At 62.1% G+C, this 57671-nt stretch carries 45 protein-coding genes and 1 tRNA gene (1 of these 46 running past the window's edge); 22 read left to right on the top strand and 24 right to left on the bottom strand.

Features of this window, described 5'->3' with window-relative positions; genetic code table 11:
* Nucleotides 1-914: the 5' portion of an integron integrase gene (locus tag KGZ40_03810; GenBank protein MBS3956644.1), read on the bottom strand. The gene continues 31 nt to the left of window position 1, outside the view; 914 of the gene's 945 nt are visible here — the first part of the coding sequence; its start codon is at nt 912-914; its stop codon lies off the left edge, out of view.
* A gap of 385 nt (nt 915-1299) precedes the next feature.
* Here KGZ40_03810 and KGZ40_03805 point away from each other — a divergent pair, with 385 nt between their 5' ends.
* Both KGZ40_03805 and KGZ40_03800 read left to right on the top strand, forming a co-directional pair.
* Nucleotides 1300-2274 (top strand): WYL domain-containing protein, encoded by a 975-nt coding sequence (locus KGZ40_03805; GenBank protein ID MBS3956643.1) that lies wholly within the window; start codon nt 1300-1302, stop codon nt 2272-2274.
* Nucleotides 2267-3223 (top strand): WYL domain-containing protein, encoded by a 957-nt coding sequence (locus KGZ40_03800; protein ID MBS3956642.1) that lies wholly within the window; start codon nt 2267-2269, stop codon nt 3221-3223. Before KGZ40_03805 ends, KGZ40_03800 begins: the two co-directional genes overlap by 8 nt.
* Here the strand turns inward: KGZ40_03800 and KGZ40_03795 are convergent.
* The gene (locus tag KGZ40_03795; protein ID MBS3956641.1) at nt 3201-6098 is read right to left on the bottom strand and encodes a hypothetical protein; all 2898 of its coding nucleotides are present in this window, start codon (nt 6096-6098) and stop codon (nt 3201-3203) included. The two genes, KGZ40_03800 and KGZ40_03795, sit on opposite strands and share 23 nt — an antisense overlap.
* A gap of 66 nt (nt 6099-6164) precedes the next feature.
* Nucleotides 6165-6749 carry a hypothetical protein gene (locus KGZ40_03790; protein ID MBS3956640.1) on the bottom strand — a complete coding sequence of 195 codons (585 nt, stop codon included), beginning with the start codon at nt 6747-6749 and terminating at the stop codon, nt 6165-6167.
* 96 nt (nt 6750-6845) lie between these two features.
* Here KGZ40_03790 and sdaAB point away from each other — a divergent pair, with 96 nt between their 5' ends.
* Nucleotides 6846-7514: an L-serine ammonia-lyase, iron-sulfur-dependent subunit beta gene (gene sdaAB / locus KGZ40_03785; protein ID MBS3956639.1), complete on the top strand. Its 669-nt coding sequence runs from the start codon at nt 6846-6848 to the stop codon at nt 7512-7514.
* Nucleotides 7515-7652: 138 nt separating this feature from the next.
* Here sdaAB and feoB read toward each other — a convergent pair whose 3' ends face one another.
* Both feoB and KGZ40_03775 read right to left on the bottom strand, forming a co-directional pair.
* A complete protein-coding gene (gene feoB, locus KGZ40_03780) occupies nt 7653-9518 on the bottom strand; it encodes a ferrous iron transport protein B (GenBank protein ID MBS3956638.1) in 1866 nt (621 codons plus the stop codon).
* 1 nt (nt 9519) lies between these two features.
* The gene (locus KGZ40_03775) at nt 9520-9795 is read right to left on the bottom strand and encodes a ferrous iron transport protein A (protein MBS3956637.1); all 276 of its coding nucleotides are present in this window, start codon (nt 9793-9795) and stop codon (nt 9520-9522) included.
* Between the two features lie 207 nt (nt 9796-10002).
* Between KGZ40_03775 and sdaAA the strand changes: the two genes are divergently transcribed.
* Nucleotides 10003-10869 (top strand): L-serine ammonia-lyase, iron-sulfur-dependent, subunit alpha, encoded by an 867-nt coding sequence (sdaAA, locus tag KGZ40_03770; protein MBS3956636.1) that lies wholly within the window; start codon nt 10003-10005, stop codon nt 10867-10869.
* On the top strand, nt 10866-12923 hold the full coding sequence (locus tag KGZ40_03765) for a hypothetical protein (protein ID MBS3956635.1): 2058 nt from the start codon (nt 10866-10868) through the stop codon (nt 12921-12923). Before sdaAA ends, KGZ40_03765 begins: the two co-directional genes overlap by 4 nt.
* A gap of 22 nt (nt 12924-12945) precedes the next feature.
* Here KGZ40_03765 and KGZ40_03760 read toward each other — a convergent pair whose 3' ends face one another.
* The 3 genes from KGZ40_03760 to KGZ40_03750 form a co-directional block, all read right to left on the bottom strand.
* Entirely contained in the window at nt 12946-13848 is a 903-nt protein-coding gene (locus tag KGZ40_03760) for a D-alanine--D-alanine ligase (protein MBS3956634.1), read from the bottom strand.
* Between the two features lie 64 nt (nt 13849-13912).
* Nucleotides 13913-14305, bottom strand: coding sequence for a hypothetical protein (locus tag KGZ40_03755; protein MBS3956633.1), 393 nt, complete (start codon nt 14303-14305; stop codon nt 13913-13915).
* Entirely contained in the window at nt 14298-15794 is a 1497-nt protein-coding gene (locus KGZ40_03750; GenBank protein ID MBS3956632.1) for an MFS transporter, read from the bottom strand. The genes KGZ40_03755 and KGZ40_03750 overlap by 8 nt, the downstream gene beginning before the upstream one ends.
* Nucleotides 15795-15967: 173 nt before the next feature.
* Between KGZ40_03750 and KGZ40_03745 the strand changes: the two genes are divergently transcribed.
* Entirely contained in the window at nt 15968-17275 is a 1308-nt protein-coding gene (locus tag KGZ40_03745; protein MBS3956631.1) for a trypsin-like peptidase domain-containing protein, read from the top strand.
* A gap of 42 nt (nt 17276-17317) precedes the next feature.
* Here the strand turns inward: KGZ40_03745 and KGZ40_03740 are convergent, their stop codons facing one another.
* A complete protein-coding gene (locus KGZ40_03740) occupies nt 17318-18664 on the bottom strand; it encodes a hypothetical protein (protein MBS3956630.1) in 1347 nt (448 codons plus the stop codon).
* A gap of 261 nt (nt 18665-18925) precedes the next feature.
* Between KGZ40_03740 and KGZ40_03735 the strand changes: the two genes are divergently transcribed.
* Entirely contained in the window at nt 18926-19432 is a 507-nt protein-coding gene (locus KGZ40_03735; GenBank protein ID MBS3956629.1) for a hypothetical protein, read from the top strand.
* 10 nt (nt 19433-19442) lie between these two features.
* Complete coding sequence (gene rlmN, locus KGZ40_03730; GenBank protein MBS3956628.1) at nt 19443-20513, top strand: 23S rRNA (adenine(2503)-C(2))-methyltransferase RlmN; 1071 nt, start codon at nt 19443-19445, stop codon at nt 20511-20513.
* Here rlmN and KGZ40_03725 read toward each other — a convergent pair.
* Nucleotides 20485-23955, bottom strand: a complete 3471-nt coding sequence (locus KGZ40_03725) for a UvrD-helicase domain-containing protein (protein MBS3956627.1) — start codon at nt 23953-23955, stop codon at nt 20485-20487. The genes rlmN and KGZ40_03725 overlap by 29 nt on opposite strands.
* The gene (locus tag KGZ40_03720; protein ID MBS3956626.1) at nt 23949-26264 is read right to left on the bottom strand and encodes a PD-(D/E)XK nuclease family protein; all 2316 of its coding nucleotides are present in this window, start codon (nt 26262-26264) and stop codon (nt 23949-23951) included. Before KGZ40_03720 ends, KGZ40_03725 begins: the two co-directional genes overlap by 7 nt.
* 54 nt (nt 26265-26318) lie before the next feature.
* Here KGZ40_03720 and KGZ40_03715 point away from each other — a divergent pair, with 54 nt between their 5' ends.
* On the top strand, nt 26319-26642 hold the full coding sequence (locus KGZ40_03715; protein MBS3956625.1) for a hypothetical protein: 324 nt from the start codon (nt 26319-26321) through the stop codon (nt 26640-26642).
* Between the two features lie 148 nt (nt 26643-26790).
* On the opposite strand, the gene KGZ40_03710 is transcribed toward KGZ40_03715, so the two are convergent.
* From KGZ40_03710 to rpmH, 9 genes are all read right to left on the bottom strand, one after another.
* The gene (locus KGZ40_03710) at nt 26791-27093 is read right to left on the bottom strand and encodes a YtxH domain-containing protein (GenBank protein ID MBS3956624.1); all 303 of its coding nucleotides are present in this window, start codon (nt 27091-27093) and stop codon (nt 26791-26793) included.
* The gene (locus tag KGZ40_03705) at nt 27090-27971 is read right to left on the bottom strand and encodes a ParB/RepB/Spo0J family partition protein (protein ID MBS3956623.1); all 882 of its coding nucleotides are present in this window, start codon (nt 27969-27971) and stop codon (nt 27090-27092) included. Before KGZ40_03705 ends, KGZ40_03710 begins: the two co-directional genes overlap by 4 nt.
* Nucleotides 27961-28827, bottom strand: coding sequence for a ParA family protein (locus KGZ40_03700; protein MBS3956622.1), 867 nt, complete (start codon nt 28825-28827; stop codon nt 27961-27963). Before KGZ40_03700 ends, KGZ40_03705 begins: the two co-directional genes overlap by 11 nt.
* Before the next feature lie 40 nt (nt 28828-28867).
* Entirely contained in the window at nt 28868-29581 is a 714-nt protein-coding gene (rsmG, locus tag KGZ40_03695) for a 16S rRNA (guanine(527)-N(7))-methyltransferase RsmG (protein MBS3956621.1), read from the bottom strand.
* A 670-nt stretch (nt 29582-30251) separates the two neighbouring features.
* Nucleotides 30252-30974: a KH domain-containing protein gene (locus KGZ40_03690; protein MBS3956620.1), complete on the bottom strand. Its 723-nt coding sequence runs from the start codon at nt 30972-30974 to the stop codon at nt 30252-30254.
* A 68-nt stretch (nt 30975-31042) separates the two neighbouring features.
* Nucleotides 31043-31756 carry a YidC/Oxa1 family membrane protein insertase gene (locus tag KGZ40_03685; protein ID MBS3956619.1) on the bottom strand — a complete coding sequence of 238 codons (714 nt, stop codon included), beginning with the start codon at nt 31754-31756 and terminating at the stop codon, nt 31043-31045.
* Nucleotides 31757-31819: 63 nt separating this feature from the next.
* On the bottom strand, nt 31820-32041 hold the full coding sequence (yidD, locus tag KGZ40_03680; protein ID MBS3956618.1) for a membrane protein insertion efficiency factor YidD: 222 nt from the start codon (nt 32039-32041) through the stop codon (nt 31820-31822).
* Entirely contained in the window at nt 32042-32344 is a 303-nt protein-coding gene (gene rnpA / locus KGZ40_03675; GenBank protein MBS3956617.1) for a ribonuclease P protein component, read from the bottom strand.
* A 57-nt stretch (nt 32345-32401) separates the two neighbouring features.
* Nucleotides 32402-32536, bottom strand: coding sequence for a 50S ribosomal protein L34 (rpmH, locus tag KGZ40_03670; GenBank protein MBS3956616.1), 135 nt, complete (start codon nt 32534-32536; stop codon nt 32402-32404).
* A gap of 708 nt (nt 32537-33244) precedes the next feature.
* On the opposite strand from rpmH, the gene KGZ40_03665 reads away from it, so the two are divergent.
* The 12 genes from KGZ40_03665 to KGZ40_03610 all read left to right on the top strand — a co-directional run bounded on the left by KGZ40_03665 (nt 33245) and on the right by KGZ40_03610 (nt 47961).
* Nucleotides 33245-34093: a hypothetical protein gene (locus KGZ40_03665; GenBank protein ID MBS3956615.1), complete on the top strand. Its 849-nt coding sequence runs from the start codon at nt 33245-33247 to the stop codon at nt 34091-34093.
* A gap of 19 nt (nt 34094-34112) precedes the next feature.
* Nucleotides 34113-35510 (top strand): chromosomal replication initiator protein DnaA, encoded by a 1398-nt coding sequence (dnaA, locus tag KGZ40_03660; protein ID MBS3956614.1) that lies wholly within the window; start codon nt 34113-34115, stop codon nt 35508-35510.
* Nucleotides 35511-35742: 232 nt separating this feature from the next.
* Nucleotides 35743-36849: a DNA polymerase III subunit beta gene (gene dnaN, locus KGZ40_03655; GenBank protein MBS3956613.1), complete on the top strand. Its 1107-nt coding sequence runs from the start codon at nt 35743-35745 to the stop codon at nt 36847-36849.
* A gap of 4 nt (nt 36850-36853) precedes the next feature.
* Nucleotides 36854-37975, top strand: coding sequence for a DNA replication/repair protein RecF (locus KGZ40_03650; protein ID MBS3956612.1), 1122 nt, complete (start codon nt 36854-36856; stop codon nt 37973-37975).
* A complete protein-coding gene (locus tag KGZ40_03645) occupies nt 37968-38537 on the top strand; it encodes a DUF721 domain-containing protein (protein ID MBS3956611.1) in 570 nt (189 codons plus the stop codon). Before KGZ40_03650 ends, KGZ40_03645 begins: the two co-directional genes overlap by 8 nt.
* Before the next feature lie 89 nt (nt 38538-38626).
* Nucleotides 38627-40534, top strand: a complete 1908-nt coding sequence (gyrB, locus tag KGZ40_03640) for a DNA topoisomerase (ATP-hydrolyzing) subunit B (protein MBS3956610.1) — start codon at nt 38627-38629, stop codon at nt 40532-40534.
* 5 nt (nt 40535-40539) lie between these two features.
* Nucleotides 40540-41049, top strand: a complete 510-nt coding sequence (locus tag KGZ40_03635; protein MBS3956609.1) for a hypothetical protein — start codon at nt 40540-40542, stop codon at nt 41047-41049.
* Nucleotides 41050-41061: 12 nt separating this feature from the next.
* Complete coding sequence (gyrA, locus tag KGZ40_03630; GenBank protein ID MBS3956608.1) at nt 41062-43656, top strand: DNA gyrase subunit A; 2595 nt, start codon at nt 41062-41064, stop codon at nt 43654-43656.
* Nucleotides 43656-44333, top strand: coding sequence for an HAD-IA family hydrolase (locus KGZ40_03625; protein ID MBS3956607.1), 678 nt, complete (start codon nt 43656-43658; stop codon nt 44331-44333). Before gyrA ends, KGZ40_03625 begins: the two co-directional genes overlap by 1 nt.
* A gap of 149 nt (nt 44334-44482) precedes the next feature.
* Nucleotides 44483-45964 (top strand): efflux RND transporter periplasmic adaptor subunit, encoded by a 1482-nt coding sequence (locus tag KGZ40_03620; protein ID MBS3956606.1) that lies wholly within the window; start codon nt 44483-44485, stop codon nt 45962-45964.
* A gap of 63 nt (nt 45965-46027) precedes the next feature.
* Nucleotides 46028-46774: an ABC transporter ATP-binding protein gene (locus tag KGZ40_03615; GenBank protein ID MBS3956605.1), complete on the top strand. Its 747-nt coding sequence runs from the start codon at nt 46028-46030 to the stop codon at nt 46772-46774.
* The gene (locus tag KGZ40_03610) at nt 46771-47961 is read left to right on the top strand and encodes an ABC transporter permease (protein ID MBS3956604.1); all 1191 of its coding nucleotides are present in this window, start codon (nt 46771-46773) and stop codon (nt 47959-47961) included. The genes KGZ40_03615 and KGZ40_03610 overlap by 4 nt, the downstream gene beginning before the upstream one ends.
* Nucleotides 47962-47994: 33 nt before the next feature.
* Here KGZ40_03610 and KGZ40_03605 read toward each other — a convergent pair whose 3' ends face one another.
* The gene (locus KGZ40_03605) at nt 47995-48498 is read right to left on the bottom strand and encodes a bifunctional nuclease family protein (protein MBS3956603.1); all 504 of its coding nucleotides are present in this window, start codon (nt 48496-48498) and stop codon (nt 47995-47997) included.
* 261 nt (nt 48499-48759) lie between these two features.
* Here KGZ40_03605 and KGZ40_03600 point away from each other — a divergent pair.
* Nucleotides 48760-48836, top strand: a tRNA-Ile gene (locus tag KGZ40_03600).
* A 104-nt stretch (nt 48837-48940) separates the two neighbouring features.
* Here KGZ40_03600 and KGZ40_03595 read toward each other — a convergent pair.
* The 3 genes from KGZ40_03595 to KGZ40_03585 form a co-directional block, all read right to left on the bottom strand.
* A complete protein-coding gene (locus KGZ40_03595) occupies nt 48941-49396 on the bottom strand; it encodes a hypothetical protein (GenBank protein ID MBS3956602.1) in 456 nt (151 codons plus the stop codon).
* Complete coding sequence (locus tag KGZ40_03590; GenBank protein MBS3956601.1) at nt 49374-49955, bottom strand: hypothetical protein; 582 nt, start codon at nt 49953-49955, stop codon at nt 49374-49376. Before KGZ40_03590 ends, KGZ40_03595 begins: the two co-directional genes overlap by 23 nt.
* A 251-nt stretch (nt 49956-50206) precedes the next feature.
* On the bottom strand, nt 50207-57538 hold the full coding sequence (locus tag KGZ40_03585) for a glycosyl transferase family 36 (GenBank protein ID MBS3956600.1): 7332 nt from the start codon (nt 57536-57538) through the stop codon (nt 50207-50209).
* Nucleotides 57539-57671: the final 133 nt, after the last annotated feature.

Raw genomic sequence — 57671 nt, 5'->3', positions numbered from 1 at the left:
CGCCCGCCGCGGTTGAGCACGTGTGTGTAGATCATCGTCGTGCGCACGCTCTTGTGCCCGAGCAACTCCTGGATCGTCCGGATGTCGTAACCCGCCTCGAGCAGGTGCGTGGCGAACGAGTGCCGCAGTGTGTGACATCCCGCGTGCTTCTCGATGCGAGCGCTGCGTACCGCAGAGCTGACGGCACGCTGTACCACCGTCGTGTGCACGTGGTGGCGCCCCTCCTCGCCGGTCCGTTCATTGCGCCACCGCCGTTGCTGGGGAAACACCCACTGCCACTTCCATTCGCACGCCGCGTACGGATACTTGCTCGCGAGGGCTGCCGGCAACGCAACGCGACCCCACCCCTCAGCGAGATCCTTCGCGTGCAGCGCTCGCACTGCAACAAGGTGCTGCCTGAGCGGTTTCACGAGTGCCTCAGGCAGCATCGTGACCCTGTCGGTGGCGCCTTTGCCGCTTCTAACCGTGATCTCTTTGCGACTGAGGTCGATGTCGAGAACACGGAGTCGCAGGCACTCGGACAACCGAACGCCCGTGCCATACATCAGAGATGCGATAAGACGCATCTCGCCGTCGAGGCAGGCGAAGAGCGCCCGGACCTCTTCGCGGCTCAGGACCACCGGCAGATGCGTGGATTTCCGAGCCCGCACCACGTCGCCGAGGTCGCCGATCTCCCGCCCAAGCACGTGCCGATACAAAAAGAGTAGCGCGCACAGCGCCTGGTTCTGCGTCGACGCGGCAACATGCCTATCGAGTGCCAGATGGGTGAGGAACTCGTTGATCTCGGCCTCTCCCATTTCGTCGGGGTGCGTCAACTTGTGGTAACGCACGTACCTGCGCACCCACAGGCAATACGCTTGCTCCGTAGCTGGACTGTAGTGACGCGTGCGAAGCGCCGCGCTCACGCGGTCCATGAGGCGCGGCGAGCCGTGCGAGCCATCCGGCCCCCCGCCAGCCCGGCCCTCAGGCGACCTGATACCCATGCGCTCCCCTCCCCTTTCATAATGCACGCCACCCCTTACTCGATTCTGATCCAGCTTTAATCAGTCCTTTCTCGATTCCACCGGAAAACTGGCACACACGTTGCTTATCGAGTGTTAGGGGCATGGCGACCCGCCCTCTCCTCCCCCCTCAGGGGCGGATCCCGCCAGCTCTTATAGACGAGGCGCGCCCCCCACGCGCCTCGTTTCCTTTTGCCGAACAAACGTCGGCACGATATCCCCCACTCTCACCCCACCCCCGGGACCGCTCCAGTCCGGCTGCGATACAATCGCCAGGACCCTGCCGAGGAGGCCTTGTGTGTCTGCCGCGATAGAGCGACTCGTCAATCTTGCCCTGTTCCTGGCGTCGGCGCGTGAACCTGTGTCGACCGAACGTGTTCGATCCGAGGTGCTTGGCTATCCTGAGACCCAGGACTACGACACCTTTGAACGGATGTTCGAGCGCGACAAGGAAAGTCTTCGCGAAGCAGGTCTCGTCATCACATCGACCCCCGATGGACGCAACCTCCTCGACACCGCGTCCACGTTCGCGACCAGCCTCACCCTCTCACGTGAAGAGACGGTCGCCATGCGCACCGTCGCGACCGCGCTCCTCGGCGATCCGGGGTTTCCCTTCGCCGAGGATCTTCGCTTCGCGCTCACCAAAATCGCGGCGCTCGACATCTCTCCCTCCCCCGCGTCTTCCCGCCTAGCTGATGAGGATCCGGCCTCCCAGGGTGAACGGGTGGCTACCTTGTCGGCAGCGGCATCTTCAAGAAAGCGTGTCGCGTTTGAGTACGTGAACTCGGCGGGCGAGCGGCGCGCCCGCGAGATCGAGCCGTACGGATTGTTCTTGCGCGAGGGCCGCTGGTACGTCGTGGGCCGAGACGCCGCAACCGATGAGATGCGCGTTTTTGCTGTCGCTCGTATCGATAAGCTGACCCCGAACACCGCACGGCCCAAGTCGCCCGATTTCGAGCGTCTGGACGGATTCGACGTCCGTTCGTTCATCGGACTGCCCTTCCAGTACGGCCACGGCGAACCGTTCGAGGCCACGCTCGCGTTCTCTTCGGCAGCGGCGTGGCGCGCTCGCGCGTTGACCTTCGGCGTCGGCACGCTTGAGGTCGCGGACGGCGCCGATACGCGGCTGCACTGGAAGATCACCGCGCGTGACCGGAGGCGCCTCTTGCGCTGGACCATCGCGAACGGCCCCGGCATCGAGATCCTCTCTCCTCCCGCTCTGGCCGAGGAGCTCTCGGCGGGACTCGAGGAGGTGGCCGAGGCACATGGGTGACGGCTCGCACGCAAACCGGGCCCGGCGCCTCCTCGCTCTCATCCGCCACCTGGAGCCGGGTCTTGAGACACGCGTCGCCGACCTCGCCGAGCAGCTCGGCGTGAGCGAGCTCGGGCTGACGGCCGATCTCGAGACGCTCTCACTGTGCGCGGCCGACCCGTACGACCCGCTCACCGCCGTACCGCTTTACGTGGAAGACGGGGTGGTGCACGTCTTCGGCCAGATGCCCGCCCTCGACCGTGCGATCCGGCTCACCGCCGCAGAGGCGCGCGCTCTCGTCGCCGCGCTACAAACGGCGGGGCGCACCCAAGACGACCCGCTCGTCACCCGAGTGCTCGCGGCGGCGTCCACCATCGACGCAGGCGAGGTAGAGCGCGCAGTCCGGGCGGCAACCGCTCCGGACAATGGCGCTCTCACCATCCTGGCCGCCGCGGTGGCGAATCGCGAGCGCGTCCGCATCGAGTACCAAGGCCGCGCTGACGACACGCCTGCCAGGCGCACCATCGAGCCCCTCGCGCTCCAAAGCGAGCGCGGCGCGTGGTACGCGCACGCGTTCTGCCGCCACGCTGGCGCTCCGCGCACGTTTCGCATCGACCGGATTTTCGAGGCGACCCCCCTGGGCGAGCACTTCGAATCACCGCACTTCGAACCTGACGGTCAGATCCTGCCCGCGGGTAAACTGCCGCACGCCACGATCGCACTTGCCCCCGGCATCGATCCGCCGGAACGCGAATGGCCGGGCATGCGCGTGGTTCCTGGTGATGGTCCGGGCACGCTCGTCGAGGTCCCGTACGCAGGCACCGCGTGGATCGCCCGGCAGGTGGCTTCTTATCTCGGCGACGCGACGGTGATCGAGCCGTTCGAGGTCCGAGAGGCGGTCGCTGCGCTCGTCGCTCGCGAGACACGCCGCCGCGAACACGACGCCACTACCTCCCAAAGCGCTCGCTGACTCGAGCCACCATCGTCGCCGTCGGCATCCGCTCGACATCAGCCACTGGCAAAGCACCAAGAAACTCTCGCCCGTAGGACTTCGTAAGCACCCGGCCGTCAGCGATGATAAGGCATCCCGTGTCGCTTGCCGAGCGGATCAGCCGCCCGGCTGCCTGCTTGAGCTCTATGATCGCGGCGGGCAGGTAGAACCTGCTCCACGCCGCGCGTCCGTAGCGCTCCTCACGCTCGCGCGTGAGCGGGTCGCCCACCTGCCCAAACGGCAACTTGGGCACCACCACACACCGAAGCGTTTCTCCAGGAGCGTCGAATCCCTCCCAAAACGACTTGGTCGCGAAAAGGGAGGCGTGAACATCGGCGAGGAACTCGTCTCGCAACCGCTTGGTCGAGACCCCGCGACCCTGCACGAGGAGTGAGAGGCCCTGCTCGGCCAGGCGCGGCGCCAGCACGCGATACAGCCGGTCCATGTCACGCCGATTGGTGAACAGCGTAAGCACCGAGCCGCCCATCGCCACATGCACGCTGTAAAGTAGCCGCTCAAGCGCCTCGTGGTAGGCGGGAGTGCCCGGCTCGCCGAGGTCCGTCGGGACAAACGCCCCCATCTGCCGAGCGAAGTCGTAACTCGAAGCAAGCCGTACCGTACGATACGCCTCTTCCTCACCGAGCCGATCGAGTCCCACCGCGTGCGCGAAGTGCGAGAAATCGTCACCTGCGGCGATCGTGGCCGAGGTAAACACTACCGAGCGGATCCGCGGATAAAAGTCGTCTAGCAGCGCCTCGCCCACATCGAGACGGGATGCCGCGAGTCTGTCGGCGCGCGCGGCGGGACGGCGATCTATCGTCGCGTGATACACGTACTCGCTGGCCTCACCATCGATGACGGTTGTGAGCGCGATGTGCTGGTCGGCAACGCGGGTGAGCAGGCCCGCGAGATCGGCGCGTGCGTCGGCCGTAGCCCCTCCGCCTTCCTCCAGCGCAAGCGCGAGCCGTCTGCCCGCAAGCACGGCCGCATCGAGCCGTTGGGCGAGCGAACGCCCCACGCGCAGCGCCGCGGCCCACGACGGACTCTGCCGAATTTGTGTGTCGATGCGAACGTCGACGACGTCGTAGCCGTCATCGGCGGCAGGGACAGCGTCACGCACGAACTCGAAAAGTGACGCCGTGAGCGTGGCTGCTTCCTCGATTGTCTGGGATAGTTCCGCCGAGGCAGAATCGATCGCACCAGGATCAGCCACGCCCGCCCTGCGCGCACGCTTCGAGATCTCCTCGGCGAATCCTCCGCGCGAGCCCCCAAGCGCGGTGAACAGCAGCGACAGTTCGAGGCGCGAGCACACCATCGAGAGCTGTTTGCGCGCCTCCGATTCCGCGGCGTGCGCCTCGTCAACCACCCAGAAACGAATCGGAGGGAGTATCCCGCCTGAGGCTACCGCATCCCTGAAGAGCAGTGCGTGGTTGGTCACGACGATGTGAGCCGACGCGGCGCGGCGCCGTACTCCGTGCAGGTAGCACCGGTAAGGAAAGTAGCCGCAGTGCTTGCGGGTGCACTCCGCCGCCGACGCCGTCACCTCGCCGAGCACCTCGCGCGGCAGGTGCGCATTGATCGCGCTCACATCCCCCCACGACGACTGGACGCACCACGCGATAAGCGCGGCGACAACGCCGATAGCGTCCGGTGCGGCCCGATCGTCAAGCGAGTTCGCGAATCGCTCGAGCTTCCTGACGCACGGATAGTGCTCGTAGCCCTTGAGCGCGACGAAGCGCAGCTCGGCGGCGGGCAGGTCGCCGAGGGCTGACGCAAGCGCGGGGAGTTCCCCGTAAATCAGCTGGTCCATGAGCGCGTTGGTCTTGGTCGCTATCCCAACGCCCACCTCGTTCATGAGCGCGAACCGGACCGCGGGCACGAGGTACGCGAGCGATTTCCCCACACCGGTGCCCGCCTCTATCGCCGCGTACGCACCGCTCGCAAACGCGCTAGTGACGACACGCGCCATCTCGGCTTGCTCCGCGCGCGCCTCAAAACCCGCGTACATCCGGCCCGCAATGCCCCCTGAGTCGAACTCGGCGGCGATCTGATCGACCGCGGGGGTAGCGCACTCAATGTCGTTCGCGTCGCAAAGCGCGTCGCCTTTCTCCGCCGAGACGCGCTCAGATCGCGCGGTGCGCAGATCGAACCGCGTCGCTGGCGCACCGGCGGCGAGGTGCGCGAGCGTGGATCGTGCTGGCCACTTCGCACCCGGAGCCAAAGCGGCGAGCCGCCCAAGCAACGCCGGACCGAGATCGTTCAGGCCGCATAGGCACGCGCGCCACACCGTAGCGAGCGCCTCGACATCGTCTTGAGCACGGTGCGAAGGCGTGTGTGCGCCAAACGCCTCCGCAAGATCACGCAAGCGATGGCTCGCGAGTCGCGGAAACGCGATCAGCGAGAGTTGCAGTGTGTCGATCCACTCGCCCGGAAAACGTGACGGCCCCGCGAGATGCTCGAGAAAGCCGCGATCGAACGGTGCGTTGTGCGCCACAACATCGCGGCCGCCCACGAACTCGGCAAGATCAAGCGCGGCCTTTTCAGCGGGCGGCGCTCCAATGAGGGCCTCTTGCGTGATGCCGGTGAGTTGCACGATCTCGAGTGGCACATCGCGTCCGGGATCGACCATCGTGTGAAAGCGCGCGACGATCTCAGGACCGCGCATTATGGCGGCCGCGAACTCTATCGGCGCGTCGCGTCCGGGGTCAAAGCCGGTCGTCTCGATGTCGACGAGCGCGACCTCTTCCTCAAGCCCGAACGTCTCCTCGGCAACGCGCGCGGATGTTGCGGCGTACGCGTGAGCGACGTCGTCATCGGTGCCGGGAACCAGGAGGCGGGCCAGAGTCAGGCTCATAACCGCTACAGACTAGCACGCCGCCCCGACACGTTTGGGGCGGCGTGCGGTAACTTACGCTTCTCGTTACTGGGATCCCGCCATGGTGCGCGACTTCAAGAGCCACTCGCCCGAGCCGCCCTTTACAAACACCCACTCGTACCCGAAGGACATGCCCTGGGCAACCTGCCATCCAATGACTGAGTAGGTATCAGCGGTCTCTACCGGCGGATCAACGCTGAAGCCTGAGATGCCGTAACCCTCAAGCGTGTTGGCGAAGGTCGTCGCATCGCCATACGTTGTCTGGGTCGCAACCGGCAGGAGCGTGAAAGCGCGCTCGTACTCCTTGGCTGCGCACGCTTCATAGTACGAGGTGACAAAATCGCTCGGCGTCATGCCTGAGGGCACGACCGGCGCGGTCGCCGGGTCGAACGAAGCTGCCGACGACTGGCCACCCATTCCCGACGGCATTCCCGGCGACACTTCCGGTGAAGACCCGGACGGCATACCGGTGACTGCGGCGGTCGGGTCGGCGGGGACAAGTGCGGAGGTCTCCGCGAGCGATGCGCGCGAGTTCTGCCACACGAGCACACCGATGAGGACCGCGAGCAGGACGATCACCGCCGCGAGTGCGATCATGATCTGCTTCTGACCGAGTGCGGGCTGAGACATCTTCTGTTCCTTCCGTCGCTTGCCTGAACAGCGCTTGGCGCGCGCACCGATGATACTGCCGCGAACCCTTCATGCACAGGGTACAATCAGCGAATGGTGCGCCAACGCTCGCTTTTCGACATCGTCGGTCCGATCATGGTGGGGCCCTCATCGAGTCACACGGCTGGTGCGGTCCGGCTCGGCCTGCTGGCGCGCGCGGTCTTCGGCGCAACACCCCAAAGCGCCCGGATCGGTCTCCACGGATCGTTCGCCTCGACAGGCCACGGCCACGGCACTGACCTGGCACTCGTCGCGGGATTGCTCGGCCTCGCTCCCGACGACCTCGCAATCAAAGACGCGCACTCCCTCGCCAAGAACGCCGGACTCTCAGTTGAGATTGCCGAGGCCGACCTCGGCGCGGTCCACCCAAACTCCGTCGCCTTCGACCTCGCGGGCGCCGGCCGTCCCGATGTCTACATCGAGGGCGCATCCCTTGGAGGCGGCGTCGTCGTTCTCACGCGTATCGGCGCCTACGAAGTCGAGGTCACCGGCGAGCTTCCCATGCTGCTCGTCGCGCACCTCGACCAGCCTGGTGAGATCGCGGCCGTCACGTCCGTCCTCGCCGAGGAGGGTGTCAACATCGCGCGAATGCGCGTGTCGCGAGAGCGCCGGGGCGCCGCCGCCCTCATGCTGATCGAAACCGACATTCAGCCAAGCGATATGGTGCTCGGCTTAATCGCGGCGGCGCCGGGGATCACCGGCGTGCGCGTCGTCCCGACTGTGTAGTTGCGATGGGCCGCGCGCCTGATCGCACGCGGCGCACGATCCAGAACACCCCGTCAAAGTGAGCGCATTGCACCGCGCGCAGCGGATCCCGGCCGCGGGCGCTCCGCAGACTGGGCACCTGACCGGGGTGCCGCTCACCTAGATCACCCCGATGAGCCGGGCAAGCAAGCCGCCGGTAAGAAACGCGAGGCCGACCGACGCCACAGACAGACCGGCGAGGTAGCGAACGCCCCGTTCTTTGGCGATCACCATCACGCTCGCGACGCACGGAACAAACAGCGTGATGGTCACCATCGAAACCAGCAGCTGGGCGGCGGTTAGCTCCATCGTGAAGAACCCGGCCGCACCAAAATCGCGGCGAACAAAGCCCATCACAAACGCGGTTGCCGCTTCTGCGGGAAGTCCAAGCCAGCCGACGGTGAGCGGAACAGCTGCGCGCTGTATAGCGCCGAGTGCGCCGGTCACATCGAGCGTAGAGATGAGTGCCGCACCGGCGACAAAGAAGAGTGTGACCTCTTTCATGAAGTGCCAGACCTTGATGAACGTCTTGCGTGCGACATTGTCGAGGCGCGGGATTCTCAGACTCGGGATGTCAATCAACAAATCGGTCGACACGCCGGGGGTGACGCGTGCAAGCGCGGTGCCCACGCCTACGAAGATGACGAACAGCGCGGCAAAGTAGCCTGCGGCATACATCGGACCCACTCCAGCCATGAGCGCCGCTATGACGGCGATCTGGGCTGTGCAGGGCACCGCGATGGCCATGAGCGCGGTCGTGATGATCCGCTCGCGCTTCGATCCGAGAATGCGGGTCGTGAGCGTTCCCATGGTCACGCATCCCAGGCCTAGGATAAGCGGGATGACCGCTCTTCCGTTCAGCCCTACTGCCGTTAGAGAGCGGTCCGCGAGCGTGGCGATTCTCGGCAGGTAGCCCGTATCCTCGAGGAGCGAGAGCAAAAGGTAGAAACCGGCGACGAGCGGAAGGATCACGCCGATCAGGTACGTTGGCGCCATTGTGAGCACGCCAAACTCGCCGGCCAACAGCGTATTGGCCACGCTTCCCTCGGCAAACACTGAGCCTACGACGCCGCGGACCACCGGCTCGACGCGGCCGATCATGAGCTCCTCTTCGAGCAGCCCAACGACTCCACCGGCCACCCACTCGCCAAGCACCTTGTACATCCCCCACAGCAGCAAAGCGAGCATCGGTATCCCGGTCGCCGGATGCATCATCGCGTGCGAGAGGCGCGTCGAGAAGCTGGCGCCTTCGGTGGTGTGTTTCACCACGTGGCCGACGATATCGTTCACGCGATCCCGGCGGCGCAGGTAGATCTCGTCACGCTTCCCCTCAGGCTCAATGCCGTGGAGGGAGGCGATGTGCTCATCGCCCTCGAGTACAAGAAGGGCCTCGGCGCGCGAACCCACGCGAGCAGCCATGAGCACGAGCGGCTCTTCGAGTACAGGATCCGCATGACCGCAGCGAGCGTCCGCAAGGGCCGCCTTCAGTTCGGGAATTCCCTTGCCGCGAACCGCGACTGTCTCGATCACGGGCACGCCGAGAAGGTCAGCGAGCAGGTCGCGATCGACATCGACTCCACGGGCGCGGGCCTCATCGGCCATGTTGAGCGCCACTACCATCCGCTTGCCCATGTCGATCAACTGCAGGGTCAGAAACAGGTCGCGCTCAAGGTGCACCGCGTCTACAACGTTGACAACGAGGTCACCGTCGAGGATTACGTCACGCGCCACACGCTCTTCGTCGTTGAACGAGGACACACCGTAAACCCCCGGGGTGTCGACGATGTCGTACTCACCCATCTGCCCCCGGGTGATCTCGACGGTGGTGCCCGGGAAGTTGCTCACGTCAACGTAGGTGCCAGTGAACGCGTTGAACACCACCGACTTGCCCACATTCGGGTTACCGGCAAGCACGAGTCCCGCCGCGCCCTTGCGTTGTTCAACGGAAGCAGGAGCGTGGCGGTGCGTAGAGACGTCTGTCGCCATTCTAATTGTCCCCTCTCAAAGGCCGCACGTTGATTCGCTGGGCGAGCTTGCGTCCGATCGCGATTTCCTGCATCCCCGAGCGCACCACTATCGGACCCGCAGGCACGCGGGTGATACACGAGATACACGCGCCTTCTGCCATCCCAAAACGCACCGCGGCGATGCGCGCCATCTCGTCCCCGATGGCCACCACCTCGCACGACTCACCTCTACGAAGCTTGTCGAGCGTGAGCGTTGCGCCCGTGTGTGAGCCGGTTGCGTGAGCGTGTGACGCCATCGTGGCTGCCTCCTAGTTAGAACGTTAGACACTTAGTGTCCACTAATCTATCTGCACGCCCATGCTACATCGGTTGTCAAGTGTCCGTCAATACTTCCACATCCCGTCTGCAAAGGAGGAGGCGTCCGGGCACGTGTACCGATCGCGCGCCGTCGCGCTGTTCTGCTCTGAGGAGTACGATGGTAGTTGTGGAAAGGAGTCCCGAGCATGGCGTTCGAATCATTCGATGCCCTAGCTGATGCGGCGACCGGGCACGGTTCGCTTTCGGCAGCCGCCCTCGCACGAGAGATGCTCGACTCAGGCGAGCCGCCCGAAGCCATCCGCGCACGCATGAACTACATCCTCAAGACGATGCGCGAGGGCATCGACGAAGGGCGAAGCGGACGGGCACTCTCCCGGTCAGGCCGAGTCGGCGGCGACGCCGCACGCCTTGAGCGCTCAAGCCACGAGTTGCTTGGCCCGCAGTTTGGACGGGCGCTCTCCGCGTCGCTCGCCGTCGCCGAGGTCAACGCTGCTATGGGACGCGTGGTCGCCGCGCCGACCGGTGGAGCTTCAGGCGTGCTGCCGGGGGTGCTCGTCACCGTCGCCGAGCAGATCGGCGCCAGTGACGAGGCCATCGTGGACGCGCTGCTCACCGCAGCTGCGGTAGGCGGAGTCATCGCCGCGCGCGCCTCACTCGCCGGTGCGGCAGGGGGATGTCAAGCCGAGATAGGCTCGGCCGCTGCGATGGCGGCAGCCGCAGCCGTCGAAATGGCGGGCGGCTCAGCCGAGGCGGCAGGACACGCGGCGTCCTTCGCGCTCCAGGGGCTTCTCGGCCTCGTCTGCGACCCGATCGGAGGACTCGTCGAAGTGCCGTGTGTGGCCCGTAACGCCACCGGGGCGGCCGTAGCGCTAGCGGCTGTGGAGATGGCGCTAGCCGGCATGACATTTCCGGTCCCCTTCGACGAGGTCGTCGACGCGGCGTCCGCGGTAGGACGCTCACTTCCCGAGGACCTGAGAGAGACGGGCCGAGGCGGCCTTGCAGCGACACCTGCCGCACGCAAGATGGCCGCGGAACGGACGTTAGTCCCGTGACGGCGGCTGTACGACAGCCGTTTCTCGCGCGCATCTTGCCGTCGAGCCTGAGATCCCGCCTCACCCTCACGGTGCTCCTCGCCAACGTCGCACTCGTTGTCGTGGGCACGTCCGTCTTCCTCCTTCTGTTCGCGATTGACCGCCCGAACCAGATCGAACACGAAGCTCGACAGGCTCTCCGCGCTCTGGCCTACGATCTGGAGGCGCAGACTGAGCTCGTAGAGACGATCGGGGTGAGCGGCGCCATCTCCCCGAACCTCATCGACCTTGATGATCCCGCGGCTCTGTCGCTTGGCAACATCCGGCTCGCCGCCCTCGTGGACCGTACGGTGATCGACGCCGCTGCTCTCGTGACAGCCGACGGGCGCGTAGTCGCACACGAAGGTGCCCCTTATGCGGTAGCCGCTATCACTTCTCATGTGGACGCGCTCGGCGCGAAGGCAACCTCCGGGCTCATCGCGGTCGGCGAAGACGGTGTGGCCGTCATCTCGCTGACTCCACTTAGCGCGAGCACGGGATCGCTCGCGGTCCTGCGTATGCTCGATACCGCTGGACTCCCGTCCCGTCATCCGCTCACCTTCACTCGCACCTACATCACACAACCGGGCGACACAGTGCTCGCCGGCACCGATACAGAGCATCTCGGCATCACGCTCTTCACGGACTCACCCGACGGCACATGGCTCAGGGCCGAACTTCGTGGCATCGACGAACGATCCGTCGGCTGGATCTCAGCGTCCGCGGAGGCCGATCGAGGCGCCGCGGATGTGCTCACACTCTCGCTGCTTGTTGCGGCGGGCCTCGCGGTGATCGCCGGTCTGCTCGTGGGAGTGGGTCTCACTATCCTCATTCGCCGCCCGCTGGAGACACTCGTGGGACATGTGCGGCACCACGGCCACGCGGCGCTGGAGGGTCACGCGGTCGCACCCCTCGCCGTCGACCCCTGGCTCCCATCCGAGATGCGCACACTCGCGGAGGTCTATGAGAGCCTCTTGGACCACCTTGCGAGAAAGCAGGCCGAGGCGACCGAGGCGGCGAGCGCCTTGCGTTTCGCGGTAGACGACTCCTTTGAAGCGAAGATACTTGTGCGAGACGGCCAGGTAGCGCTCGTCAACGCCGCCGCTTCGGCGCTGTTTGGCCTTCCAGCCGGACGCTCACAGGTCGCATTTTCCTCGTTCCTCGACTCCCTGACGATCGAATCCGAAACAGGAGAATCCCTCTCGACAGAAGAGCTTCTCCTCCGCGCCCTCGACCGGGTCGTTGTCGCGAAATTTGCCGGTCCCGGAATTCCCACGCGTTGGGCGGAGCTCAGGGCCGTGGAGCACGACGACCCTCGCCGCACGACACTTCTGACCGGCCGCGACGTGACCGAACGGTTGCGTGTCGACGCGATCCGCGACGAAATCGTATCCCTCGTCACGCACGATCTGCGTGCGCCGCTTACCGTCATCGGCGGATACCTTGACCTCCTCGAACGCCCGCTTCCTGATGCGTCGCGGCTCAAAGCCGCAGGTGCCGCAAGACGGAGCGCTGAGCGCATGGGGCTTTTGCTCGAGGACTTGCTTTGCGCTACCCGCGCCGAAGAACTCTTCTCGCCCGTCATGTTGGAGCCGGTCTCGCTTTCGGATCTCGCCGAGGAAACCGTCACCTCGTTCGAGCACACGACGGAGCACACGCTGTCTGTCACCCTCGAAGGGCGAGGTGTGGTCCTCGGCGAGGAGCGGCGGCTCCGGCAAGCGCTCGTCAACCTTGTGAGCAACGCGATCAAGCACACGCCCCCCTCCGGGACGATCCGCATCCTCGTCGAGCCGCGCGGCGATCGGATCACCGTCGCCGTGCACGACGACGGGCCCGGCATTCCCCAAAGCGAACGCGAAATCATCTTCGAACGGTTCGCCCGATTGCGAGAAGCTGGCGAAAACCGCCCGGGTATTGGATTGGGCCTCTACATCGTGCGCGCGATCATCGAAAGCCATGGGGGCACCGTGAAAGCCGAGGCCCGCCCCGATGGCGAGCGCGGGGCGCGGTTCGTTATCGACCTGCCAGCCGCCTGATCTCGACCAGCGTAGAGCGTAGCTACCGGGTTTCTAGCGCAAGCCGGACGAGCCTTTCGCAGAGCTCAGGAAACTCAATGCCCGCCGCGCGCGCCGCGTCCGGAAGGAGAGACGTCTTGGTCATGCCGGGTATCGTGTTCGTCTCGAGCAACCACACTTCTCCGGAGCCGTCCACGATCGTGTCCGCGCGTGACATGCCCCGGCAGCCGAGGGCGCGGTGGGCTGCGAGCGCAAGCCGCTGGCACTCCAGCGCCGCGCTCTCGCTGATCCGGGCTGGGATGATGTGCAGGCTCATGCCCGGCACGTACTTTGACTCGTAGTCGTAGAACTCATGTTCTGGAACGATCTCGAGTGTGGGCAGCGCGATCGGGTCCTCGTTGCCGATCACGCCGACCGTCACCTCCACGCCGGCGATGAACCGTTCGACAAGCACGTCATCGTCGTAACGGAACGCCTCGGCAAGTGCTCCAGCAAGCTCTCCGGGCTCGTGAACAATAGTGACGCCGAGGGCTGACCCCTCGTTGGCCGGCTTCACGACGCTCTTCTCTCCAACGCGCACGGCTATCTGAGCCGCGTCCACATGCTCACCCGCGCGCACGTGGACGTAGTCGGGAGTCGGGATGCCCGCATGACTGAAGAAGTGCTTGGACATCACTTTGTCCATGGCCAGAGCGCTCGCGAGCACACCTGATCCCACGTACGCGATTTCGAGTAGCTCGAGCAGGCCCTGTACGGTCCCATCCTCACCAAAACGTCCGTGGAGGCAGATGAATACCACGTCTGGCTCGGCAGACACTATCTGTGTGATGAAGGAGTGCTCAAGCGTGTCGATGCACACGATGTCATGGCCCTTCTCGGCCAATGCCGAGGCGACCTGTGCCCCTGTGTTGAGCGAGACTTCTCGCTCTGCGGAGCGCCCACCCATGAGAACAGCGACACGCAGCGCTGAGCGGTTCTCGTTCACCTGATCTCCTCCGGTCGCGCGTGTGTCATCCGAGTGCTCCGAGACGAATCGAATCAACGATGATGAGCGCCGCCCACCACACGAGCACCCCAGCCGCAGTGGCGCCCGCACCACGCACGAGTGCCGTCGTGAGCAGGCCGCTCCGGCACTCCGGGGCAGCCGCGCTCCACGCCACGAGCCACACGAAGAGGGCCATGAGCGGCCCAAACGCGGTCAGGGTGACGGCGGCCAAGAGTAAGACGGGGTACGCGGGGTTCTCCAGTGGCACGGTGGTCGCCTGCGGTCCACCGAGCAGGTATACAGTCGCGGCGACAAGCCCCGCCCACCCGGCAAGATTGGCGAAAAACGGCCACCATGCGACGCCGCCAGTCTGGCTTCGTGGCGGGCACTCGGGCGGCGCTACACACTCGTCACTCATGGTCCCCACTTCCCGCCGTCGTTGGTCGTGAGTCTACGCGAGGCGGCGCCAGCTCGTCGATACTCCCTCTCCCTCTCACTGCCCGATTCGCGCCTCTCGACCATGCAAGCGCTCCGGCCGCAAGCGAGAGCAGTGCGGCCAGCGCGAACGCGGAGCGCATCGCGCTCACGAAAAGCTCCCCTTGGGCGGGCGACAGCGTTTCGCGCGACGACATCACGTCCACGTCACCGGTGCCGAGCGAGATCACAAGGGCCGTGATACCGATCCCAAACGCCATCCCGATGTTGCGCGCCTGCCCGATCAGAGCCGACCCGACACCTGCACGAGCCCGGGGGGTCGCGCGGAGAATGTCCGCCGTGTTGGGAGACAGGAAGATCGCCAGGCCCGTTCCCACCAAGAATAGTCCGAGAGCAATGAGCGCTGGATGCGTCTCTCGTCCAAGCAGCGTAAAGCAGCCGAGTGTCGCGGCGAGCAACCCGAGGCCGACGGTCGATAAGCGGTGCCCTTGGCCTCGATCCGAGGCCCGGCCGGCGAGCGGAGCGAAGACCGCCATGGCGAGCGGAGTCGCTGTGAGCAGCAATCCGGCGGATTGGGGCGACAATCCCCGAATGCTCATCAAATAGAACGGCATAGTAAACGTCACCGAGAAGAGGGCCACGTAGCCAAGTACCGCCGCGAGCAGACCCGCCAATAACGGCCATCGCTCGAAAAGCGAAAGATCGAGCAGCGGGTGTGCGACCCTCTTCTCAACCGCAACGAACGCCGCGCCGCACACCACCGCGCCGCCAGCAAGTGCCAAGGTCGACACTGCTATCGGTCCAGAGCGCGATATCTCGGAGAGCGCCAGCAACGATAGCGTGAGCGCGGCTGCCGCCAGCACCGCGCCAGGAATGTCAAACGGTTCTGAGCCGGGGCAGTCCTCCGGAAGAATCCGTCGCGCAACCGCGGCAATCCCAAGCGCGAGCGGCACGTTGATCACAAATATGCCTTGCCACCCAAAAAGCTCGACGAGCGTGCCTCCGAGGGCGGGTCCTACGGTCAACCCCGCCGAGACCGACAAGCTGATCCAACCGATGGCCCACCCCTTGCGCTCACGAGGAAAGACACTGTTCAACAGTGCCGGGCCTGCGGCAAACATCATCGCCGCCCCCGTTGCCTGCAGCACGCGCGTCGCGATGAGCACACCGAGCGAGGGCGCGATAGCGCACGCCGCTGAACCCGCTGCGAATACGAGGAAGCCCAGCACGTAGATGCGCCGTAACCCGTGAATGTCGGCAAGACGGCCCATCGCAAGCACAAGCGACGCGATCGTCAGCACGTACGAGGTCGCCACCCATCCCACTGCGGGAAGACGCGCCCCTAGATCGCCGGCGATCGCGGGAAGCGCGATATTGACGATGCTCGAATCGAGCGGTGCGAGGAACGTGCCCGCTGCGATGAGAGCGAGCACCACTCTCTCATCGATCTGTCGACCATCACACGTGAGCACACGTTCCCTAGCCGTATGCGACACCTCACTCCGCCTCGATGTTCGCCAACCGCCCCCCGCCGTGTGGTGCTTTGGTGCAATTTCTCGCCGAGAGTCGCACCGCACACCAACCCGGCATAGTATATGCGTCAGATCGGGTACTCATCCGGCACTAGATGACACCGAGGTGAACCATGTACGACCAGACTCCCACTCCGCACGATGCTCCGGCTCCTCCAGCCGTTGACGCGTCCTCACCCAACGTCGGCTACACGAGCCCACCGCGGCAGGGCATCTCGGCGGGCGCAGTCGTCGCCATCGCCCTTGCGGTCTCGTTGTTCGCAGGCGCGATTGCCGGAGGCTTTGGCGGTCTTGCCGGAGCATGGATCGTCGGCCATCTGGGGGGCGCTACACAGAAATCGGGCACCATCACCGTCGTACCGGCCGAGACTGACGAGCCGGTAGTTGCCGCGGCCACCGCCGCGCTTCCGAGTGTCGTCAACATCGAGGTCGAAGGAGTCAGCACGGCTCGCGACGGCTCGCTTCCCGAAGGCCATCCCGACACCCCACGCGCCGGAAACGGCTCCGGCGTCGCTTTTCGTGAGGCTTCCGATGGCGGCACGTACATTCTTACCAACGCGCACGTGGTAGATGGCGCGGACGCCATCCATGTCAGCGGCACGGACGGAGAGCGGCGCTCGGCCACCCTCGTCGGCCTTGACGCCGACACGGATATTGCGGTGGTGCACGTGCCGATTTCGCTGCCCGCCGTTGCTCTCGGCGACTCCTCAACGATAGCGGTCGGCCAGCTTGTAACCGCGATCGGCTCTCCTTTTGGTCTCTCCCACACCGTGACATCCGGAGTCATCTCAGCGATTGGGCGGTCCATCACGTCTGCGGGAGGCCAGCCCGGCGTCTACCCGCTTGTGGACGTGATTCAGACGGACGCGGCAATCAACCCTGGCAACTCGGGGGGCGCTCTCGTTGACCGTGAGGGCAAACTTGTGGGCATCAACACTGCGATCTTCTCGGAGACGGGAGCTTCCGGAGGCATCGGATTCGCGGTGCCGGTTAACACCGCGCTGCGCATCGCTGACCAACTGATCGAAACCGGTGTAGCTCAGCACCCGTTCCTCGGCGTCGTAGGTCAGACAGTGAACGAAGAGCTCGCCGCGGCAGAAAACCTGCCCACGGCTTCGGGCGCGTGGGTCGTTGAGGTGATTGAGGGCGGCAAGGCGGCGGAAGCGGGAATCGGGCCGGGTGACGTGATCGTCAAACTCGACGAAGTCGTGATCCGAGGCATGGACGACCTCATCCTCGAGGTTCGCCGTCACGCCATTGGTGACGTCGTCGTGCTGGGCCTCTGGCGCAACGGCGAACTGATAGATGTCGAGATGGAAGTCGGGGTAAAACCCGCGAACCTCGAAATGCCAACGCGTGAGGCAACCCCAACGCCTGGAGCGCCGGGGGTTCCCGTTCCTGAAGATCCGCAAACAGACTAGCGGCTCACAATTGGTGCCTGGGCGCGTCATGCCTGGGCGCGCTCAGGACGTGTTGCGAAACTTCCAGACGAGCCCTGCGCCGATAGCGGCGAGCAGCACCACGGCGGCCAGCACCGCGGTTACTAGCAAGGTGGTGTTGTCATCGCCTCGCGCGATGCCAGGTGCCGATTCACTGACCGCAGCCTCCGTGTCGCTCGTGAAGACCGTCGCCGCCGCCTCGGTCATCGTGGTCGTCGGGATCTCCACCCCAGCCGCTTTCGCCATCTCCTCTGGCGCCGACCGGTAGTACAGAGTTGCCTTCAGCTCGAGTGGACCTTCCGGCATCGTCACGTCCCACGTGTTCTCGACGGACTCTCTCGGTGGGATACGATCATCGCTTTCCACTCCAACGGCAAACCATATCTCGGCCGGCGAGTTTCCCTCGGCGTCGTGGAATACCGTGTGAAACTCCCTGCGTCCTATTTCGATCGCCTGTCCGTCCGGCCCCACCGCGATGAGTTCTAGCCACATCCGGCGCACATCCGTCAGTCCCGTAGGCAGGTAGTGACCGGCGCCCACGTTCGTGATGCGCACGGTTACCGGAACGCGTTGGCCCGGCTCAGTTACCTTTGGCGCGGTGAGTTCGATGGCCGCAGCGGCCCGCAATCGCTCCTCGGCCAGGATCGGATCGCCGAGGCCCGCGTTACCTCCCACGAATGTCATGATGTAGATGTGCTCCCGTTCCGGAGCACCCGCCGCTGACCTGCCAGGATTAGGCTTGGTTACTCCGGGTCCGGGGGTCATATGGCAATCCTGGCAGAGTATGCCTTCGGCAGCGTAGGGACCGTTCTTCCACTCGGTGTACGTACCTTCAAGCAAGAGGTCATTGCCGGGATGCCTCACGTCGTGGCACGAGCCGCAGATTTCGGCACTCGTGTGGATCTCCGAGTATGCGGTCGCGTGGGCTGGAGAGACCGCGTCGTCGTGCGGGCCTCTCTTGACCCCGTCCGGTGTCCATACGAGAGACGTGTTGCCGATGGGCTCGGTGTGCCCGGTGACCTGATGGCAGACGTCACACGTGACACCTTCCATCGCCACCGGTGAGTACTCATCTTGTCCGAGTTCCCCGAACATCGCCGCTGCCGGTGAGTGGCACGTCTCGCAAAACGGTCCTATCGTCCCACCAGTCTGCTCATTGCCCTTTCTTAATTTGTACTGGTAGAGAGGGTCGGTGACCGCTTGCGCGTGCATCGATGTGCTCCACTGCTCGACAAACTCCGCATGACACCCGCACGCTTGCGCCGACTCAAACGCCTCTATTGGTGCGGGCGGAAGCGCGAGAGCAACCCCCGCCGTTAGAGCAATCGCCCCGACGACGAGAGTCGCGGCTACGAACCGGGACGCCCTCACCGCCACACCTCCCGCTCTTTCCGTTCTCCGCGAACAAGAGTAGTGCCTTGCCAAATACGCGCGTGAGCTCAAATGATTCATCTCACGTTCTACCCCAGCAACCTACTTCTGGCAATAGTAAATAGCATGCAGGAATCATTCTGTTTTAGAACGTATCGGAAACGGGGATGACAGCAACGTGAGGCCCGCATGCACGTCCATTCGCTCACGCTTGCCAACACGGCTGCGCCGCCCGCGCGCCACTGCCCGAGAGGAGCACCCATGACCGAAATGAACCGCTGCAAGGGATGTGGCTATCTGCATGTCGGACCGGCCCCCGATATCTGTCCAGTGTGCGGAGCTCCGCGAAGCCTCTTTGCCCCATACACGAATCTCCCCGATCTTGAGGGCACTAAGACTCTGGAGAATCTCCGCTCGGCGTACTCGGGTGAGTCACAAGCCAATCGGATGTACACTCTCTTCCGGAGAATCGCGGAGCTCGAGGGAGCGCCTCAGTCGGTTCTTGACGCGTTCGATAGAGCCGCACGCGAAGAGACCGCCCACGCTCACGGCCACCTCGCCTACATGGGCGGGTTTGGAGACACTCGGGCGAACCTGGAGAAAGCCGCCGCCGGAGAGGACTACGAGTGTCAAGACATGTACCCGCTGTTCGCGGCGGCAGCCGAAGAGGAGGGCTTCGACGACATCGCGTTTTTCTTCCGCTCGGTCGGCAAGTACGAGGCGTCGCATCGTGACGAATACAAGAAGGCGCTTGGGGAACTCACCTGAGCAGTCACTGGTGCGTGACCCCCACCCCGGCTCCACCGCGATGACCGGGCGCGCGCCACTTACGGTGCTCGGAAGAAGCGAGATCGAGCGGGTCCTCGCAGCTTTAGGCGAGCCATCCTACCGCACGGCCCAACTTCTACGATGGGTCTATCAGCGCGGCGCGAACGACTACGCCGGGATGACGGACCTGCCCTCCTCTTTGCGAAATGTCCTCGCCAACGAAATGCCGATCGTGCTCCCGCGCCTTGCAGCGCGAGAGACGTCCTCTGTCGACGGCACGAGACGCTATCTTTGGGAGCTTTACGACGGTGTGACCGTTGAAAGCGTGGGCTTGCCCACGAAAGAACGGCTCACCGTGTGTTTCTCCACGCAAGCCGGTTGCGCAATGGGGTGCTCCTTTTGCGCAACCGGCGCGAGTGGACTGAAGCGAAGCCTCGGCGCCGGCGAAATGGCGATGCAAGTCATGCTTGTGGGAGCGGACCTCGGCCGAAGCGTGACGAACGCGGTCGCGATGGGACAAGGAGAGCCGTTCGCCGCCTACGACGCGACGCTCGCCGGCTTGCGCCTGATGAACGACGCCGACGCTCTCGGTATTGGAGCGCGGCATCTCACCGTCTCCACGTGCGGCATCGTCGCGGGTATCAATCGCCTTTCCGCTGAGCCGGAACAGTTCACGTTAGCTGTCTCGATTCACTCAGCCATACAAACGACCCGTGACCATCTCGTTCCAGCTATGCGGAAACAGCCCCTGTCGGAGTTGCGCTCGGCCCTCCAGCGCTACATAGCCATTACTGGCCGACGTCCTAGTCTCGAATACGCCCTGATCGGCGGAGTCAATGACTCTGCCGCCGAGCTCGACGCGCTGATCTCTTTCTGCCGGGGCCTGCACTGTCACGTCAACATCATTCCTGTAAATCCAACACCCGTCGCCACTCTCGCCCGTCCTTCCGGGACCCGGGCGCGTGAGTTCGCCTCGGCACTTACCCGCAGCGGCACAGAGGCATCAGTAAGGATCGAACGTGGTGCCGACATCGAGGCCGCGTGCGGTCAGCTCACACAGCGCCGAGCCGCGGATCGGTGAGTTCGCACACCGAACCGGACGCGGGACACCCGGAGCACGGTTCCGGGCACCACCTGGAGGTAGCTCGATATGGCTTGTCAGCCATCGCCTCCCACTGCGCAAGTAGCGAGCTCTCGATCCTTTTCGCGTCACGGGACTCGTAGCGATACAGCAACTGGCGCGGTTCACGGTCGCCTCCAAGCACCTCTGGGTACACAAATCTCACCGTCGCTGTCTCCGCTCCGCCCATCAGCGCTGCAAGCGCGTAGCACTTGGCCTGGAGTTCGTATGCCTCACCCGGCGACCTAGATCTGTCCTTCTCAAACGACCCGCGCCCGCTCTTATAATCGACCAGCTCAGCACCCCCGCCACCGAGAAAACACACGTCAATTGCTCCTACCAGCAACGGACCCCCCTCCCCTCCCAGCACGACCCCGAATGGCATCTCCGTTTTGGCTTGCCGCCGCCGGGCTAGAAGCTCACGTCCGTACCGAGTGCGAAGAAACGTCTCCGTCGTTTCCCGGAGAGCCCGTGCTTCGCTGTCGGATAGCCTGAGGCCTCGGGCGACTGCGGTGACGCGAGCAGCATCCGGAAGCTCTCCTGTGACGAACGCTTGTTGCAGTAGCACGTGCATTGCTGATCCTGACGCCCTGGCGCTCGCCGGACTCGATGCGGCGGCTCTCCCCATACCGGCAACACGCTCAGCCCAGTACCTGAGCGAGCACCGCTGGTGAAGGGCAAGATCGGTGTATGAGATCCGTCTCGGTCGGCTCAGCCGCGGCGTTTCGCGTGCCCCTGGAACAACCGTGGCGACGGTCGACGGTATCGCTACCGTCACTACCGAGGGCGGCTGTGATCCGCCGTTATGCGGCTCCTCACCGCACGCCCCGTCTCGCTTCTCGATGCGTACGGGAATGCCCTCCGCGTTCACTGTGACCGAACTTCCCGAATCCATGCTGAGGACAGGATCGATGAGACAGCGGCCATACGCACTGAGTGCCCAGGCCAGCGGCGTGTCAGCTCCCCCCAGTCCCTCTTCGACCGGAGCGGAGCCTGTGAGCACCAACACCTCTTTGGCCCTGGTGCAGGCAACATAGAACACACGAATCGCTTCTTCTCGCTGGGAAACCGCGTCGGTCTTGGCAAGCTCGGCGAAGAGCGGTGGGGTCGTAAGCTTCCTGTCCTGGCTTGAGACGCGTTCCATCGACGGTCGCACGCTGAGTCTGGCCAGCCCGTCTTTCACACGAAGCAACCAGAACCCTCTCGCTGTCCGTACCGTCTTTTTCGAGAGCGTCGGTACCGCGACCACGGGAAACTCCAGGCCTTTGGCGGCATGCACGCTCATGATCGTCACCGTTTCCGCTCCCCCTACGCACGTGACCCCGCCGTGTCGTACCCCGACCGCTTGTTCCGCGTCGAGCGAGGCGGCAAGTCCGGCGGCCCCCATTCCGCCTGCGGCCTCGAATGCGGCCGCCTTTCTGTAGAACTGGGTGATGTTGGCTCTAATGATGCGGCCTTGAGCTCCGAGTGCGTCGAGGTACGCGTCGATTCCCAGTCCTTCACCGGCGCTGGCCAACGCCTGAGCCAACCCCGTCACGGGAGCAGCGTCCCGCGCTCGCTCCACGATTCGGACAATCACTGCCGCTCGCTCACTGTCCTGATCCGTGCTCTTGGCCACCCGGCTAAGGCGATCCCAAAGAGAGCGGCGCTGCTGGCTTTCGTGCGCGATAGCCGCACATCGAGCGAGAAGGCGAGTTCCGCCCTCGAGAAGGTCAGACACGAGCAACTGTGCAAGCGCTTCATCGTCGTGCGGGTTGGCAATCACTCTGCAAAGCGCGCGCATCGCGCCCACTTCGCGAAGCTCGAAGAATCGGTTGCCCCCGACCACGCTGGTGACAAACCCGACCTGCTCGAGTGCGTCGGCAAACGTGGGCGCGTCTGCGTACGCTCGCAGTAATACGACCATCTCAGAAGGAGCGAACCCCGCATCTCGCAGCTCAGAGAAGCGTTGCGCGACTACACGGGCCTCGACTGCACACGTCTCTCGAACAGTGCCTCCATCGCGGGTATCCACGACACAGATCTCGACACGCGGGCTACCGCTAGCGATGCGCACTGGGGCGGGATCCGTGCGTGCCGCACGCAACCCTTCCTCTTCTGGACCGAACAGCTCATCCTGACTGAACACGCGGTTGACGAATCGGATCAAATCCTCATGGGACCGGTAGTTGTCGGACAGCACTACCCGCTCGGCGTTGGCGTTCGCCATAGACTCCCGATGCCTACGATATACCTCGACATCCGCGCCGCGGAATGCATAGATCGACTGTTTGACATCACCGACCGTCGCGAGGTTCGCCCCTGCGATCCGCTCGATTAGGGCGAGCTGAAGCTCATCGGTGTCCTGGAACTCGTCGACCATGACAAGCTTGAACCAAGCTTGGTACCGTTCGAGCACGTCCGGGTGACGCACAAACAATCGCTCCGTCTCGATGATGAGGTCTTCGTAGTCGAGCACGCTCAATTCCTTCTTGGCTGCCTGGAAGCGCTCCATGTATTCATTGCTGAGATTGAGAAGCGCCTTAGCGTCCGCATGAGCGACAATTGCCGAGCATTGCGCCGCGAGAGCGGCACGGCCGTCCTTCAACCGCTCGACCGCCTCGGCAGTTTCCTTTGTTGGCCGAAGCGCCGCGTCGAACTCCACGATCGCTGACCATACGGCACGCGCTCGGCTGATTTCATCACCGTGGCTTGTGCGCATCCGGTCGAGTCTTTCGAGTACTCCGTGGCACGCCGCTTGTTGAGCGGCCGGCGTGGTCGCCCGTCCACAGTACGCCGCGAAACACTCGCCCGCCTCCGCGAACAGCGCTTCTGCTTCGGCCACGAGGTCCTCGATCGAACGGACGGCTTCGAGCGCCACGTGCGGGGCCCCAATTCCCCGCGCACGAAGTGTTCGGCTAAGCGAGGCGGCAGCGGCTCTCACCTCCTCGTATCCGTACTCCTCAAAGAGGCGTTCACTTCCCTCATCGCCGCGATCGAGTCGAGCGCTGACAACCTCGTCAAACGTTTTGACCCCCAGTGCGGCGACTGCGACCTCATCAGCCACTCGGAATGCAGGGTCGATTCCGGCAATCAGCGCTTCGCGGCGCAGCACCTTTGCACAAAACGCGTGTATCGTCGATATCCACGCGCCGTCCACCTTCCGGGCCTCGTTTCCGAGATCCCTGTTTCGTAACGCGGCCCGGACACGTTCAGCCAGCTCACCCGCCGCTTTTTCTGTATATGTGATGGTGAGAAGGCGATTCACGTCGCAACCGGTCTCCGGACCATGCGAGTCGACGGCGCGCGCAAAGCGCTCGGCTAGAGTGCGGGTCTTGCCTGAACCGGCGCCGGCTGTCACGAGTAACCGTCCGCCAACATGCTCTACCGCACGCCGCTGATCGTCGTTCAACCGCGCTACCACAACCGCTCCTCCTGTTCGCAAACGGGAGAGACTGGACAGAATCGGCACGCGCCTTTCACTGGCTGCGGGGCGATCTTGCCCGCGCGAATCCCCGCGCATGCCTCCGCCAGGCGCGCCTCCCCCTGCGCGATCACCTTCTCCATCCCCTCGTCATCGACAGTATCCGTACGAGTGCCGCGCGCACTCAGATCGACTCGCGCCGAGTTCCACGCGCCACGAACCTGAAGCGTGCTAAGCGAGCGATACACGATGGCCGCGATTGGGCGGTCAAAGTATCGAGCCGCGACTGCGGCATACACCGGTAGTTGCAGCAGCCCTGCGGATCCGAACGAGCCATGCCCGAGTATCCCGCTTCCGCTCTTGTAGTCCATGACGACGATGCCTGTCGTGCCTGAGTCGATGCGGTCAACACTTCCCTTGAGGTGACACCCGTCGATTTCAAACGGGCGTCCGACTGACGCGCCAAACCGGTATTCGTGTTCGGTGGGAGCGAATCCCGGTAGAGCCTCAGCGTCATCCCTGATCAGAGCCGCTGCGCGCTGGTGAGTCCTATCCAGCATGTATCGTCCTGCGACGCCAGCGTCCCATTGCTTTTCTACAGCGGCCGCCCAAACCTCGGCTAGTAGCGCCACCGCATCGTGCACGGTTGATGGCGTGACGCGTTGCAGTCCGTGCTTCTCGGTCCACGCTCTGTAGAATCCAGCGAGCGCGGCGTGGGCGAGGGTGCCCGTCTCGGCAGGCCCGAGTAAGACGTCGATCGGACTCAAGCGTGCGGCGTACTGCGCAAACCAACGGAACGGGCACTTCAGGTATGTCTCTAACTCAGACACCGTGTATTCGCGACTGTCCACCTTTCCCACTTCGGGGCACTGGATGTCTAACAGGCCGGGAGCGGCTCGCCTCCGAAGGCTCGAGCGATCCACACCCAGCGACAATTCCGAGCGCCCAGGCAAGCCATCTGGCCCGCCGCGACCCGGTGGCGGTTGCGACGGCGCGTCCCCCTCGGCTCGCTCTTGTGAGCTTCTGTAGAGGTCAAGCACGTCGTCGACGAAGGATGAGCGCCGGGGACCGTCGCCTCCTGGAGAGGCCGTGGGGTCCACGAGCACGAGTTGTCGCGCGGCCTTCGTAACCAGCGAGTAGAAGAGCGCTCGCTCAGACTCGCTGCCAGCCGCTCGATCATCCACTCCGAGCGCTTCCGCGATCTCCCGTGCAAGGCGCTTCGGCCTATCAGGGGAGAACTCATCTGCTGAAAGCCCGGCGACGATCAAGACTTCGTAACGCCGCGACTGTAGCCTATGCGCCTCAGTGACGACTACGGCAGGACCCTCGGGCCCGAGCACTACTGGCACATGAATCGAGCGCAGCGCTTCAATCGCATCATCGAGCCTGGCCTGCCCCCCCGACACCTGAGCAAGCGACGATGCCATTGCGACGACGCCTTCATGACACACCGCGTCCTGCAAGGCCTCAACGGAGCCGACTGGATGCCGGTCTCGGGCGGCTGAGAGCATTAATCCAGCCAGTTGTTTCCAGCCATCGTCGCTTACCGTGTCTTTGCCTGTGACACGCAGCGCGGCAGCAACGATCGATGAAATGTTGCTGCCCAGCGAGCAAGCCGACTCCAGGAGATCGACTCCGGACAATCGTGCCCGTCGCCAACCCAAATCGGCGGCCGCCACACGATCGAGCGGCACACCCGAGTAAGGGCTCGACGCGAAAGCAAGAAAGCGGGTTCTATCCCTTGTCTCTTTCCGGACCACATCAAGCAGCGCCATCAGCGCTGCGCCAAACGGCATTCTCGCCAGGGGCCTAAGCGCCTCGATTCTGACCGGTGCGGCGACCTTCGCTGCAGCGGCGCTCAGCAGGTGAATTCTGCGATCCGGATCTCTGAAAGCAACGGCGATCCGGTCCGGGCGCACGCCCCTCCGCACAAAGCCTTCTATCTCTTCGAACACGGCGGCGACCTCTTCCTCGGGTCCCGTGGCGTGAACCAGCCGCACCGTACCGGTTGGGGTGATCGTCGCAGAAGGCCTAAATAGTCCGGCCTCCAGCAGATCAAGCTCGTCGCGCGCGGGCTTTGGGGGACACACCGTATGGCTTGCTCCGCAGTTGAGCAGGCGCTCCACGAGTTCTGTGATCCACTCGGTCGCCGCATGACCTCGCTCCCAGGTGAGCGAGACGTACACCTCCCCCACTGACGAAATCCCGCGTATGAGGTGTTCTTGCGGCTCAGATAGGGTCACGAACCTGTTCACGGCGACCACACCATCGAGCCGCGGCGGAGATGTTCCGAGCCCTCTCATCGCCACCGATTGCTCCACAAGCCAGTGGCTTTCAAGAAGTCTTGTGTACGACTCAACTACGTGAACGATCTCTGCCAGACGGTCATCATGTTTCGGCATCCGGAGAAGGTCACTAGAGCCCACGTTTCTCACCAAAGAAGTGACCACCGCGGCGAAGCCCAGAAATGCAGAACTTTCGGCAACGTGCCGCAGAGCGGTTCTTTCAATCGCGCGCACGACCAGAGCTCGACGCTCATGTTCGCTGACAAGTCGGCGCCCATCGCCATGAACCGCCCACTGCCCGGCAAACCACGTATCGAAAGCGGCAATCCGTACGCCACTCATGCCCTTTTCGGCAAGTTCGCGCTGTACCCGCTCAACATCTGGCAGAGCGGGAAGGAGTAGCACGGGGCTGTCTCCCGCATCCAAGGATCTCTCCACGGCCTCGTGAAGAATACGTGTCTTCCCTGCGTTCGCCCGTCCGGTGACAATCGTCAGTGGCACGACGTCCCCTCTCTTGTCGGGGTCATCGTCTCACGCACGTCTGACATCACTACTGAACGGTTTGCGCCCTTGTGTAGCGCTGAACGCCCTCTTTGATCTCCCGGACCTTTCGCCACGCCGCTTCTTCATCACGGCCGAGGTAGTGCTCCACCCGGCCACTAAGAATTTCTGCCGCCTCCTCCGCCCGCTCAGCCACTGCCTTAGCCGCGTTCGCAGCCCTTCGCGCCTCAGCAACTAGCCTCCGGCGGGTGCGATCCCCGCTGGCTGGTGCCACAAGGAGACCTACAACGATTCCGACGATCATGCCGGAAATTGCGCCTATGGCAAAATATTCCACTTTGTAGCGAGTCACTGTGCCTCCTCCCCTATCTTGCGCTCTGCTTCCCCCTCAACGAGGATCCTGTAGATCCGTTCCAGCTCATCTTCGCCGTGGAAGTCGATCTCGATCTTGCCTTTGCGTTCTGTATGCCGCACACGCACCGCCGTGCCAAGCACTTTACGCAGCTTCCGGGCCACGATCTTGAACGATTTCGGTGCGGGTGAACGTGGAGGACGATCGGTCTGGCCGACAAGATAGAGTCTCGCCAGATTCTCTACCTCGCGCACCGAGAGTTTTTCAGCGACAACCTTTTCTGCGAGTCGCGCTCGAGATGCCTCGTCTTGCACGGTGAGAATCGCCCGCGCATGCCCCGCACTAAGCTTGCCCTCGTAGACAAGCACCTGCACCTCTTCTGGAAGATCCAGGAGCCGCAGTGCATTGGTAATCGTTGAGCGCGATTTCGAAACCTTCTCGGCAAGTTCCGCCTGGGTCATCTGATGCTCGCTCAACAATCTTCGATAACCGCGCGCCTCCTCGATGGGGTTGAGATCCTCCCGCTGAAGGTTCTCTATTAGCGCCAGCGCAAGCGACTCGGTCTCCGATGTGGCGAGCACACGAACGGGGACCCGCTCCAGCCCTGCGGCGCGCGCGGCCCTCCACCGCCTCTCACCAGCGATAATCTGGTATCCCGCGCCATGCGGTCGGACAATGATAGGTTGCAGGACGCCGACGGCTCGTACCGATTCCGCGAGCTCAGCGATGCCGCCTTCATCTATGTCGGTTCGTGGCTGCCGAGGGTTAGGGGTGATCTGATCGATGGGAATCTCATATGCCTCGGCTCCTGATCCGGCCTGCACCGCGTTAGGGATGAGCGCCGATAACCCTCTCCCAAGACCTCGTCTAGTCGACACGATCGATCACTTCCTTCGCCAGTGCTCGATAGGAATCCGCCCCCTTGCCGGTGGGGTCGTAAAGGGTCACTGGCTGTCCGAAACTTGGAGCCTCCGACAGCCGAACACTCCGCGGTATCAGGGACTCGAAGACCCTCTCCCCGAAGAAGTCCCTGACCTCGTCCACCACCTGTTGTGAAAGACGAGTCCGCACGTCGTACATGGTCATCACCACGCCGAAGACTTCAAGTTCAGGATTCAGGTGTGCCTTCACGAGCCGTACGCTATCAAGAAGCTTTGAAAGGCCCTCTAGGGCGTAATACTCACACTGAATCGGGACGATCAAACCATTTGCCGCAGTAAGGGCGTTGATGGTGAGCAGCCCCAGCGACGGCGGGCAGTCAATGATGATGTAGTCAAAGTCGTACACAACAGACTCTAGGATGCTCTTGAGCCGCCCCTCACGACTCATCGCCGATACAAGTTCGATCTCGGCTCCTGCAAGCTGGATGGTCGCCGGAACAACGAACACACGTTCGATTTCGACGGGTTCGATCAGCCCCTCCATGGGTTCGCCGCCAAGAAGAGCGTCATAAATGCACGATTGCCGCTGGTTCTTGTTGAGACCATAGCCGGACGTTGCGTTGCCCTGCGGATCCAGGTCCACAAGAAGAACCTTCTTCCCGGCGTCGCCCAGGCATGCGGTAAGGTTGACGGCGGTAGTACTCTTGCCCACACCGCCCTTCTGATTGACTATCGCAAAAACTCTTGCGCGCTTGGTGGCCGTAGCGCCCGTATCGGTTCCGCCTGACACCTGATTCCCTCCCTCGCGCACTGCAAAGCGATGACTTGCAGTATATGTGTTAGCTGCGAACATGAGAAGCGCTCATTCAACCCGAATAACCGTCCACTTGGGATCACGCGAGTGGCTTTCGCTGTGCCAAACCAGCCCTCCTTGGCAATTGGATGCTTGAGCTGCCTGTTCTTGTGTATGTCACACAACTGCGAGCGGCATCGTGATCTAGGAGGGTGTATTTCCGTATTCCGGAGTAGGTGAGACCCACCATCGCCGCGGCCTTCGCGCCGGAATCTAGTTCATCCGCTCCAACCCGTCCTTTCAGAGAGACAAGGATTCCCTCGAGTCTTAGCAAGGGCGCAGAGAGCTCGACCAGTGCGGGAAGCGATGTGACTGCTCGGGCCGTGACCGCTCCGTATGCGCCACGTGTGTGGCTGGCAAGTTGTTCGGCGCGCTCGTTGATCACCTTGACGGTGTCACACAGTTCAAGTGTGTCGACCACGGTTTCAAGGAACCGTGCTTTTTTGCCAATTGACTCAACTAGGTCAACTCGTCGGCCAGTCATGACCGCAAGCGGAATCCCTGGAAACCCCGGCCCAGTTCCTATGTCCGCAATGGGCCCTTCTGGAGCACTCGATATCTCGGGAAGCACCATCAGGGAATCAACCACGTGCAGAACAATCGCATCAGCGACATCGGTGATTGCTGTAAGGTTGAACTTGCGATTGCCGTCTAGAACCATTTCCAGATGCTTCGAGAGCAAATACGCCTGTTTATCGGATATTGACACCGTAAGTCGACCACAGGCGGCGATTATTGCATCTCTCATGTTCATCTCTCACCTATGTTTCACGTGAAACTACTGCGTTCCTCACGCCCATTGTTTCACGTGAAACATCCCCCGGCAATCAGCGGTCTATCCTGTTGGGCAGCACAACCGGCGACACCTTCAACCAAAGATCCCGATAATCCCGACCACTGCCTAGCGATCTGACTCAATCGTGTAGATGCAACGCTTATGTTGGGGCTGGTGAAACGTCCACGCCCTGGTCGTTCACCTAGCCATAAGAACGAAGCGGCGTCGCCGATGCGCGCCGAAACTCCCCGATTGGTGGAGCTTTGGCACAAGCGTGGGGGTTCCGGGCCGTGTGCGCCCCTCGCCGTCACACTTCAGATTTCGTGGGCTTTCCGCTGTACTCTCGGCCACAAAACTAATAGAGCCGCCGCCTCGGTCACACGATTCATTATGACCATCTGCTGCCAACCCGCTCGACCGCCCCTCGAATTGTGCCGCTCATCGAGCCTACGGATGATCGAGACCTGGTGCGCTTCCAGCCAATCCCCCAACACCGTCCGTTTGTTCTTTCAACGCGGCCCTATAAACTGCATCAGCCACATCGTGCTTCGCCGCACTGTCATCCCGCAATAACGTAAACGACGCGCCGGTCGGCGCGTCGTCACAGTGTCTGAATCGCTATGGTGCTGGTGTTTGTTGGGAAGTGGTGTTAGCGCTTGTTGGGATGTATCACCACGGCGCGAAATGGATCTTCTCCCTCGCTCGAGGTCCGAATCTTCGCGTCGTCTCGGAGAGTCATGTGGACGATTCTTCTCTCCATAGCGGTCATCGGCCTCAGCTTGACAGGAAACCCTTGCCTCGTTGCCTTCGCGGCGGCTCTCAGGCTGATCTCCTCCAGCTTACCCTTCCGCCTGTTGCGATACCCCTCGACATCGACTAGTACCGGGTATCTAAACCCGAGCTTCTTGTGGGTGATCGCCGAGATCAGGACTTGGACGCTGTCGAGCGTGTGCCCATGCCGTCCGATAAGAATCGCAAGATCCGAGCCAACCACGTCGAGTATGATCTCGCCTTCGTCTCCCTCATACTCCTCGATAGCGGCTTCGATTCCGAAGGAAGACAACACGGTCTCAAGTGCGTCTGTCGCCGTGTCGGCAACGCGGTCAAGGTCCTCTTCGCTCAAGTCATCGGGAACCTGTGAGGGGGCGCGTCGCGCGTCGCTCGTGATACGTTCTCCCGTTGCTGGTTGCGCCGCGTCGCCCGCCTCGAAAGTGGCACCGTCATCAATACGTGCGGATTCGATTTCGCGAACAAAATCGTCCTTGAGCCAGGCCCGTACCTTGACGCCACGACCTGCTCCTATCCCAAGGAACTTTCGCGACGGCTCCTCGATCACTTCATATTCGACGGCGTCTTGCTGGACTCCAAGCATCTCGAGGGCCGCATCAACAGCGTCCTCGAACGTGGGCCCTTCGGCAACACACTCACGCAACATCGCTATCACGCTGCCTCTCTCTGAGTGAGGAACTTCATCTGCAGCTGCTGCTGGGCGATCCCGATCAAGCTTGACGTTACCCAGTACACGAGTACGCCGGCGGGACTGATCCATCCGATGTAGAGCATCATTACAGCCATAATGCCGATGATCTGCTTTTGTTGGTTCTCGCCTGGCATCAGCATGGTCGGAACCCAGATGCTGAGCCCAAACAGTCCAACTATCACGATGTAGGGGAGTGTGGCGAAAAGTCCTGCTTCCGCCCAAACCGCAGCGGGAGTGGCGGTCAGATCTGGCAGGAATATCCAGAATCTGGTAACCGCTGCTTGTTGGGCCTCGGGCAAGTCCGCAACGTACTTGAGGAAAAGTCCAGGATTGTCAGGCGTTCCCCCCAAAACCTGGTAGAGCGCAAGAAATACTGGCATCTGCAATAGGAGGGGGAGACAGCCGCCAAACGGGTTGATCTTATTCTCTTGGTAGAACTTGAGCGTCTCTTCCTGGAGCTTCTCTTTGTCGTTCTTGTACTTCTTCTGTAACTCCTTGATCTTGGGCTGTATCCTCTGGAGCTCGTACATCGAGCGCGTCTGCTTCACGGTGAGGGGGACCATCAGTAAACGTACGACTACCGTCAGCAGCACGATAGCCACTCCGTAGTCGCCCGTCACATCGTGCAGGTACTGCAGCCCCGCGAAGATTGACTCTTTGATCGCCTGCCACACGGGTGGAGTACCTCCTTGTTCAAGGAGGGCTTTCGGCCCTCCATTCGCCGTCAACTGCAGATCTTAGGGCACGGGATCGTGTCCTCCGGGATTCCACGGGTGGCATCGGGTAATCCTGCGGATCGCCAACCAGGCACCCTTCAACACACCATACCGCTCAAGAGATGTTATCGCATACGACGAACAGGTTGGGTGAAAGCGGCACGACTGTGGAAAGAGCGGGGATACCACCGCCTGATACACCCTCACGAGGGCCACTGCGGCTCTCCTGGGAAGTGTTTCCATTCACCGAACACCTCCCCGCCGCAACAGGGACTCGACTGCGTTGTCGATCGCAGCCGGAGGGGCGTCAGCCGTACCACGCCGAGCGATCAGCACAACGTCGGCTCCCTGCCAAGGTGCCCCCATCCTGCGAGCGGCCTCTCTTAACACACGCTTAGAGCGGTTCCGGACAACGGCACCGCCCACGCGCTTGCCCGCCACAAACGCAACGCGGCCGGGCTGGCCGCGTTCTGTGGGGGTCTTGAGTATAAGGGCAACGGCGAGCGGACTGCCTACCCGGTGGCCTACGGTGAAGATGGCTTCCATCTCCCGCCTCGAGCGAATCGTGTGCACCGGTCACGCTCCGGTGGTCGGGTAGCCTGCTTAGGCCGAGAGAAGCTCCCGGCCCTTGCGGCGGCGGTTGGCGAGAATCCTGCGCCCGGCCCGTGTGGACATACGCGCCCTGAAACCATGGGTCTTACTTCGCTTGCGGTTGTTTGGTTGGTACGTCCTCTTCACGATTCCTCCGATTCCACGCCCCGAAACGGGGCAAAGCCCGGCAATTATATCTGTGCCGTTTCAAGAGTGTCAAACCGTCCGCTACATGCGAGACTATCCGCTCATGCCAGGACCGAAAGGCGGGGAGCTCCGCTGAGCGCCAAATTGAAGTGAAATCTGTGGAAAGTGTGGAAAACCCAGGCGGGGCGATTGTTGAACCTGTGGATATCCTCCGTCTGTCCGTTGTGGGACGCTGTTCGCCTTGATAGACTCAAGCCCGCTCGCACGAGAGTGCTTTCGTGAAAGAGCTCCTTGAAAACACCTGATAGTACGGTATTTTTCTGATTACCTACCGCGGTGCTCATTCCGGAATTCTTCTCGGGCAAGAGTTCTGCTGCTTGCCGGAATCCGTTCGCTATGGGTATCCACAGCACCGCTCCGCTCGTCCGGCCACTTTTCAACAGCCGGGAAAGGAGAGAAACCCTTTCGTGGCCCCTACGCTGGAAACTAGAGGGTTCTCGTACCTAGGTGCAGAGTGTTTTTTCCACAGATGTGGAAAGTTGTGTGGATCATCGAGGAAACCGCACGCTGGGGCCTTGTTTAAAGTGATAGGCACTCCGAGAACGAGCACGGATACGGTCTATAGCAGGTGTTTGTTGAGATGGGCGTTTAGGTGGGGGTTGTTGATAACGGTGTGCCCAGTCAGCACTCCGTCGAAAGAGGGGCGTAATGAAGACATTTTTCTCTGATGCCGCCACAGATGAAGCGGGCACCCGGGCCGCGACCTTAGAAGCTATCGGCCCGAGGGCCCACACCGTGTCGGCTTACCCCGCTCACACTCGACTCTGCGCACGAGTGGCCGTCTACGACTCTCCCGTGGCCGCCCCACGAACTGAGGATGTAGAAGAATCCGAAGCTCGGGAGCTTATCGACTCCCTTTCCTCGCGGGTGTACTCGCTTGCACAAGAGGCGGGGGGCCGTCTTCCCTACACCGTGATAAGGGAGCTAGTAGAAAACTTCGTTCACGCAAACTTTGCCGAACCAGTCGTATCTATCCTTGATGGGGGCTCCACCATCCGCTTCGCTGACCAGGGCCCTGGGCTTCCCGACAAGAAGCGCGCCATTCTACCTGGGTTCACAACCGCCACAGGTGAGATGAAGAGGATCATTCGCGGTGTAGGATCGGGCCTTCCCATCGTTCAGGAGTGGCTCGGTTTGTCTGGGGGGTTTCTCTTGATCGAAGACAACCTGCGAGACGGCACTGTAGTAACGATATCTTTCGCCCAAGCATCACATCAAGCCGACTCCATTCCCGACTCAGCGCACGACACCGCGCCCCACTACCCAGTTGATCTTCCCGCCCTCTCAACAAGACAGAAGCAGGTGCTTTCGCTTGTGTTGGAGCTAGGCGAAGCAGGGCCAACGATCGTTTCGCGAGAACTACGTGTTGCCCTCTCGACGGCCTACCGTGATCTCGCCTTTCTGGAGGAGTCCGGTTTGATACGAGCCGATGAGAGCGGTAAGCGCGTGTTAACCGAGCGCGGCTCTCAATACCTAGACAGCCTACTAACCCGATGAAGAGTTGCGGAGAGTCTATATGAACCACGCAAATGCGCAGGGTGTTTGGAATGATGTTCTGTCTGTCGTCCGATCAGAACTAAACACGCCGACTTTTAAGACGTGGTTCGAACACACGTCCGCCCTCGAATTGGACGATGACGGGCTCGTAGTCTCTGTGCAAAACGAATTTGCGAGGGAGTGGCTTGAGTCCCGCTACTCTGGTTTGTTGACCTCGGCTCTACTACAGGTCTGCGAACGCCCCGTGGCCGTTCGTTTCACAGTGCCCGAAGGATCTCCATCCACTGCCGAGGAGTCCCGGACACCAGCTCCCTCGGTGATACCGTCTTCGCCGAGGAGATCAAGAGACGAGGAAGCTCCCGCAAACGCCGTCACTCGGGAAGGCGGGTTCAATCCTAAGTACACCTTCGATTCCTACGTTATGGGTCCGTCGAATCAGTTTGCTCATGCTGCGGCGCTAGCGGTTGCCGAGGCCCCAGGAAGGGCGTATAACCCTCTCTTTGTCTACGGGGGAGTCGGATTAGGCAAGACCCATTTACTCCAAGCAATCGGACGATATGTGCAGCTTGCTTTCCCTCACATGAAAGTAAAGTACGTCTCCACCGAACAGTTCACTAATGACTTTATTAACTCGATTGGAGATCGCGACAAGAAGCGCATCGAGGGATTCCGGAGACAGTACCGGACTAATGATGTCCTGCTCGTTGACGATATTCAGTTCCTTAGAGGAAAAGAAGGCACCCAGGAAGAGTTCTTTCATACATTCAACACGCTTCAGCAAGCAGGAAAACAGGTAGTGTTGTCGTCCGATCGCCCACCTAAAGATATCGAGCGACTTGAAGAACGCTTGAGAAGCCGTTTTGAGATGGGGCTGACCACAGACATCCAGCCGCCTGATTTGGAAACGCGAATCGCTATACTTCGACGGAAGATCGGCACGGAAAACTTAGTTGTTCCTGATGACGTCATTTCTTTCATCGCTGATCGCGTGTCCTCAAATATTAGAGAACTTGAGGGTGCGCTTATTAGAGTTGTTGCGTTCAGCTCTCTAACGCGCAGCACCGTGACGCTTGAGCTTACTCGCAGTGTCCTGAAGGACATCTTTCCTGAGCGGTCGGCCAGACCTATCTCCATTTCGACCATCCAAAGGGAGGTCTGCAAGTTTTACTCGATCTCTCAAACGGAGCTCGTGGGAAATAAGAGATCGCAGTCGATAGTGTATCCACGCCAAATAGCGATGTATTTAGCACGGGAAATGACGGATCTCTCTCTTCCACGTATTGGAGCTGAATTCGGGGGGAGAGACCACACGACAGTCATGCACGCAACGGCGAAAATTCAAAAGATGATGAACGCAGACCGCGACGTCTACAATCAGATTCAGACGCTAACAAACACGATCAGACAGAGAAATTAGAGACGCTTCTTGTGGATAAAGATGTGTGCCCGACCGGGACGAATGGTGTAGGGAATCCCGGATTACGCTCTAAGGGATACACCCTCTGGATAATGTGGAGGAAGGCGAACATATCTTCAACATCTTGTGCCCCGCGATAAAGGCCACACCACCTGGCCAGGAAGGGTCTTTCCACATCTTCCACATGTATTACTACTACTGTTACTGAATACACTCTAAGAGAGGAAACAGTATGAGATTCTCGGTAGCCCGAGGTGAACTAGTGAACGCTCTGGCTATTGCGGGGCGTGCGGTATCTTCCCGATCAACCTTACCTATCCTCTCAGGTTTCCTTATCTCTTCCTCCTCTTCGGGAGGGGTAGTGCTGCAAGCAACGGATTTAGAAGTCTCAGTGCGGCACACTATCCCTATGGCGGGAATCGAAAGACCCGGGAGTGCGGTGCTCCCAGGAAAACTACTGACAGACATCATCCGATCTCTTCCTGAAGCTGCGGTTACTATCGCAGTGGAAGGAGAGGTGGCTATAGTTTCTTGCCTTCAGTCGTCATTCACCTTACGGGTTCTGCCAGCAGATGACTTTCCCCGGTTCCCGGAAGTAGATGAAAAAGAGTCTTTCTCACTGCCGGCTACAAGCGTTAAAGACGCTGTGCATCATGTGATCAAGGCGACAAGCAGGGACGAAACACGGCCTATTTTAACTGGGATCCTTTTGGCGATAGACGGCCCAATACTTAAGACCGTGGCAACCGACTCATATCGCTTAGCGGTAAAAGAGAGTGTTCTTGAGCAGCCAAATACACAAAATGTAGAGGTGGTTGTACCCGCGAGAACGCTCGACGAGGTTGTCAGGTCGATGGATGAGAAGGATTCGGTGTCCATCAGCGTCACCGATAATCAGATAGTGATCCGCTTCAGAGAAACAACGTTCGTCACGAGGAGGATCGAAGGGACGTTCCCAAACTATCGCCAACTGATACCAAAAGATGAAGAGACCACAGTGGTCGTTTCTCGAGAAGAGATGATCTCGGCGGTCAAGAGGGTCTCCCTTCTTGCCCAACATAACGCTCCTCTCCGCCTCAGTGTGAGAGCCGAAGATCAGACACTCTCCCTTTCCGCAAAAACACATGATGTGGGAGACGCATCAGAGGATCTTATGGCAGAAGTTCGAGGAGCTGACGTCGAGATAGCATTCAATCACTCGTTTTTGATCGATGGTCTTCTCTCAGCGGAAGGCGATACCGTTTCGATCAGTATTGTCAGTCCGTTGAAGCCGGGAGTTATCACTAGCCCGCAAGACAGCGGATTTCTCTACTTGCTTATGCCAGTGCGCTTGAGTTAACTGCGTGACTCTGCGAACAAATATCCACTCGATAAAGCTGCACGATTTCAGGAATCATGCGGCGACTTCAATTCTGCCGAGTGATGGGCTCACGATTCTTGTGGGTCCCAACGCCGCCGGGAAGACAAACGTTCTTGAGGCGATCACTCTGGTAACCAGCGGAACATCTTTTCGATCACTCACGTGGAGTGATGTGGTCAGGGCGGGGAGAAGCGCGGCTTCTGTCCATTTGGACGGGAGCAGGGGAGGTGTGGCGGTAGAGCTCGGATTGGAAGTGAGCAGCTCAGGCAAGAGAGAACACCGGATCAATAGAGCACCCTCTAAGAGGATCGCAGATATCTCGGGACGTGTACCCACGGTTACATTTGTCCCCGACGATTTACAGTTGGCAAAAGGTAACCCCGAGGCGCGCAGGGTTGCGCTCGACACACTCGGGAGTCAAATGTCAGGAGCGTACGCAGCGTTACGGAGCGAGTATGCAAGAACGGTGCGCCACAGAAATGCATTACTAAAAAACGGTTGTTCGCCGGAGGAGATATACGTGTGGGACGCTCACCTTGTTGAAGCGGGTGCAGCGTTCTTCCAGCATCGGATGAGACTGACTGCCCGCGTGGGGGAGAGCCTGTTTCCGGCATATAGCGAGTTGGCCGAGGAAGAGTCTCTGACCATGTACGTGGAGTGCTCGTTTCTTCAAGAGAGAGGGCGAGCCGAGGAGTTCGCCGCGATGGAGCGTGAGGACGTCAAAGAAAGTATGAGAAAAGCCCTCATAAAGCACAGCGCCGCCGAAAAGAGGCGCGGGATGACCCTCGTGGGGCCCCATAGGGATGACCTGATCTTTGAGATCAAAGGAATGCCCGCTCGCTTCTTCTCTTCTCAGGGGCAACAGAGGACGGTCGCCCTTGCGTGGAAGATGGCGGAGGTATCAACCTTGCGAAGGATCGCGGGTGTTGATCCGGTACTGCTTCTCGATGATGTGATGTCGGAGCTTGATGAGCGGCGCAGGTCGGCGTTGTTACGCTTCATCAGTGAAGGGCCTCAGACAATTATGACCACGACCAATCTGTCGTACTTTGAGCGAGCCGAGATCAGTGAGGCGCTCGTGGTGAACGTGGTTTCTGATGGGTAGGGGCGGGGGGCCAGAGCGCCTCGGTGAGGTGTTGGCAAGGATCGCGAAACCCCTCGGTTACGGACGTGCCGTAAAGGCGATCCAGATAGCGGACGCGTGGGAACAGGTGGCGGGCGAAGAGATAGCGTCTCGCACGGGAAGGGTTTCATTTCGCGACGGAGAACTCTCGGTTTCCGTGGATTCCCACGCCTGGGCGACGCAGCTCGGCGCGCTTTCAGAGGAACTGAGAATACGGTTGAATTCAGCGCTTGGGGATCCCATAGTGCACCGGGTGCGGTTTACTGTGGGGGGGCCAGACCGGGACGGAGCATCGGGTGCGACACAACGCAGCCAGAAGGGCGGGCGCAGTGCGACTCGGCGAGTCGATAGGAAGCCTTTGGATCTCGAGGACGCCGAGGCGATTGAAGGTTCTGCGGCGATAATCAAGAGCGAAACGCTTCGCTCAGCCGCGATCAGTGCTACGAAGAGTGACATGGAATGGAAAAAGGCTCGGAGGGCCGCTACCGAGGGCCCAGGGGCAGATGGTGAACTCACAGACCCAACGACGGGGCTGTTACCCTAGTAATTGTGTTAGAATTATGAGCGGCACCACAAGATATGGTGGTGTCCTCCACGTCTTACGGTGGCCGCAGTGATCAAGAAGGAGCTTGAGTGACGAGACAGTCGTACTCCGGTAAAGATATCCAGGTGCTTGAGGGCCTCGAAGCGGTTCGGAAGAGGCCCAGCATGTACATTGGATCGACCGGTCCGAAGGGCCTCCACCACCTCGTATACGAGGTGGTGGACAATTCAGTAGACGAAGCGCTGGCGGGCCACTGCACCGCGATCGACGTGGTGTTGCACGCAGATGGGTCGGTAGGCGTCACAGACAACGGGCGCGGAATCCCTGTCGACAACGTTCCAAAACACCGAAAGCCCGCGGTAGAGGTGGTACTTACGATCCTGCACGCGGGCGGCAAGTTTGGCGGAGAGGGGTACAAGGTTTCCGGCGGCCTTCACGGTGTCGGGGTGTCAGTCGTAAACGCCCTATCCTCAAGGCTTGAGGTCGAGGTTAGGCGCGACGGCAAGATATGGTCTCAATCGTATGAGAGAGGCAGGCCAAAGGCCCCGCTTGCGGTTACCGGGAAGTCCAAGTCTTCCGGCACGAAAGTTAGGTACTGGCCGGATACCGACGTGTTCGAGACGGTCGACCACGACTACGACACGCTTTCCACAAGGTTTCGCGAGACGGCGTTTCTTAACAGGAACCTCAAGATCACTCTCACCGACGAGCGCGAGCTCGAACCCAGAGTGGAGGAGTTTCGCTACGCTGGTGGCATCGTCGATTTTGTTAAATACTTAAACGAGAATAAGGAAGCGCTCCACAACAAGGTCATCTACTTTGAGTCCGACGCCGAGGAGGGGCACGTCGAAGTCGCGCTCCAGTGGAACACGGCTTACTCGGACTCAGTGTTGGCGTTTGCGAACAACATCAACACGCACGAGGGCGGAACACACCTCGAGGGCTTCAAGAACGCTTTGACAAGAACGCTCAATGACTATGCGCGCCGCCAGGGGATTCTCAAGGAGAAAGAGGACAACCTTTCTGGCGAAGACATCCGAGAGGGATTGGTAGCGATCATCTCGGTCAAGCTGAATGAACCACAGTTCGAGGGGCAGACAAAGACCAAGCTCGGCAATACCGAGATGCGAGGATTCGTCCAGTCCACGGTTATGCAGGCTCTTTCCGAGTACCTTGAGGAGAATCCGCGACCCGCGCGAACGATCCTCACCAAGGCCACCCAGGCCGCCAAAGCGAGAGCGGCCGCGCGAAAGGCCCGTGAGCTGACGAGACGCAAAGGGCTGCTCGAGTCGACAACGCTTCCCGGCAAGCTTGCTGACTGCTCGATCAAGGACGCGGAGCTTGCCGAGATATACCTTGTCGAGGGTGATTCGGCGGGCGGCTCGGCCAAGCAGGCAAGAGACCGCTCGTTTCAGGCGATCTTGCCCCTCAAAGGCAAGATACTGAACGTTGAGAAGGCCGGAATAAACAGGGCGCTCGCCTCAGAAGAGATTCAGGCGATGATCACCGCCCTCGGTACGAGTATCGCCGAGGAGTTCGATCTCACACAGGCGCGTTATCATAAAGCGATCATCATGACCGACGCGGATGTAGACGGCGCCCACATCCGCTGTCTCATTCTCACGTTCTTCTATCGCTACATGCGAGAGATGATCGAGGCGGGCTACATCTACATTGCACAACCGCCACTGTACAAGGTGAGCGTAGGCAAGAAGCAGGAGTATGCGTATAGCGAGCGTCAATTGCAGCAGCTCCTCGCCAAGGTTCCCGAGGGCTCGCGGTACACGATTCAACGCTACAAGGGTCTTGGCGAGATGAATCCCGAGCAGCTCTGGGAGACGACGATGGATCCGGGGAAGAGAACGCTTTTGCAGGTAACCCTCGACGATGCTCTCGCGGCCGAGAAGTCGTTTGTTGACTTAATGGGGGACCAAGTAGAGCCTCGGCGGGAGTTCATCCAGCGTCACGCAAAAGACGTCCGCTTTCTCGATATCTGACGTGAATGGGCGACCCCAAAGACACCCGGTTCGACCCGCCGAGGCGGCGAGAATCGCGCGCCTTCGAACCGCCGCCTTGGGAGAAGGAGGCGTTCGAGCGGCTCGGGGCACAACGGGCCGAGCGCCTGGGGAAGACGGCAGACGTCGACCAGGAAAGACAAGCCGGAGGCGAAGGCGACAGCACGCCAGAGCGGACGAGCGGTGCCGCTCAGCCTAGCGGCGAGGTGTCTGAGCGTCTGGAGGATCCCGCGATCGAAGAGATGCTCTCCCGGCTGAAGGACGAAGAACCGAAAACGGTTGCCGGAGCTTGGAAAGCTGGCGTTATGGCAGGGGCGTTTCTGGTAGTGCTCGGCCTTGTGTTCATCGTGTGGGCGTCAGTTGCACTTGCCGCGACGCTCAGAGCTGGACCGGCGGGGTGGATGGGTTCAGGGATCGTGAGCTTGATGGGCATCGGGCTCGTCGCGCTCGGAGTGTGGCTTGGCGGCCGTAGTCTTCGAAATCAAGGAGTGCTTTAGGTGTCGGATGAGATAGCGGAAAGCACAGTACTGCCGATAGAGATCCAAAAAGAGCTGCGAGACAGCTTCCTCGAGTACTCGATGAGCGTCATCGTTTCGCGCGCGCTGCCAGATGTCCGCGATGGCCTGAAGCCCGTGCACAGGCGAATTCTTTTCGCGATGAGCGAGTCGGGCCTCACTCCAGGGCGGGCGTACAAGAAGTCGGCGTGGACGGTCGGTGAGGTCATCGGCAAGTACCACCCGCACGGGGACGCTGCCGTCTACGACACGATGGTACGAATGGCGCAGACGTTCGCGATGCGCGCGCCTCTCGTCGACGGGCACGGCAACTTTGGCTCCGTTGATGGTGACTCTGCGGCGGCGATGCGTTACACGGAGGCGCGGCTGCAGAAGATATCGATGGAGTTGCTGCGTGATCTCGACAAGGAGACCGTGGACTTTGGTCCCAACTACGACGAGTCGCTCTCCGAGCCCAAGGTGCTTCCAAGCAGATTCCCAAATCTGCTGGTAAACGGTAGCGCGGGCATTGCCGTAGGTATGGCGACCAACATTCCGCCGCACAATTTGGGTGAAGTCATCGATGCTGCCAACCTGCTCATCGACAACCCTGAGGCGACTATTGAGCAGCTGATGGCGGTATTGCCGGGTCCGGACTTCCCGACCGGCGGTCTCATTATGGGCACCGACGGCATGCTTGACGCGTACTCGACAGGCCGAGGGTCGATCAAGGTGAGAGGCAAAGCGCACATCGAGCAGACCTCGACCGGGCGCACCCGCATCATCATCACCGAGATACCCTACGCCGTTAACAAAGCGAAACTCGTGACAAAGATCGCCGATCTTGTCCGGGAGAAGAAGCTGACCGAGATATCAGACTTGCGAGACGAATCCGACCGCAAGGGGATGCGCGTCGTGATCGAGCTCAAGCAAGCTTGTGTGCCCCAGGTGGTGCTCAACAAGCTCTACAAACACACACCGCTGCAGACGAGTTTCGGGATGAACATGCTTGCCCTCGTCGATGGCGTTCCTAGAACACTCACGCTGCGGGAGATCCTCTCGCACTACATCGAGTTTCAAAAAGAAGTCATCACGAGGCGGACTCGTTTTGAGCTGCGCAAAGCCGAGGAACGGGCGCACATCCTCGAGGGCTACGTCATCGCTCTCGACAATATCGACGAGGTCATCAAGATTATTCGCTCCTCGGCGGACGACGCTGAGGCTAGGCAGCGGCTCATTGGGCGCTTTTCGTTATCAGAAACGCAAGCCGACGCGATTCTCGAGATGCGCTTGCGTCGCCTGACCGGCCTCGAGCGGGGCAAGATCGACGGCGAGCTGGCCGAGTTGCGAGAGAAGATCGCCTGGCACCAAAAAGTCCTCGGAGACGTTTCGCTCGTGCTGCAGATCATCAAGGACGAGATGGGGGAGGTGCGGGCGAAGTTCGCTGATGCCCGGCGAACCGAGATAACTGGAGTCGCCCACGATCTCGACGTGGAAGATCTCATCGCCGAGGAAGACATGGTGGTCACGATTACGAAGGCCGGCTACGTCAAACGGCTGCCGGTAGCGACGTATCGTCAGCAGAAGCGCGGCGGCAAAGGGGTCGCCGGCGTGAATCTGCGCGAGCACGATTTCGTCGAGCATCTCTTCATCAGCTCGACCCACGATTACGTGCTCTTTTTCTCCTCGGCGGGCAAGGTGTACCGACTCAAGGTGCACGAACTCCCGGTCGGTTCCCGGCATGCGCGAGGCACGGCGATCGTAAACCTTCTGCCGTTTGCCACCGACGAGCGCATCGCGGCCGTCATCAACACCAGGGGATTTGACGCCGAGGACTACCTGCTGTTCGCCACCAAGAAGGGGATGTGTAAGAAAACAGCGATGTCGGCGTATGACCGGTCACGCCGAGACGGGATCATCGCCATCAATCTGCGAGACGGCGATGAGCTGATCTCGGTCCGCCGCGTGGGGCAGGGGCAGCGCGTCATCATGGTGTCGACCTCGGGCAAGGCGATCATGTGGGACGAGGCTGACGCCCGCCCGATGGGCAGGGACACGACCGGCGTGAAGGGTATGGCAATCAAGGGCGACGACGCGGTTCTCGGTATGGAAATCGCTCCGGAGACGAGCGAGCTTTTTGTCGTGACCGAGCGGGGGTACGGCAAGCGTACGCCAGCAGGCGAGTACCCGATCCAGAAGCGCGGAGGCATGGGGGTTAAGACGATCCAGGTCACTGCGAAGAAGGGGCCGCTCGCCGGGATGAAGATCGTTCAGCCCGAGCACGAACTGATGTTGATCTCCGAGGAAGGCGTGGTAATTAGGGTTCGCGCGCGGGATATCTCACGACTCGGTCGTTCGACACAGGGCGTCAAAGTGATGAACGTTTCGGAGAACGACAAGGTTCGGGCGATCGCTCGAGTGTCGGCGGGTCAGATGAGGACGGTTCGCGGGGTGGCTGAAGGACAGGGCACGCTCCTTGACGAGCACGCGGCTTCACATGGTGTGGGCGAACCAGGGTCCGCGCCCAGGCCGATGAGCACCGTCGACCGGGAGGCCGAGGCCGAGGCGCTCGCCAGCGAGGAGTTTGAGGATCTCGAGGAACGGGAGTGATGGAGGGCAAGGTGGGCTCACGGGTCGTGGAGGCTGTTCTCTTCGACCTTGATGGCACCTTGCTCGACACGCTTGATCTCATCTTGACTTCGTTTAGGCATGCGACGCTTGTGGTGCTCGGCGAGACGCTACCCGACGAGTTTCTCCTGCGTGATATGGGGATGCCGCTTGCCCGGCAGCTCAGAGAGATCGCGCCTGGGCACGCCGAGGAGCTCCTCGAGGTCTATCGTGCGCACAACGCCGCTCACCACGATGAGCTGGCACGGGTGTTCTCCGGCACGAACGCGGTACTTGATCGGTTTGCTGAGCTAGGGGTTCCCATGGGAGTGGTCACCTCGAAGGGTTCTCCGATGGCGCATCGCGGTCTTGAGCGGTTTGGCATCCGGCGGTACTTCCGCGCGGTTGTCACCGCCGATGACGTGAGCGTTCACAAGCCCGATCCGTATCCGCTCGCGCACGCCGCGGCGTTACTCGGCGTGGAGCTTGCTCACACCGTGTACGTAGGTGACAGTCCTCACGACATCGCGGCGGCCCAGGCGGGCGGGGCGGTTTCAGTTGCCGCACTGTGGGGAGCGTTTCCGGCCAAGACCCTCATCGCCGCCGGTCCGGATCATGCGATCGAGTCGATTTGTGAGCTACCGGCGCTGCTCGGATTCGATAAGCCGGAAGGCGTCTAGAGCGCGTGAGAAGCGACCGGGATAGAGCGTGATCGGGGGCGCTTGCTGTTTGGCGACACCCGGGTTTCGGCGTAGGGTCTGCTGTTGGATGAGGTACATACCTTGGAGTGTCGCGCGCAGGACGCGTCACCCAGAGCGAAGGGATGCCAGTGTCGCCCAAGACGAAGGTGATCGGTTTAGTGGCTGCGCTTGTAGTAGTCGGAGGTGTGGCCGCGGCGGTGACGGTGGGGGCGAATAGGCCCGCCGCCGAGGTAGATGTTGCCACAGCCATGGTGGAGGATCTCACGGTGACGGTGACCGCTCCGGGCCGGGTGGAGTCGGGCTCGCGAGGCGACGTGTTTCCCCCCGTCGCCGGGACGCTTGCCGAAGTTCGTGTCGCGGATGGCCAAACGGTGCGCGCCGGGAGTGTGATCGCGGTGCTCGACACCGGGCCGCTCGATCTTGCTGTAGCGCAGGCCGAAGCGGCGCTCTTGCAGACGCAGGCGGGACTTTCCGCTGTTGATGACCGGGCACCTGGCGCCGCTGAGCTTGCGGCCGCTCGTAAGGGGACGGATGCGGCGTGGGCGGCGTACCGGTCCGCCCGGGAAGCCGCCGATTCCGTGAGAGGGCAGGCGCCTGGAGACTCCGAGGTCAGCGCAGCCTCCGCCGCGACTCGCGCGGCGAAAGCCGCGTATGATCAGGCGTCGAAATCCTACGATGCGCTGAAGGCGGCGTACGATGCCGCGCCCTCGCCCTCGGCGGAGACAAGCCTGAGTGCCGCGGCAGTAGCCCTGGCTCAGGCCGAGGCGGCGTATCTTGGCGCGCAGGCGACAGAACAGGCGTTGCGCACTGCCGATCTCTCGGCGCAGCAGAGCGCCGCGGACGCTGCGGTCGAGCAGGCGCACGCCGGATACCTGAGCGCTAAGGCGCAGCAGGAGAAACTCGAACACCTTGACCTGTCCCCGGAGCGGTCGGCTGCACGCGCAGGCGTGATGCAGGCGCGCCGCGCGCTCACGCTCGCCGAGGAGAACCGCGCGAAGGCCGAGCTCAGGGCCCCGATCGATGGGACGGTGCTGTTTAACGCACTGGGGGCTCCATCCTCCGATGGCGCGGTGCCCAGGGCGGCGTCAGGTGCGGTGGTGGGGCCGCAGACGGCCCCGTTCACCGTCGTCCAGCTTGACGCAGTACGCTTTGTGGCGGAGGTCGATGAGGTCGACATCGCTCTTGTCGATATCGGTTTGGACGCAGCGGTGCGCCTCGATGCGCTACCAGAGCGTTCGTTTGAGACGACTGTGTCTGAGATTCGCCCCGCAGCTACCCTCACCGCGACCGGCGGGACGGTTTTCCCTGTGTACCTGCGTGTCAACGGGAGCGGGGACGCTGTTTTGCTCGGCATGAAGGGCGACGCCACGATAGAGATCGAGCGGATCCAGGCTGTGGTGACCGTGCCTATCGAGGCGCTTTTTGAAGACGCCGAGGGATCATACGTATACGTGCTCGGTGATGGAGACCGGCTTGAGCGCCGGCGTGTGGAAGTTGGAACCCTGACCGAGGCGAGCGTAGAGATCATGTCCGGAGTCGTCGCAGGCGAGCGGGTCGCGCTCGGCGGCGCTGATGAGCTTACTGACGGTATGCGCGTCAGTGTCAGGTAGCGTGGGCTGATGGATGCTGAGTCCGTAGCCGCTGAGGTCAGGAACTGTGACGAGCGCAACACGGTGCTAGAGGCGCGAGGGGTGACCAAGCGCTATCACCTCGGCGAAGTAGACGTGCATGCGCTGCGAGGAGTCGACCTCTCGATCTGCCAGGGACAGATGATGGCGATCATGGGGCCTTCGGGATCCGGAAAGTCGACGCTCATGCACATCATCGGGCTCCTCGATCGTCCGTCGACCGGCACCGTTATGGTGGAGGGCGAAGAGGTCTCCCAGATGCTCCCCAACGAGCTTGCCGCAGTGCGCAATCGGCGGATAGGGTTTGTGTTCCAATCGTTCAACTTACTCGCGCGCACGACCGCGCTCGCCAACGTCGAGCTGCCGCTCGTGTATGCGGGCGTTTCGGCGGCGGAACGGGTGACTCGGGCGCGCGCCGCACTGGAGAAGGTCGGGCTCGGTGATAGGATCGGCCACCTGCCCAATCAGCTCTCCGGCGGACAACAGCAGCGAGTAGCGGTGGCCCGGGCTCTCGTGACCGACCCCTCGATCGTGCTTGCTGACGAGCCCACCGGCAACCTCGACTCGGTTTCAGGTGTGGAGGTCATGCGGATTCTTCAGGGGCTCAACGAGCAGGGCATCACAGTGGTCCTCGTGACGCACGACGAAACCGTGGCGCGCCACGCTGAGAGGATCGTACGTCTCCGAGACGGACTCCTTGTCGCCGACGAAGAGGTTGAGCAAAGGCACGTCGCAACCGCGCATGTCGACGGAGCCGGCGAAGCAGCCCTCGCCGAGAGAACTGCCTCGTGAATCTCTGGGAGAGCGTTCGAGTAGCGGTGCGAGCCCTTGGCGCGAACAAGGTGCGAAGCACGCTCACCATGCTCGGCGTCATTATCGGCGTCGCGGCGGTTATTCTCCTCGTCGCGATCGGAACCGGGGTGCAGGAAGATATCGCAGGATCGATCGAGGGCCTGGGGTCGAACCTGATCTTTGTGTTCCCGGGTAACTTCGAGGAGGGTGGGGGGCCTGGCGGTGGCGCTTCGATTCGGCGGCAGTTCACTCTCGACGAGGCGGATCTCGTCCGTCGACGCCTCGACGTGCGCCACATCGTCGTGCCTATCGCACAGGGTCCGGCGGCGCTGCGGGTGGGCAATCGCACGATGCGGACGATGATCGCGGCGGGAAATGAGTACTCCGATTCAGTTTTCGCTGCGAACTACGCTGATGGCCGCGGCTATCGGCGCAGCGAGGTGGCCGCGGCTTCTCGGGTTGTTGTCATCGGAGCTACCGTCCGAGAGACCCTCTTCCCCAATCAAGATCCCCTTGGCAGGTCTGTCTCGATCAACGGGCAGCGGTTCACGGTTATCGGACACGTCGTTGCGCAGGGAGGCTCGCTTACGGGAGATCAGGACAACCAGATATACATGCCAGTCACGACCGCGCAGCGAATCTTTGGGTCGACCGACATCTCTTCGATTGTCGTTAAAGCCGAGTCCGCCGATGAGGTGCCCCAGGTCCAACGCCAGGTTGAACGGATCCTGCGCCCGGGATTCGGAGATGAGTTCACGGTCTTCACCCAAGATCAGACACTCGGGTTGTTTCAGGCGATTCTCGGCACGCTGACATTCATGTTGGCTGGCATCGCGGGGATATCGCTGCTCGTAGGTGGTATCGGCATCATGAACATCATGCTTGTGAGCGTGAGCGAGCGCACGCGAGAGATAGGCATCCGCAAGGCGGTGGGCGCGCGAACCTACGACATCATGAGCCAGTTTGTCATCGAGGCCGTGTCTTTGTCGGTGGTGGGAGGGATCGTGGGCATTGCCCTTGGCGCTTCGGGTGCGGCGGTTCTCTCGCGCTGGGTTCCAACAGAGGTCACCTTGTGGGCGGTAGCGCTCGCGTTCACGTTCTCCGCGGCGGTCGGGATCTTTTTTGGTGTGTACCCCGCGTACAAGGCGTCTCGGCTCGACCCGATCGACGCGCTTCGGTACGAGTGAGGACGGGTCGGAGCCCGGCCACCTCCCCGCATCCTACGAGCTGAAGTCGCTTGGGTCGACGTGGTCGAGGAACTCTCGAAACCGCTCAACTTCGGAGTCGGCGGCCTCCTCCGTGATGCCGGGCGCTGCGGTGATGGCTGCCTCGTCGAGAACCTGTTCGGACACAAAGAGGGGAGCGCCGGTCCGTACGGCGAGCGCGATCGAGTCGCTTGGCCGCGCGTCAATCTCCCACTCTTGGCCCTCGCCTCCGTCAAGGACGATGTTGGCAAAAAACGTCCCGCCCTCAATGCGGACGATGTCGACCCGGGTAAGGGTCGCGCCCATCTCGGCGATTATACGTGCGAGCAGATCGTGAGTCATAGGCCGGGGCGGGGCGATTTCCTGGAGTCCAAAGAGGATCGCTGTGGCCTCGGCATGGCCTATCCAGATAGGGATGAAGCGCCCCGCGTCCGAGTGGTCATCGACAGGGCGCAAGATGACGACCGGCTGTTTGGTCACCGAATCGAGACTTAAGCTGACGATGCGAACGTGTACCATGCCGCTTACGCCTATCGCCGGGGCCGTATTGCCTTGTCGCCTGCGACGCGACCGTTCTGACAGGTAGATTCCACTATAGCGCGTGTAGGTACCGGTGGAGACGAACGGGATGGGCCAGGGGTGGATCAGACGGTGGCTTGAAGCGGGTACGCGGCGGCTCTGACCAGCGGAGCCGGCATGCGCTCTCCAGGCGGCATCCTGCTTGACCCCTGCTCTTCCGTTGGGCTATTGTACGGGAGCGTTTCGCCCGCCCGGCGGAGCGGGCCCGTAGCTCAGTTGGTTAGAGCGCACGGCTGATAACCGTGAGGTCGATGGTTCGAATCCATCCGGGCCCACCACTAGACATGTTCGAACCCTCATCCGTGAGGGTCTCAAAGAGCTCAGTACGCTGGGCTCTTTCGAGTTTCTGGTCCCTGACATGGATCGCCTTGAACACATCTCATCACGCATCCTCCTTGGGTACCTGCCCCGTGATATCGCGCGGGAGCTTCGCCTCGATGGAAGCGTAGTAACGTGAAGCGAACGAGATCACGTCTCGAGCCTCCTTGTCACTCACCAGCCCCGATTGTTCGTAGATGGTCGTGTTCCGCTTGCGGCGCAGCTTCTGAAGCCGCCGGATCATCTGAGCATCTTCGGGCAGCGCCTCTTCCATGAACCGGAACGTGTTGTAGTGCTTACCCTCGCCTCGCGGCCGGTAGCCGAGATGGTTCATGTAAGCGATCGACATCTGCAAGACGCCGTTGTACGCGATGGCAAACGCCCAGTCGAGATCGGTGCCGAGCATGGCCCCGGCGGCCTTGATGTCGCGCTTGGAGAGCGCCAAGAGTTCCGCGATCTCCCGCGAAGTGACCGTCACGCGCTCGACCGTGCGCCTCCTAAGTAGTTCTTCGAAGCTCATCTTCATCTCCTATGAGAAAGATCTTCGGACCAGAGAGCATGTCTGTCACGAAGGCCTGTCCGATCTTGACCCTCTCGGCCCACTCCTCGCGCCCATATACGGTTGTATTGATCTCGCGGCCGATTGCCCGCTCGGCTGCGTCGACCGCTTCATTCAAAGCGTCCATATCGACATCACCGATCACGAGCACGTCCACATCGGAGCGCATGTCCTCGACGTTCTTCGCGACCGACCCGTAGATGAGCGCGGTCTCCACATCGCCGATCGTGTCGAGCGAGTCGTGCAAGAATTCGGCGAGCCCGACCGTCTTGAAGACGATGCTCTTCAGTTCGGGGTAGACCGGGGAGGCTTTGTTGATCGTGAAGTAGCGGGTGTTGGCCTCCCGTGAGCTGATGAGAAGTCCAACGCCCTCCAGCCGCTTGAGCTCGGCCTGCACGAGCGATGACGAGAGCCCGAGGTTACGGATGAGCTGCTTCTGATAGAAGCGCTCCTCCGGATGGGTCAGGAAGAGCGTGAGCAAGGCCAACCGGGCCTTGGATGTAATCAGGGCCGACAGCATAGTTACCTCATTTCCGGCACGATAGTGCCGTTTTCATGGTAACTGCTCGGTCATGACGTGTCCAGGGCATTCGCGTTGCTGGCGCGAAACTCCTCCCGGTGAAACGCGCTACCAGGGCGAGTTCGAATAGCGTACAATCACGCTCACCACCTTTGTGACAGACGCCCCTCTGCTCCCTGGCGACGGAGGGGCGTTTGCATTCGCGCACCTGCGGCTTCAGGAACGGCCGGGAGGCGTCTTCCGTCGCGGGGTCACCCGCCGAGCAGCACGACGCGCACGTCGAACTCCCCTTGCCGCCCGTCTAGCTCGACGCGGTCGAAGGGCACCGGCGCGCCGTCGAGCTCAATTCTTGCCACTCCACGATTGACGCCCCGAGGATTCTCTACTCGGATGCGGTAGATAGCGCCGCCGTGATGGTAGGTGAGCGTGAAGCCGGACCAGCTCTTAGGGATGCACGGGTCTACGGTGAAGAAGCGGCGGTCTCCCTCCGAGAGAAGCTTAAGTCCGAGGAGATGTGCGATCACGATGTGGTAGAACCACGACGCCGATCCGGTGTACCAGGACCAGCCGCCGCGACCGACGTGAGGTGCGACTGCGTAGACGTCCGCTGCAACTGCGTAAGGCTCGACCCGGTATCGCTCGGCGTCCTCGCGGGTGCGTGCGTGGTTGACCGGGTTGATGAGTTCGATCAGCGAGAACGCCTCGTCCCCGTCGCCGCGAAGCAAGTGGGCGAGCACGACCCAGAGAGCGGCGTGCGTATACTGGCCACCGTTCTCCCGGACTCCGGGAACGTAACCCTTGATGTACCCGGGATCGTGCTCCATCCGGTCGAACGGGGGCGCGAGAAGTGCGATCAGTCCGCCTTCCCGGTTGACGAGCTTGTCTTCGACCGCCTCAAGCGCGCGCGCGGCTCGACTCGGGTCACCCTGGCCAGAGATAACCGCCCACGCTTGAGCGATGGCGTCGATACGGCACTCCTCGGCGTCTTTCGTGCCGAGTGGCGTGCCGTCGTCGAAGTAGGCGCGACGGTACCAGCCGCCATCCCATCCCGCTTCCTCGGCGGCGAGCACCAGCGTGCGAGCGAACTCGCGGTAGCGCTGCGCGCGCTCAGGTTCGCCTTTAAGCTCGCACAGCGGAGCGAATGAGCGAAGCACGACATCCAAGAACCACGCCATCCAGACGCTCTCACCGAGGCCCTCGTGCCCAACCCGGTTCATGCCGTCGTTCCAATCGCCCCCGCCGATAAGCGGCAGCCCGTGCTTCCCGGTTGCGAATGCCGTCTCAAGGGCCGCGACGCAGTGTTCATAGACCGAAGCCGTCTTCTCGGAGATGACGGGTTGTACGTAGGCGTCTTCGCGCCCCGGGTCAAGCGAGGGGGCCTCTATGAACGGTGTGCGCTCGTCGAGAAGACTTACGTCGTTTGTGGCGGCGACGTAGGCGGCGGTGATGAATGGCATCCAGTGCCGGTCATCGGTGATGCGGGTGCGCACGCCGCGGCCCGATACCGGCTGCCACCAGTGGAGCACATCACCCTCGGCAAACTGGCGCCTCGACGCCTCGATGATCTGCGCCCTTACCAATTCCGGGCGCGCGTACATCAGGCAGAGAGCATCTTGCAGCTGGTCACGGAAGCCAAAAGCGCCGGAAGACTGGTACGTTGCGGTGCGCCCCCACAAGCGGCACGACAGCGCCTGGTAAAGCAAGCGTCCGTTGATGAGTATGTCGAGCTCGGGAGCAGGGGTGCTTGCTTCGATCACGCCGAGGGTGCGCGTCCACTCGGTTCGAGCCACACCATACGAGAATTCGACGGCGCCCGGCGTCCGGTACCGCGCCACGAGTTCGCGAGCCTCATCGAGCGTCGGTGTTTGACCGAGCAAGAATACGATGTCGCCGCTTTCCCCGGGGGACAGCTCGAGGCGAGTCATGATCGCTCCGCAGTTGTCGTGAAACCGGCCCGAGACTCCGCCGAGGTGAGATCTCTTCATAGCTGCGGGCGCGGCAGGCCGACCGTTGCGCCCCACGAACTCGGTGCGGCTCGCGGTCCACGACATGAGGTCACGGTCGCATGCGAGGAACGAGGAGCGGCCGGGAAAGTCCGGATTGTAGTGGTTGTGAGCGGTCAGGATCTCGTGTTCCGCGTCGTACCGTGTCACGACAAGGTGCTGCGCTTTACTGCGTGATGACCCGAGTACCCACTCGACAAACTGTGTCACAGAAAGAACGCGGGACCGATCCGAGCGGTTGGTCAGACGGAGGCGGACAATCCGCACCGGGTCGGCAGCGGGGACGAACCAATCCAGCTCGTGGCCGACATCGTGAGAGTGGTGCTCAAACCGCGAGTACCCAAATCCGTGCCGGATTACGTGCGGCTCACTGCCCCCGCACGGGAGAGGCGTTGGGCTCCAGTACTCGCCGGTCTCTTCGTCTCTGATGTAGATGACCTCACCCGAGCCGTCGGAGATGGGATCGTTGTTCCACGTGCTGATCCGGTTTTCGTGGCTGTTCTCGGCCCACGTGCACCCGATTCCGGCGTCAGAGACCATCGAGCCGAAGCGTGGCGACGCCATCACGTTGATCCAGGGGGCCGGTGTCGCCGAGACCCCTTCCGCAAGCACTATTACGTACTCACCGGTCGCAAGGTCGAAGCCGCCGTATTCGTTGTCGTAGGCCAGTTCTGGCCGGGTGAACGCGTGTGCCGGATACGGTACCGGTTCGCGGACCGGTACCAATAAGGGGGGCTCGGCGGGGCGGACCGCCCGCTCGTCGAGCTGCAGGTCTATGCTGCCGCAATCCCCGTCGAGGACGGCCCGCGCGACGCTTTCGAGCAAATTGGCGACGTCTGGGTGCATCTGGTCGGCGCGTCTGAGGAACACGCCGCCGGGCTTGTCGATCAGCTGTAGTGCGTGCCCGGTTCGCACGAGCAGCTTCAGGCGGTCGTCCAGATCGTCACTGTAAGACGAAGGCCGCGTGTTCAAGATCACGAGATCGGCGACGAGTCCTTTGTGCCGCCAGTACTGATGTGCGAGGAGGGCTTGCCGGACGAGTGGCGCGTGCTCAAGCTCGGCGACCCGTACAAGTAGGATCGGGAAGTCACCCGAGATGCCTAGAGACCACAACGCCGAGAGGGGCAGGCCGTTCTCGACCGGAGTGGTGACCTTGAGAGTGGAGTACGGGTCGGTGAGCAGCAGCCGAGAGGCGAGGCGCTGCAGCGTGACCGCTTCGGCTGAACCTATGCCGAGGTCCCTCAGCTCGATTTGCGACGCGGTCCACGACAAATCGATAGCGCGTTGCGCGGCGCGCATTGCACGGTAGCGGTCGGCGAGCCTGAGAGCGCTCTCACGATCCGGTGCGACCCCAGTCACGAACACGAGGCGAGCACTTTCGCCCGCTTCAAGCGTGATCTCTTGCCGCAGCGAACATGAGGGGTCGAGGACAGCCCCGACCGTCTCTGAAAGAGCGGCCCCAGGATCGAGCGCCATCGGAGCGTCGACGCCCCGATGGCGCCCGAGGAAGTGTGCGCGATTTGTCTCGCATGACCACTCGCACTCCTCGGCAACCTCACAAGCGAGCACGTGAAAGCCCCAAACGCGGGTCTCCTCGGAGGAACGAGGGCGGCGTGAGAACAGGAGGGTGCGCGGTTCGGAGACGGCCTCGGTTTCGACGAAGAGGTTGGAAAACGCCCGGTGCGCCTGGTCTGCGGCCTGGCTGGTCAACGCGATTTCGAAGTAGCTTGTCACGTCGAGGACGCGCCGCCGGATACCGCGGTTTGAGAGCGTGACACGTCTGATCTCGACATCGTCTTCTGGCGAGACCGCTACTTCAGTAAACGTCTCGATCTCGCCGTCGGTACGGTGGAACTCCGCCTTGTCGGCGGAGAAGATCACGTGGTAGCGGCCGGGCTTGCGCGGGGTGGGATTTCGCGTTGCCGACCACGACTCGCCGGACTCAGTATCGCGTATGTAGAAGAATTGGCCCCACGAGTCGCGCGTGACGTCCTCGCGGTAGCGGGTGACCGCACGGTCCATCCAGCGGCTGTAGCCACCACCACCGTTGGTGATCATCACTGAGTACCGCCCGTTAGACAGGAAGTGTGTCGCCGGAGCAGGTGTCTCGGCCGTGGGATACGTTCGGTTCGACGGCGTCGGGAGTTCCCGGACCCGGCGCGCACGCTCGACTTCGGCCGTGTGGACCTCCGCGAGCTCGACCGCGTGCGGGATGCGCTCCTGGAGCAGCAGCTCTGTTGCGACCACCATCGGATCGGCGTGGAACCGTTCGTGCATGCGTTCACCGGTAAGGGCGTTGCCCAGCGCGACGAGACTCATGCCTTGGTGGTGCGCCATGTACGCTCTCACTATCGCGCGCCGCTCCCCTGCGGGGACTCTGCCAGGGGTGAAGTCGATTGCTTCGTAGTAGCCAAAGCGACCGCGGGCACCGACACGGTCGAGCTCCTCAAGGTTGTCAGCCACGTGAGCGGGAGCGATGGGAAGGGCGAGGATGCTTGCGTACGGGGCTACGACGATGTCTTCAGACAGGCCGCGTTTCAGCCCGAGACCCGGGACACCAAACGCCTGGTACTGGTAGGTAAGGGCGGCGTCTTTGACGTTGAAGGCGCTTTCCGAGATACCCCACGGGATGCCGAGTTCGCGCGCGTACGCCATCTGGCTTGCGACAACGGCGGAATACGTCTCGTCGAGGAGGGTCATGGGCCAGGTACGCATGATGAGGAGCGGCATCAGGTACTCGAACATCGACGCGCTCCACGAGAGGAGCGCTCTGTGCCCCGCGACGCCGGTGATCTGTCTGCCCAGGCGGAACCAGTGCTCTTGGGGCACGTCACCTTTGGCGATGGCGAGAAAACTCGCTAAGCGGCACTCCGAGGCGAGCATGTCGTAGTAGGAGGAGTCGAGGCGCCCTTCAACGGTGTTGTAGCCGATCGAAAAGAGGAGCCGCTGACGGTCGAAAAGCATCGCGAAGTCGGTGTGCTCCCACATCTCTCGGGCGATGTCCGCGTCGAGGCGCAACCGGCCGAGCAGCTCCCCACACGCCGACCGAGAGTCCCTGAGACCCATCGCGATGGAGCGCGCCCACACTTCGACGGCTGACTCGCTGCCTGTGGCGTCTTCCGAGGGCAATGAGAGTTCGTCGAGCGCCTCAAGTACCTCATCGAGACCCTCCGCGAGGCCTACGAGACTCGGCGTGTGCTCAGTGAGGGGCGCCAGGTGCGCGGCACGCTCGCCTTCGAGCGCGCCCGGTGGCGGATCGGCGACGAGCGGTGCCCACGGCGCGTAACGTTCGAGCGCGTACGCAAGATCGTGGCCGTGCGCCGCGAGAAGGCCCATCGCGTGGGAGAGGCAACCGGCGGGGACAGCGGCAGGGGAATCTTTGCCACCGGCGTGCCCATTCGCATTCGCATCGAGCCACGCGCATTCGGGCCCCGCGACGTCGTCGATGCGCGCGAGGATGGGGGCGGCGAGATCGAGCATCGCGTTCCATCGCCGGATGAGGGCAGCCCAGCCGCCAAGGTTTAGCGGCGCCTCTTCGAGCAGGGCGTCGCGGCGAATCTCATCGAGGAGACTTACAAGCTCGCTCACGGCATCGCGCGGCTCCAAACGGTCGTGGAGCACGTGTATCTCATCTAAAACGAGCTGCACGGTGTCTGCGAAACCGCGAGCTGATTGCGGTCCGATGAATGGCGCTTCAGACGCCTCGAGCAGTCCCGCGCGCATCACAAGGAGATGTCCGGCGAGGTTTCCGCTGTCCACTGTTGAGATGTAGTGCGGCGGCAGCGGCTCGAGGGTGCGGGTGTCGTACCAGTTGTAGAAGTGGCCGCGAAAACGTTTGAGGCCCGCCATCGTACCCAGGGTGTCTGCGGTTCGCTCGACGAGACGCGCAACGGTGATATAGCCGAGGTCATGCACGGTGAGGCCGGCGATGAGTTGCAGGCCGATGTTGGTAGGGGAGGTCCTGTAGGCGACCTCGCCCTTGGGACTTTCCTGAAAGTTGTCGGGAGCGAGGTAGTTGCCGTCCCGGCCAACAAAAGTCTCGAAGAACCGCCATGTTGCGCGCGCTATCCGCCGCAGTTCGCTCCGGGTTTCCGGGTTGATTGCGAGCACTTGTCTGGGCCTGACGTGCGACACGCGCCATGCCAATACGGTGCCTGCAGCGAACGCCGCCGCAAAAGGTATCGCGCTCACAAGCCGGGCCGCGTGAGGTGCGGCCGCCACGCCGAGCATGGCAATCGCAAACGCGGCCGCAGGCCCGAGCCTGCGCACGGATGCGCCGAGGTCGTTTCCAAGACGGCGCTCGACGTCAGCTGCCGTCTCCCACTCGAGCAGGTTGCGGCGAGAGACGATCATGCGCCAGAGCGCGCGCGCGATGGCGTCGACCATCTGGGCGGCTTGGTGCGGCAGCACGCACAACGCGAATCCCGCGCGCGCGGAGTCCCGGGCGAACACGCGGCCGATCTCTGTTGTGCGTGCGCCAAACGGTGCGGCGGCTCCTCTCTCGAGCAGCGCGCCGAGGGCGGAAAAGCAGGCGGGGAACCAGACGATGAGGATTGTGAGCAGCGGCCATGCCCACGCCGGACCGGGGAGGAGAAGCCAACCGGCCACCATGAACGCGAGGAGCGCGGGGGGCACAAGAGAGCGACGGAGGTTGTCAAGAATCTTCCACCGGTGGAGCCTCGACAATGGATTGCGCTCGTGTCCTTTCTCAGTGGGGACGCGGGCCATAAGCCACGGTATCGTCTGCCAATCACCCCGGACCCAGCGGTGGAGCCGGACGGCGTGCACTCGATATGAGACGGGGTGGTCATCGAGAACCTCGATGTCCGAGGCAAGACCTACTCGCAAGAAGCACCCTTCAAGCATGTCATGTGAGAGCAGCGCGTTCTCCGGGATGCGCCTTTCAAGCACCGCGTTGAAGACGTTGATCTCGTAGATGCCTTTGCCGGTGAAGCTTCCTTCGCCAAACACGTCCTGGTACGTGTCGGACACCGCTCCCACATAGGGGTCGATGCCGGCGGTCCCGGAGTGGATCCAGGCAAACAGCGAGCGCGTTGAAGCGGGAAGCGACATGCTGACACGCGGCTGAATGAGGCCGTAGCCGGACATGACGCGGGGGTCTTCGGCGCTGTACCGGGCGCGATTCAGCGGGTGGGCTATGGTCGAAACCAGCTTTCGCGCCGAGTCGCGCGGGAGTTGCGTGTCGGCGTCGATCGTCAGCACGAACGTCACGCTCTCCAAGAAACGCTCGTCACCAAGGCGGTGCGTAAAGCTCACGTCGCGCGATCCTCTTAGCGCGCGGTTGAGCTCAACGAGCGCCCCTCGCTTGCGCTCCCATCCCATCCACACATCGCCGGCGGGGTTTGGCAAGCGGCCACGAACGAACAGGAAGAAGGGCGCCCGCCCGTGCTCGACAAGGTAGCGTTGGTTGAGGGTCGCCAGACCGCGCTCCGCCGCCTCGATGATCCCGCTATCGGTTTCGTGGCGCGGTCCATCGGCCGCTTTCAAATCGCCGAGCAACCCGAAGCCGATGTTGGGATCGCGGTTGGCCAGGTAGGCGACTTCGAGGTTGTCGAGCACCGATCTTACGACCTCGATGGAGGAGAGCAGTGCGGGAACGACGACAAGTGTCCGGTGGGCTTCGGTGATTGGCTCGCGGAAGTCGAGTCTCGGTAGAATGCGTGGCGGGAACAGCCATGCCGCGAGCCGGTTC

The sequence above is a fragment of the Clostridiales bacterium genome (assembly GCA_018333995.1).
In the GTDB taxonomy this organism is placed as follows: domain Bacteria; phylum Actinomycetota; class Coriobacteriia; order Anaerosomatales; family SLCP01; genus JAGXSG01.
This window is presented reverse-complemented; position numbering and strand designations above follow the sequence as displayed.

What these genes read in the sequence shown, in the direction of transcription:
- KGZ40_03800 (MBS3956642.1), top strand. Translation starts at nt 2,267, where the DNA reads ATGGGTGACGGCTCGCACGCAAACCGGGCCCGGCGCCTCCTCGCTCTC.
- KGZ40_03795 (MBS3956641.1), bottom strand. Translation starts at nt 6,098, where the DNA reads ATGAGCCTGACTCTGGCCCGCCTCCTGGTTCCCGGCACCGATGACGAC.
- KGZ40_03790 (MBS3956640.1), bottom strand. Translation starts at nt 6,749, where the DNA reads ATGTCTCAGCCCGCACTCGGTCAGAAGCAGATCATGATCGCACTCGCG.
- feoB (MBS3956638.1), bottom strand. Translation starts at nt 9,518, where the DNA reads ATGGCGACAGACGTCTCTACGCACCGCCACGCTCCTGCTTCCGTTGAA.
- KGZ40_03775 (MBS3956637.1), bottom strand. Translation starts at nt 9,795, where the DNA reads ATGGCGTCACACGCTCACGCAACCGGCTCACACACGGGCGCAACGCTC.
- sdaAA (MBS3956636.1), top strand. Translation starts at nt 10,003, where the DNA reads ATGGCGTTCGAATCATTCGATGCCCTAGCTGATGCGGCGACCGGGCAC.
- KGZ40_03760 (MBS3956634.1), bottom strand. Translation starts at nt 13,848, where the DNA reads ATGGGTGGGCGCTCCGCAGAGCGAGAAGTCTCGCTCAACACAGGGGCA.
- KGZ40_03755 (MBS3956633.1), bottom strand. Translation starts at nt 14,305, where the DNA reads ATGAGTGACGAGTGTGTAGCGCCGCCCGAGTGCCCGCCACGAAGCCAG.
- KGZ40_03745 (MBS3956631.1), top strand. Translation starts at nt 15,968, where the DNA reads ATGTACGACCAGACTCCCACTCCGCACGATGCTCCGGCTCCTCCAGCC.
- KGZ40_03735 (MBS3956629.1), top strand. Translation starts at nt 18,926, where the DNA reads ATGACCGAAATGAACCGCTGCAAGGGATGTGGCTATCTGCATGTCGGA.
- KGZ40_03700 (MBS3956622.1), bottom strand. Translation starts at nt 28,827, where the DNA reads ATGTTCGCAGCTAACACATATACTGCAAGTCATCGCTTTGCAGTGCGC.
- rsmG (MBS3956621.1), bottom strand. Translation starts at nt 29,581, where the DNA reads ATGAACATGAGAGATGCAATAATCGCCGCCTGTGGTCGACTTACGGTG.
- KGZ40_03690 (MBS3956620.1), bottom strand. Translation starts at nt 30,974, where the DNA reads ATGCTTGGAGTCCAGCAAGACGCCGTCGAATATGAAGTGATCGAGGAG.
- yidD (MBS3956618.1), bottom strand. Translation starts at nt 32,041, where the DNA reads ATGGAAACACTTCCCAGGAGAGCCGCAGTGGCCCTCGTGAGGGTGTAT.
- rnpA (MBS3956617.1), bottom strand. Translation starts at nt 32,344, where the DNA reads ATGGAAGCCATCTTCACCGTAGGCCACCGGGTAGGCAGTCCGCTCGCC.
- KGZ40_03665 (MBS3956615.1), top strand. Translation starts at nt 33,245, where the DNA reads ATGAAGACATTTTTCTCTGATGCCGCCACAGATGAAGCGGGCACCCGG.
- dnaA (MBS3956614.1), top strand. Translation starts at nt 34,113, where the DNA reads ATGAACCACGCAAATGCGCAGGGTGTTTGGAATGATGTTCTGTCTGTC.
- dnaN (MBS3956613.1), top strand. Translation starts at nt 35,743, where the DNA reads ATGAGATTCTCGGTAGCCCGAGGTGAACTAGTGAACGCTCTGGCTATT.
- KGZ40_03645 (MBS3956611.1), top strand. Translation starts at nt 37,968, where the DNA reads ATGGGTAGGGGCGGGGGGCCAGAGCGCCTCGGTGAGGTGTTGGCAAGG.
- KGZ40_03635 (MBS3956609.1), top strand. Translation starts at nt 40,540, where the DNA reads ATGGGCGACCCCAAAGACACCCGGTTCGACCCGCCGAGGCGGCGAGAA.
- KGZ40_03625 (MBS3956607.1), top strand. Translation starts at nt 43,656, where the DNA reads ATGGAGGGCAAGGTGGGCTCACGGGTCGTGGAGGCTGTTCTCTTCGAC.
- KGZ40_03605 (MBS3956603.1), bottom strand. Translation starts at nt 48,498, where the DNA reads ATGGTACACGTTCGCATCGTCAGCTTAAGTCTCGATTCGGTGACCAAA.
- KGZ40_03595 (MBS3956602.1), bottom strand. Translation starts at nt 49,396, where the DNA reads ATGAGCTTCGAAGAACTACTTAGGAGGCGCACGGTCGAGCGCGTGACG.
- KGZ40_03590 (MBS3956601.1), bottom strand. Translation starts at nt 49,955, where the DNA reads ATGCTGTCGGCCCTGATTACATCCAAGGCCCGGTTGGCCTTGCTCACG.